This is a genomic window from Microbacterium sp. EF45047 (assembly GCF_028472845.1).
Lineage (GTDB): Bacteria > Actinomycetota > Actinomycetes > Actinomycetales > Microbacteriaceae > Microbacterium > Microbacterium neungamense.
Genome location: NZ_CP069429.1, coordinates 2,483,242 through 2,539,408 on the forward strand (window position 1 = coordinate 2,483,242; position 56,167 = coordinate 2,539,408).

Below are 56,167 nucleotides of genomic sequence, written 5' to 3' on the forward strand. Positions count from 1 at the left end.
AGCAGGGCGAGCATCTTCACGTCGACGAGGGGTCCGACCAGCAGGAACGCGATGATCGCCCCGGCGGAGAAGGTGGAGGCGAACGACAGCGCGAAGAACGCGTCCACGTTGGAGCAGATCGCCACGGTCATCGCGAGGGCGACCATGGCGACGATGGACAGCACCGGGTTCGCCCCGATCGCGAGCAGCACGTCGCGGGGCACCAGCACCTGCACCGCGCCGGCCAGCGCCGAGCCGATCACCAGCGCCGGCATCACGGCGCGCAGCTCGACGAGGAACTGGGTCAGGCTGCGGTGCACCGGGCTGCCGGGCTCATGCGTGACGAGCTCGCAGGTGTCCACGAACCGTGCGGTCAGCATCGCCTGCGGGTCCGGATGCCGGCTGTAGATCCACCCGATGAGGTTGGCGATCGCGTAACCGCCGAGGAGGCGCGCGACCAGGATGCCGCCGTCCCAGCCGAACGCGGCGTGGGTGGTGAGGATCACGATCGGGTTCACGATCGGCGCGGCGATGAGGAAGGTGAGCGCGTCGGACGGACCGAGACCGCGCATCATCAGGCCGCGGGCGAACGGCACGTTGCCGCACTCGCAGACCGGGACGACCATGCCGAGCGCGGACAGCACGGCCCGGCGGCCCCAGGGATTCCAGGGAAGCCAGCGCTGCAGGGCATCCGCCGGCAGCCACACCTGCACCACGATCGACAGCACGACGCCCAGGATCACCCAGGGCAGCGCCTCGATGAGGACGCTGAGCGTGAGCGTGAGCCCGTCCTGCATCCGCGTCGGCAGGCCGGCCGGGAACAGCGCGGGCGCGAACACGTCGATGAGGAGCAGCACGGCCAGGATGCCCAGGCCGATGCCCGCGCCCGCCCAGGGCGAGACGCGCCGCGGCGGCCGGGTCGCCGGGCGAGCCGGAACGGCGGTGTGCGTCACTCGCCCGCCCCGCCGTCGCGCACGCGTGCCGCTGAGCACGAGGCGCACAGGCCGAAGATGTCGACGACGTGCTCGGCGTCGCGGAAGCCGTGCTGCGACGCGGTGCGCTGCGCCCACTGCTCGACGTCCTTCGCCTCGATCTCGACCGTCAGCCCGCAGGAGCGGCAGATCACGTGGTGGTGATGACCCTGCGTGGTGCAGGCGCGGTAGAGCGCCTCGCCCTCCGGGCTCTGCAGCGAGTCGGCGTCGCCGGATGCCGCGAGCCCGGCGAGCGCACGGTAGACCGTGGCCAGCCCGATGCCGGTGTTTGCCTCGCGCAGGGTCGCATGCAGGGCCTGCGCGCTCACGAACCCGCGCGCGTCCGCGAGCGCGTCACGCACTCGTTCGCGCTGCCAGGTGTTCCGCTGAGCCATACAGCCGAGTCTAGGCGGCGCCGCTCCGCCCCGGCTGGGAGCTCCACCCGCCGGAGGCGTCAGGGCGTCGGTTCCAGGACCCCGTCGGGCTCCGCGGCCGCCTCGGATGCCGGGGCATCCGTTTCCTCGGCCGACGGCGCGGCATCATCCGTCCCCGATGCCCCGAGCAGCACACCCTCCGGGCGGATGAGCTCGCGCACCTCGGCCATGAAGCTGGTGAGCTGCTGCTGCTGCCAGCGCAGCTGACGGGTGCGGTCCTCCGCATCGCGCAGCACGCCGGTCGCGTGCGCGGTGACCGTCTCGACGATCTTCTGCGCCTTGACCCGGGCGCGGTCGAGGATCTCGCGCGCCTTCACCTGGGCGTCCGCCTCGATCGCCTGCGCCTGCGAGCGCATCAGCCGCTCGTAGTCCTCCGCCTTCGCGGAGATCCGCTGGGCGTGCTCGAGGGAGGCCTGCACCTGCTCGTTGGCGTCCGCGGTGATCCGCTCGGCGTGCGCGACGGCCTGGTTGTGCAGCACCAGGAACTCCTGCTGCGCGTCGTCCTGCCGGCGGGTCAGCGTCTCCTCGAACTCGAGCACGCGGGCGTTCATCTCGCGCACCTCGCGCTCGGCGGCGGCGCGCAGGTCGGTGGTCTCGCGCGTGACCATCGCGCGCAGCGCGGCGGCGCCCTTCTCGGCCTCGGTGCGGATCGTCGCCGCCTCCTGCTCGGCCTGCGCCACCTTCTCGGCGGCGTGCGCCGCCTCGCGCTCGATGCGCGCCTGATGGGCGGTGTACTCCGTCTCGATCTTCAGGCGCACCTGGTCGGCGTCGTGCTGGGCCTGCGCGGTGATGCGCGCGACGTCCGCATCCAGCTCGGCGCGCTTGGCCTCGGCCTCCTCGCGGGCGGCCTGCAGCAGCCGCTCGGCCTGGGTGGCGGCGTTGTGGATGAGCACGCTGGCCTGTTCTTCTGCGACGCGCAGCACGGCCTCGAACTGGGCCCGGCTCTGCGGCTCGTCACCGCTCGCGCCACGCGTGCCCTCGGCCAGTTCGGATGCCAGGGTGCTCACCTGCTGCGCGGCATCCTCGGCCTGCGCCCTCGCCGCAGCGAGCTCCTCCTCGAGCCGGGCGACGCGCTCCTCGCTGTCGGCCCGGAGCGTCTGCAACTCGGTCTCGGACTCGGCGCGCACCCGGTCCAGCTCGGCGCGGTGCCGCTCCTCCACGGATGCCAGATCGGCGGTCACCCGGCGCAGCTGGTCGCGGAGCGTGGCGATCGCGGCATCCACCTCCGCCTTGTCGTACCCGCGGAACGCCTGCGTGAACGAGGAGTGCTCCTTGGGCGCCGTCGTCAGCAGCTGATCGAAGAAGTCGCCGTTCTGGGCGTCATCGGACTCGTGCGTCTCGCTCACCTGTCGTGCCTTTCTGAAGTCGCCTGCCCCCCGGCATCCATGATGTCACCTCGCGTCAGCCGCGACGGACGCGTTGGCGTCCCCGCTGCACCAGCCAGCATCCGCCGTAGATGAGGAAGGAGATCGTGGTGATGTAGGGGCTCACCGGCAGGGTGCCCGCAAGCGCCAGCAGGATGCCGCCGACGGCGGAGACGAACCCGAACAGCGCGGCCAGCAGCGGCACCGCGACCGGGCCGGCACTCACGCGCATCGCGGCGGCCGCCGGAGTGACCAGCAGCGCCATCACGAGCAGCGCGCCGATGATGTGCACGCTGACCGCGACGATCAGGCCGAGGATCACCATGAACGCCAGGCTGACCACGCGGGTCGGCACGCCGCGGGCGGCCGCGGACTCCGGATCCAGCGAGTCGAAGCGGAGCGGATGCCACATCAGCAGCAGCCCGGCCAGCACGGCCACGCTGATGCCGATCAGCCAGCCGAGGTCGGGGCTGGACACCGACACGATCTGGCCGGTGAGCAGGCCGAAGCGGTTCGCACTGCGCCCCTCGTACAGCGACAGGAACAGGATGCCCAGACCCAGACCGAACGGCATCAAAACCCCGACGACCGAGTTGCGGTCGCGGGCCTTGGCGCCGAGCACGCCGATGAGGATCGCGGCGACGAGCGCGCCGCCGAGGGAGCCGGCCACGACGCTGCCGCCGAACAGCAGGGCTGCCGCGGCGCCCGCGAAGGACAGCTCGCTGACCCCGTGCACCGCGAAGGCCAGGTCGCGCTGCATGACGAACACGCCGACCAGGCCGCCGACCACGCCGAGGACGGCACCGGCGATGAGCGAGTTCGCCAGGAGCGCCAGGAGCGCGCCGTAGTCCTGGAAGGAGAACACGTCGCTCCAGTCCACGAGCGGGGTCACGCCTCGGCCCCCTCGTGCTCGTGGTGGGTGTCGGCGTCGGGGATGCCGACGACGACCAGCCGGCCGCCGGCGCGCAGCACGAACACCGGGGTGCCGTACAGGTCGGTGAGCACGTGGCTCTGCAGCACCTCGTCGGGCGTGCCGAGCACGAACCGGCCGCCGGCGATGTAGAGGATGCGGTCGACGCGGTCGAGGATCGGGTTGATGTCGTGCGTGACGAACAGCACCGCCGCGTCGCGCTCGCGCCGCTGCCGGTCGATGATGCCGGTCACGCCGCGCTGGTTGGCGAGGTCGAGGTTCGACAGCGGCTCGTCGCAGAGCAGCAGCGCCGGGTCGCCGGCGAGGGCCTGGCCGACGCGGAGCCGCTGCTGCTCGCCGCCGGAGAGCAGGCCGACCCGCCGTTCCGCGTAGTGCGCGGCGCCGACGCCCGCCAGCAGGGCGTCCACGCGCGCGCGGTCACCGCGGCGCGGGATCGGCAGCCCGAACCGGGTGCCGTTCACGCCGAGCGCGACCAGGTCGCGGGCGCGCATGGCGGTATCGGCCGGCAGCGGACGCTGCTGCGGGATGTAGCCGATGCGCGGGTTGCCGCGGTGGACCGGGGCGCCGCCGACGCGGATGCTGCCCCCGGAGAGCGGCTGCAGGCCCAGGATGCTGCGCAGCAGCGTGGTCTTCCCGGAGCCGGAGGGACCGAGCACGGCGAGGAACTCGCCCGGATGCACGTCGAGGTCCAGGCCCGACCAGAGCTCGCGGTCGCCGCGGTGGAGGGCCGCGCCACGGATCTCCAGGACGGGACGCCCCGACACGGGCGCCGCGCCGCCGCTCACTGGGAGAGCGCGGCGGCGAGGTCGTCGATCGCGGCGCGCATCCACTCAGCGTACGACTGTTCGGGCTCGAGCAGTTCCGTGAACGCGACGACGGGGATGCCGGCCTTCTCGGCGGCCGCCTCGACCCGCTCGGTCTCGGCGCCACCGGTCTGGGCGTTGGTCAGCACGGCGGCCACCTGCCCGCCCTCGACGACGGCGAGGGCGTCGAGCAGCGTGGCCGGGGCGACGTCGCTGCCCTCCTCGACCGCCTCGTCGAAGCCCTCGGGGGTGGCGTTCTCGAGCCCGGCGGACGCGGCCAGGTAGCCGGCCAGCGGCTCGGTGAGGAACACCGGCGTGCCTTCGTGCTGTCCGTGCAGGGTGTCGAGCTCGGCCTCGAGGTCCTCCAGCTCGGCGACGAGCTCCTCCGCGTTGGCGGCGAACTCCTTCTCACCCTCCGGGTCGAGCTCGGTCAGGTCCGCGGCGATCTGCTCCACGACGTGGACCATGGTGTGCACGTCGAACCAGACGTGCTCGTTGAAGCCCTCGATGTGGTCGTGGCCCTCGTGGCCGTGCTCGTCGGCGTGCTCGTCCTCGGCCGGCGCTTCGGTGTCCGCCGGGGCGTCCGTTTCGGCGGCGTCGGTTTCGGCTGGGGCGTCGGCGTGCTCGCCGTCGCTGTGCTCCTCGTGGTCGTGCTCGTCGGTGCCGTGCTCCTCCGCGCCGGGGAAGTCGTGGGAGAACTCGGCCGCGGTGATGACCGGGGCATCCGACCCCTCGCGCAGCTCCTCGAGGAAGCCGTCGTAGCCGCCGCCGTTCTCGATGAGGAGGTCCGCGCCCTGCACGGTGAGGCGGTCGCGGGCGGTCGGCTCGTAGGAGTGCGGATCCTTCGTCGCCGAGGCGATCAGCGAGGTGACCTCGACCCGGTCGCCGCCGATCTGTGCGACGAGGTCGCCGTACACGTTGGTGGAGGCGACGACCTGGACGGCATCGCCGCCGGCCGCCCCGTTCGCCGACGTGGAGCACCCCGTGAGCGCGAGAGCGGCGACGGATGCGGCGGCGAGGGTGACGGCAGACTTCTTCATACCGCCCAGCCTACCTGCTAATGAGAACCATTATCATACCGGCCGCCCGCCCTTCCCACCGCCCTCCCACCGCCCCGCTCCCCCGGGCGTCTGTTTGTGCCGTTCTGCTGCTTCAGCGGCCCGCCACACCCCTCCCCGATGCGGAAAGCTCCCGGCGATCACGGGGCCGCTCCCCGCCAGAAGGAAAACGCATCGCACTGCCCACCGGGGGATGCGGGAAGCTCCCCGCGACCGCAAAGACCCCGCGACCGCGCAGACGCGCGCGGCGAGCCGCCCCGCCGCGATGCTCCTATGGATGTCAAGTGGTGAGGGCGGTGTAGATCTCGCGGGCGATGAGGCGTTTGAGGCAGCGGATGATGTCCTTCTTCGAGAGGCCCTCGGTGGTGCGTCGGGCGGCGTAAGCGCGGGTTCTGGGATCCCAGCGGAGCCGGCAGAGCACGATGCGGTAGAGCGCGGCGTTCGCGTGGCGGTCGCCGCCGCGGTTGAGGCGGTGTCGGTGGGTTTTGCCTGATGAGGCGGGGATGGGCGCGACGCCGCAGAGCATCGCGAATGCGGCTTCGGAACGGAGCCGGCCGGGGTTCTCGCCAGCGGTGACGAGCAGTTGCCCGGCGACATCGGCGCCGACCCCGTTGAGGGCGAGCAGCCGCGGGTTGATGTCCGCGACGAGAGGGTCGATGAGTGCGTCGAGTTCGGCGATCTCGGCGGTCAGCGACTGGTGGCGGCGTGCGAGAGCGCGCAGCGCGATCTTCGATGCCTGCTCGGGTTCGTCGGCGCGTGTGGTGTCGGGACGTGCAGCGGCACATACCTCGATCAGCTCCCGGTCTGACAGCCCCCGCAACCGTTCGCGGAGCGCGTCGGGTGCGGTGACGATGATCGCCTTCATCCGGCGTTGACAGTCGGCGCGCTGGGTCACGGCGCTGCGCCTGGCGATCCGCAGATTGCGGAGCGCTTCCACCTTCCCTGCTCGGTCCTTCGGGATCCCCGATCGTGTGCCTGCCAACGCTGCCCGGGCGGCAGCTTCCGCGTCCAGCGGGTCGGACTTACCGGCAAAGCGCCGCGACTTCCGGTCCGGTCGGTCCACTTCCCGCAGCTCGACACCCGCAGCGCGCAGGTGACGGGCAAGACCGGCACCGTATGCGCCGGTGCCCTCGATCCCCGCGATCACGAGCACACCGAACGCACACGCCCAACTCAGCAACGCGGCATAACCGGAACGATTCGCGGGGAACTGCGCGCTCCCGAGCAGCCGGCCGGTGGTGTCGATGACCGCCGCGGTGTGGGAATCGCCATGCGTGTCGATACCCGCCACGATCATGACCTGGTCCTGCTGCTCTTCTCGTGCGATGGTGGTCATCGCCGTCCCTTCCTCTCAACTCTCCGATCGGACGGCACGCACCATCCGAGAGCGAGCGGACAAGACAGTGATGGGTGCCTGCTGGCACAGGCTCCTATGAGGTCACAACCCTCGCACGGTGAGTGCATGGCAGCCCCGCAGCGATCGAACGACAGATCGCGTTCAAGACCCGTAGTCAGTCAGTCGCTGAGTCAGGACAACCGCTGCGGGGCTCCCACCACCATCATCACTGTCAGTCGACGAGCAGCGCGGGTTCCTCGAGCACGGCGGCGACGTCGGCGATGAAGCGGCTCATGCCGTCTCCGTCGATCACACGGTGGTCGAAGGACCCGGCGACCGTGGTCACCCAGCGCGGACGCACCTCCCCGTCGACGACCCACGGGCGCTGGCTGATGGTGCCCATCGCCACGATGCCGGCCTCGCCCGGGTTGATGATCGGCGTCCCGGCATCCATCCCGAACACGCCGATGTTCGTGATCGTGATCGTGCCGCCCTGCTGATCCGCCGGCGTGGTCTTGCCCTCGCGGGCGGTGAGCGTCAGGCGGTTCAGGGCGCGGGCGAGATCGCGCATGCCGAGGTTCTGCGCGTCCTTGATGTTCGGCACGATGAGGCCGCGCGGGGTGGCGGCCGCGATGCCGAGGTTCACGTAGTGGCGCACGGCGATCTCGGCGCCGTCCTCGGTCTCGATCCACGCGGCGTTCACCATCGGCGTGCGACGGACGGCCCAGATCACGGCGCGGGCCATGATCAGCAGCGGCGAGACCTTGATGTCGGCGAAGTCGGGCGAGGCCTTGAGGCGCTTCACGAGCTCCATCGTGCGGGTGGCGTCGACCTCCTTCCACACGGTCACGTGCGGGGCGGTGTAGGCGCTCTGCACCATCGCGTTCGCGCTGGCCTTGCGCACGCCCTTCACCGGGATGGCCTCGGTGCGGGACGGGTCGGAGCCGGGCTGGATGCCGCGCGCGACGCCCACCGGCTTCGCCTGCGGCGCGGGGACGGTCTCCTCGCGCACGTCGCCCCAGTCCGGGGTTTCGATGTTGCGGAACACGCTCGCCTGAGAGGCGTGCTTGACGACGTCCTCGCGGGTCACCTCGCCGTCGGCTCCGGTCGGGGTGACGGATGCCAGGTCCACGCCGAGGTCGCGGGCGAGCTTGCGGATCGGGGGCTTCGCGATCACCCCGACCGAGGAGCGCACCGGCCGCTCGGCGGGGCGCTTGCGTCGGGAGGTGACGTCGCCGCCGGTGCCGTAGCCGACGAGGACCGAGCCGCTGCCGGCGTCCTTCGCCGCGGGCGCCGCGGGCGCTTCGGATGCGGCGGCGCGCGGCGCCTCCGCGGCATCCGCCGTCACGATGGTGATGATCGGCGCGCCGACCTCGACGGTGGTGCCCTCGCTGACGAGGAGCTCCCCGACCGTGCCGGCGTGCGGCGAGGGCAGCTCGACCAGGGACTTCGCGGTCTCGATCTCGCAGATGACGTCGTTGATCGCGACGGTGTCGCCCGGGGAGACCTTCCAGGAGACGATCTCGGCCTCGGTGAGACCTTCGCCGACGTCGGGGAGGGTGAACGTCTGGGTGCTCATATGAGGAATCCTTCGTGAAGATGGCGTTTCGTCTCGTCGCTGCGCTCCTCGCTCAACGACCGGAAAGGGACTCAGTAGGCGAGGGAGCGATCCACGGCCTCGAGGATGCGGTCGGCATCAGGGAGGTACGAGCCCTCGAGCTTGGCGGGCGGGAACGGCGTGTCGAATCCGGAGACGCGCAGCACCGGCGCCTCGAGGACGTAGAACGCGCGCTCCATGACGGTGGCCGCGATCTCGCTGCCCAGGCTGGTGAATCCGGGGGCCTCCTGCGCGTACACCATCCGCCCCGTGGATCGCACCGAGTCGAGGATGGGCCCGTAGTCCACGGGCGACAGCGAGCGCAGATCGACCACCTCGCAGCTGACGCCCTCGCCCTCGGCGATCGCGGCGGCCTGCAGCAGGGTGGTGACCATCGCGCCGTGGCCGACGAGGGTGACGTCGGTGCCGCGGCGGACGATGCGGGAGGCGTGCAGCGGCACGGCCGGCGCGGCGAGGTCGACCTCGCCCTTGGGCCAGTACCGGCTCTTCGGCTCCATGAAGACGACCGGGTCGTTCGACGCGATGGCCTCCTGGATCATCCAGTACGCGTCGTTCGGCGTGGACGGCGACACCACCCGCAGCCCCGGGGTGTGCGTGAAGTACGCCTCCGGGCTCTCCTGGTGGTGCTCGACGGCGCCGATGTGACCGCCGTACGGGATCCGGATCACGATCGGCATCGACAGCGCGCCCTCGTGACGGTAGGTCAGCTTGGCCAGCTGCGACGTGATCTGATCGAACGCCGGGAACACGAACCCGTCGAACTGGATCTCGCACACCGGGCGGAACCCGGCCATCGCGAGCCCGATCGCGGTGCCCACGATGCCGGACTCCGCGAGCGGCGTGTCCAGCACGCGGCGTTCGCCGAAGTCGCGCTGCAGGTGTTCGGTGACGCGGAACACGCCGCCGAGCTTGCCGATGTCCTCGCCCATCAGCAGCACGCGCGGGTCGTCCTCGAGGGCTTTGCGCAGCCCTGCGTTGAGTGCCTTGGAGAAGGGCATGGTCTCGAGGGTCACTCCGCGCCTCCTTCGAACGAGGCCTCGTACTTCTCGAACCAGGCGCGCTGCTCCTCGACGAGCGGATGCGGTTCGCTGTAGATGTTCTGGAACACCATCTCCCGCGGCGGACCGGGAAGGGCGACGGTGCGGGCGCGGAGGTCCTCCGCGGCCTCGGCGGCCTCGGCTTCCGCGTCGGCGAAGACGGATGCCGCGGCGCCGCGCGCCTCGAGGAAGGCCCGCATCCGCGCGATCGGGTCGCGCTCGGCCCAGAACTGCTCCTCCTCGGCGCGGCGGTACTTGGTCGGGTCGTCGCTCGTGGTGTGCGCGCCCATCCGGTAGGTGACCGCCTCGATCGCCCGCGGTCCGCTGCCGGCGCGCGCCTCGTCGAGCAGGGCGCGGGAGACGGCGTAGCTGGCGAGCACGTCGTTGCCGTCGACGCGGACGCTCGGGATGCCGTAGCCGGCGCTGCGCTGCACGAGCGGCACCTTCGACTGCGTCTCCACCGGGACGGAGATCGCCCAGTGGTTGTTCTGCAGGAAGAACAGCACGGGGGCGTCGTAGCTCGCCGCGAACACCATCGCCTCGTGCACGTCGCCCTGGCTGGACGCGCCGTCCCCGTAGTAGACCACCACGGCCGCGTCGCGCTCGGGGTCGCCGGTGCCGCAGCGCCCGTCGAAGGCGAGGCCCATCGCGAAGCCCGCCGCGTGCAGGGTCTGCGAGCCGAGCACGAGGGTGTAGATGCGGGTGTTGCCGTTCTTCGGGTCGAGCGGGTTCCAGCCGCCGTGCGACACCCCGCGCATCAGCTTGATGATGTCGACCGGGTCGACGCCACGGATGCGGGTGACCGCGTGCTCCCGGTAGGACGGGAAGATCGTGTCCTGCCGGCGGGCGGCGTGTGCGGAGCCGACCTGGGCGGCCTCCTGCCCGCGGCTCGGTGGCCACAGCGCGAGCTGCCCCTGCCGCTGCAGGTTGGTCGCCTGGGTGTCGATCGCGCGGATCGCGACCATGTCGCGATAGAACCGCTCGAGCTCGGCATCCGTCAGCGCGTCGATCAGCGGCTGGTACTGCTCGGCTTCCGCGGATCGGACGAGGCTGCCGTCCGCCTCCAGCACGCGCACGAGGGGGGTGTCGAGGGAGCTCACGCCTCTACGCTACCCCGCGGCACCGGCTCAACGCTGGAGAGTCCGCACAACGGATTCCGCGACCTGTAGGACCTTGCCCACGGATTCATGCTCGCCGACGGATATGCGGATGCCGTCGCCGGAGAACGGGCGCACGATCAGGTCGGCGGCGTCGAACGCGGCCGCGACGTGGTCGGTGTCGGCGCCGGTCGGCAGCCACACGAAGTTGCCCTGCGCGTCCGGGACGTCCCAGCCCTGCGCGCGAAGGCCGTCCCGCAGCACGGTGCGCCGGGCGACGATCTCGGCGATGCGCTCGCCCAGCTCGTCCTCGGCGTCGAGGCTCGCGATCGCGGCGCGCTCGGCGGCGCTGGTCACCGACAGCGGGATGCCGGTGGTGCGGGCGGCGTCCAGGACGCGCGGATGCCCGATCGCGTAGCCGATCCGGAGTCCGGCGAGCCCGTAGGCCTTGGAGAAGGTGCGCAGCACCACGACGTTCGGATGCTTCTCGAACAGGCGCTCACGGAGGCCGTCGACCGCCTCGGGGTCGGTGACGAACTCGGCATATGCCTCATCGAGAATGATCAGGCAGTCGGCGGGGACGCGGTCGACGAAGGACGCGAACTCGGCGCTGGTGACGATCGGGCCGGTCGGGTTGTTCGGGGTGCAGACGATGACGGCGCGGGTGCGGTTGGTGACGGCATCCGCCATCGCGTCGAGGTCGTGGCGAGCGCCCGTGGTGAGCGGGACCTGCACCCCGGTGGCGCCGGCGACCAGCGGCAGGCTCGGATATGCCTCGAAGGAGCGCCACGCGTAGACGACCTCGTCGCCGACGCTCGCCGTGCCGAGGACGAGCTGGTGCAGGATCGAGACCGAACCGGCGGCGACGTGCACGGCATCCGTGTCGACGCCGTACTTCTCACCCAGGCGGGCGCGCAGCGCGGCGGCCGACGCGTCGGGGTAGCGGTTCACCGGAGTGGTGTGCGCGAGCGCCTCCTGGACGGACGGCAGCGGGTCGAACGGGTTCTCGTTGCTGGAGAGCTTGAAGGCGTTCGGCCCGGCCTGGCGACCCTGACGGTACGGCGGCAGGGCGGCGATCTCCGGGCGGATGCGGGGCAGGATCGGCTCGGTCACGAGGGAGAGTCTACGACCGCCGTGGCGGGCCCGCCGGTCCGCGCGGCCCCACCGCTCCGGTGAAGATGGGCACGCACTGCGACATCGGGCGGCGCTCGTGCCAGACTGAGGGGACCATGCGATTCGTCATCCGTGTCGTCGTGAACGCCTTCGCCCTGTGGGTGGTGTCCCTGATCCCCGCCCTGCAGGTGGTGATCACGCCCTTCCCGCCCGGCGAGGACCTGCAGCTCGTGCTCACGCTGCTGGCCGTCGGCGCGATCTTCGCGCTCGTGAACACCGTGGTCGGCACGGTGATCCGGATCGTCGCGTTCCCGCTCTACATCCTCACGTTCGGCCTGATCGCGCTGCTCGTGAACGGCATCCTGCTCTGGCTGACCGCGTGGATCACCTCCGGGTTCGGCTGGGGGCTGACGCTCGGCAACTTCTGGTGGGCCGTGGTCGCGGCGCTGCTGATCGCGATCATCAACGCCGTGTTCGGCTTCCTACTGCGGCCGCAGAAGCGCTCGCGCGACTGACCGCAACCACGCCCCGCCCGTCGACCACGCCCCCCGCCCGTCGACCGCGCCCCGCCCTTCGACCGCGGCCCGCCCGTCAGCCGGCCGGCCGGGTCGCGACGTAGTCGAAGGCGCGCACGTCCACGGCCCCGGCGAGTTCGCTCCACAGGGTCACCTCCTCCACGCGGGGATCGCGGGAGGCGTCGACCATCCCCGCCGTCTCGATGTAGGCCTCCAGGTCGTGCGCCGCGAACGGCGCGTCGTTCCCGAACATGCCGTCGCCCGCCTCCCGCCAGGCGGTGAACCCGTCCGCGCCCGGGGACCCGGGTGATCCGCCACCGGCGAGCGCCGCGATCGGGTCGTCGCTGTGCCGCAGCTGCACCAGGGTCTGACCGTCCTGCAGCGACGGCTCCACCGGGCTGCCGGCGAGCACGGTGGTGCCGACGTCGAGCGACCCGTCCATCGCGAGGTAGGAGGCGATCATGGCGCCCTGCGAGTAGCCCACGAGGTCGACGCGGCTGTCCGGGCCGGCGCCGGCCTCCCGCAGCGCCTCCTGCACGGCGTGGTACGCGGCGGACTTCTCCTGCCGCATGTACGCGTCCCAGTTGGACCCCATGTCCCACGGCTGCTGCGTGACCAGCGGCAGGGCCGTGCGGGTGCCGTCGATGTAGGCGACGAAACGGCGCGCGCCGTCCCGCATCGTGTACTCCTCGACGCGCACCTGCGCGCCCCTCCGCGGGATGCGCTGCAGCGACTCCGCGATGTTCCGCGGCGGCGGCACCTGGAACCAGGTGGCGACGCGCTCCACCCGCACCGGGGGCGCGGTTCCGTCCAGGCGGGCGCCGTACGGGAGCACTCCGAGCCCGCGCACCGCGGCGATTCCGCCGCCGGCGAGCGCCAGGCCGCCGATCGGCCCGGGGCCGCTCCACGGCATCGACCCGGGGACCAGCAGCCGGTCCAGATGCTGGTGCTCCAGGCCCTGGAAGCGCCGCTCCTCCCACCCGGCGACCAGCTGCGCGGCCATCGACCCAATCCGCGGATCGGCGGAGGTCAGCCGGTCGATCCGGTCCTGCAGGGCGAGGGCGGCGCGCGGGTCGTTCACCTCCAGTGCGCGCTGCCGCGCCTGCAGCTCCACGACCTCGAAGACGTCGGCCATCAGGAGCGTGCCGGCGGCATCCTCCGCGCACTCGTCGGCGAGGCGCGCGATCCGGCCGGCGCCCGCCGCCAGATCGCCCTCGCAGGTGCGCAGGGCGGCGATGCCGCCGGCGATCCCGCACGCGCGGCGGATCGCGCTCTCGGCATCCGTCAGCATCCGCGCCACCCCGTGCAGACGCCGGCCGACGTCGCGGAGCGCCTCGGTGTCGACCGCGATCGCTCCGCCCGAGACGATGTCGAGGCCGTCCGTCACGGGCCCACCGCCGCTCCGAGCGACCACTGCATCCCGCGTACGGTGCCGGCCGCATCCGCAGCATCCTCGCCGGCGGCGACGAGACGCTCGTGCAGGGCGGCGACCCCGCGGGACTGCCAGGTCGTCTCCGCGGCGAGCCGGCTCAGCTCGGCGCGTGCGTTCTCCAGCGCCTCGAGGGCGTCGTCCAGGGCACGCTGGGCGGCCAGCGCCGCCCAGAACTCGGCGGGAGCGATGCCGTGCGCGGGGGCGATGTCGTACATGCCCCCATGGTGCGTCCACCGCCACGGCGCCGAAGCCCGGAAACACGGCCGCTGTGCACAACATCCCTCACCGCCGCGGGTGTGGACAGCGAGCGGGCGACCGGCAGAATGGGAGGCGTGACGTCGCCAGCGCCCTTCCGCGTCATCTTCGTCTGCACGGGGAACATCTGCCGCTCCCCCATGGCGGAGGTCGTGCTGCGCGCGCTCGCGGAGTCGCAGGGACTCGGCTCCCGCATCGAAGCGCGCAGCGCCGGAACCGGCGACTGGCACCTCGGCGAGCGCGCCGACGAGCGCACCCTCGAGGCGCTCGGCCGCCGCGGCTACGACGGGTCCGCACATCGGGCGAAGCAGTTCACCGCGGCATCCTTCGCCGAGAACGACCTCGTGATCGCGCTCGACCGCACGCACGAGCGCATCCTCCGCACCTGGGCGCGGTCCGAGGACGACGAGGCGAAGATCGCGCTGCTGCGCTCCTTCGACCCGCACGCCTCGAGCATGGACGTGCCGGATCCGTACTACGCCGGGCCCGCGATGTTCGATTCCGTGCTCGGTATGATTGAGCTCGCGACCCGCGGGCTGTTCCGCCAGCTCGAACCGGCTGTGCGGGTGCCCCACCCGACGTCCCGCGCGATGCGGGGCCCCGAGCCGGAGGACCTCTCCTGACTTCCCAGCCTTCCCTCCCGCCCCAGCCGCTCAGCCCGCTCGACGGCCGCTACCGCGCCGCCGTCACCGGGCTCGCCGACTTCCTCTCCGAGGCGGGCCTGAACCGCGCCCGGGTGGAGGTCGAGGTGGAGTGGCTGATCGCCCTCACCGACCGGTCGCTGTTCGGCACGTCACCGCTGGCGGATGCCGACAAGGAGCGCCTGCGCGCCCTGTACCGCGAGTTCGGGCAGGCCGAGATCGACTGGCTCGCCGAGAAGGAGGCCGTCACCCGTCACGACGTGAAGGCGGTCGAGTACCTGGTGCGAGACCGGCTGTCGGCCCTCGGCCTGGACGCCATCGCCGAGCTCACGCACTTCGCCTGCACCAGCGAGGACATCAACTCCGCCTCCTACGCGCTCACCGTGAAGCGCGCGGTCGAGGGCGTGTGGCTGCCGGCGCTGGACGCCGTCGTCGCGAAGCTGCGCGAGCTTGCCGTCGAGCACGCGGATGCCCCGATGCTCTCCCGCACGCACGGTCAGCCGGCCACGCCGTCGACGATGGGCAAGGAGCTGGCGGTGTTCGCCTGGCGCCTGGAGCGGGTGCGCGGGCAGATCGCGGCATCCGAGTATCTGGCCAAGTTCTCCGGCGCCACCGGCACCTGGTCGGCTCACCTCGCCGCCGAGCCTGACGTCGACTGGCCGCGGCTGGCGCGCGAGTTCATCGAGGGCCTGGGCATCGACTTCAACGGCCTCACCACGCAGATCGAGTCGCACGACTGGCAGGTGGAGCTGTACGACCGGGTGCGCCACGCCGGCGGGATCCTGCACAACCTCGCGACCGACGTGTGGACCTACATCTCCCTCGGCTACTTCGCACAGATCCCCGTCGCGGGCGCGACCGGGTCGTCGACGATGCCGCACAAGATCAACCCGATCCGGTTCGAGAACGCCGAGGCGAACCTCGAGCTGGCAGGCAGCCTGCTCGGCTCGCTGTCGCAGACGCTGGTCACCTCGCGCCTGCAGCGCGACCTCACCGACTCCACCACGCAGCGCAACATCGGCGTCGCGTTCGGGCACTCGCTGCTCGCACTGGACAACCTGCGCCGCGGTCTGAACGAGATCTCGCTGTCGCGGGACGTGCTGCTCGCCGACCTCGACGCGAACTGGGAGGTGCTCGCGGAGGCCATCCAGACCGTGATCCGGGCCGAGGTCGTCGCCGGGCGCTCGACCATCACCGACCCCTACGCGCTGCTGAAGGAGCTCACCCGCGGTCACCGGGTCGGGGCCGAGGAGCTCGCGGAGTTCGTGCAGGGCCTGGACATCGGGGACGCCGCGAAGCAGCGGCTGCTGGCGCTGACCCCGGCGACGTACGTGGGGCTCGCGGAGCAGCTCGCGCGCTGAGTCGGGGACTGCGGGCCGGGCGACGCTGGCGCCCGCCGGTGTCGCAGAAGATGCGGGTGCGGATGCCGGGGACCCGCAGTTTCTGAGACGCGGGCCGCGGTTCCGGCGGAACGGGCGAACGCGTTCAGGCCGGTGACCACCCCGCGCTCCCCCCAGCCGACCGACGACTGGGCCGCGATGAGCGTGGGCGCGGCGCTCCAGCCCAGGCCGAAGCCGAGCACGAACGCCACGATCGCCACCACGACCGGGTTCGGCCACGGCGAGGCCGGAGAGCAGCGGCGCGATGCCGATCGACCCCTCCAGATACGCCGGGGCGAAACTGGTGACCCCGATCATCAGCGCACCGACCCCGAGGGACACCAGCGTGGTGGTGAGGATCAGCCGCCGCCCGGCCAGGCGCAGGTCGATGATCGGCTCGGCGGCGCGCCGCTCCACGACGACGAAGCCCGCCAGCGCCAGAATCCCGACGCCGAAGCACACCGCGCTGGGAACCGACAGCCACGCCCACGCGTTGCCGCCCTCGAGCAGCCCGAGGATCACGCTCGTGAGCCCGACCGCGAGCAGCACGGCGCCGGCGTAGTCGATGCGGTGCCGCTGCGAGTGCTTCGCCTCGTGGTAGCGGCGCACCAGCATCCATCCCGCGACCGCGCACAGCGGGACGTTCACGAAGAAGATCCAGCGCCAGGCATCCAGCTGCGAGAACACACCGCCGAGAGCCGGCCCGACGACCGACGACACCGCCCACACGCTCGCGATGTACCCCTGCACCTTGGCGCGCTCGGCGACCGTGTAGATGTCGCCGACGATGGTCATCGACATCGGGGCGACCGCACCGGCGCCCAGACCCTGCACGATCCGGAACACGATGAGCGCGGTCATGCTCCACGCGAAGCCGCACAGCACGGAGCCGGCGAGGAAGAGGACGATGCCGAGCAGGATGATCGGCTTGCGTCCGATGACGTCCGCGAAGCGCGAGTAGATCGGCACGCTGACCGCCTGCGCGAGCAGGTAGACGGAGAACAGCCACGGGAACTCCTGATAGCTGCCCAGGTCGCGGACGATGCTCGGCACGGCGGTGGCGAGGATCGTCGCGTCGATCGCGATCAGGCCGGTCGCGAGCATCAGCGCTCCCAGCACCGGCCCGCGCTCGGAGCGCAGGCCGACGTCGGCGCGATCGACGGAGATGGTCACCTCAGGGACAAGCCGGATGCCGCGGCGGGTATTCCGCCGGATCAGGACCGGTCGCGGCGGCCAGCGGGCATTCCGCCGGATCAGGACCGGTCGCGGTCGGCGGGCATTCCGCCGGATCAGGACCGGTCGCGACGGTCGGCGGATCCGGGGCCGTCGCCGTCCGCGGGGCCGGGGTTCCCGTCGGTGCTGTCCGTGGCGCGGTCGGCGCGGCGGTCGGTGGCGCGGTCGGTGGCGCGGCCGGCGCGGCCGGCGGCATCCCTGTCATCCGCGTCGCCGGCCTCGGCACCTGCGCCTGCGTCACCCGCGTCGTCCGCGTCGGTCGCGTCGTAGAGCACGGGCCGGTCGACGCGCTTGGTGACATCGGCCGGGTCGATCGCGAGCAGCAGCATCGCGAGCAGCAGCAGCGTGATGATGAACGCGGCCCCGCCGACCACGAGGCCGAGGCCGAGCGGGGTGAGGCCCTCGTACGTGCCGCGGGCGATGGCCAGGTTCACCCGCGCGGTGAACGCTCCGGTCGAGACGAGGGTCACGACGGTCGCGAAGATTCCGCAGCCCAGGGCGATGCCGACGAGGTGCAGCGGGCGGAGGATCTCGCGGCGGGACGGCTTGTGGTCGGTCATGCGGGTCCTCCACTCTGGGCCTCGCTCGCACGAGGGCCGGCTGCGGCATCCGTCCTCTCCACGGCCCCGCGCGGGGTGAGCCCGGCGATGCCGAGGAACACCGCGACGATCGCCGCGTATCCGCCGAAGAGGCCGACGCCCAGGATGATGCCGGTGAGCGTGAAGGTGCCGGCGCCGTCGACGGTGTACGGCTGCGCGAAGCCGGCGGGCACCAGGAGCAGCGCGGCGGCGAGCAGGATGCCGAGGGCGCCGGTGATCATCGCGTCGCGGGCGCCCTCGCTGCCGCGGTGGCGGATGCCGGCGAGGAGTTCGACGAGTCCGGTGAGCAGGGCCCAGGCGATCACGAGCACGAAGAACAGCGTCTCGGAGCGCCAGGACGGGATGCTGCCGGCCATGCCGACGATGATCGAGATCACGGCGATGGCCACGGCGGGCCAGCGGCGGCCGGCGGGATACGCGCTCCAGGCGGCGAGCGCGAGCACGAAGGCGGTCACGATCGCGAAGCCGCCGAAGACGGACAGGCCGACCGCCGCCGAGTGGTCGGGCGAGAACGTGATCATCAGCGCAGCCACGGCCGCGAGCGCGGCACGGCTGAGCTGCACGTGGCGCGCCGTGAACGGGCGGGAAGGGGCGGGCATGACGAGTCCTCGATCGGTGACCCCTCCAGTCTACGGACCCGGGGCGGGGGTCCGGGCCCGGGCGCGGTTCGGGCGCAGGCTTTCGGCGCTGAGCCCGTCCCGGCGGCGCGGTCCTTCGGGCGCTGAGCCCACCTGGTCGATCAGGCCGTACTCGGCGGCGGCGGCGGCCGTGAACACCCGATCGCGGTCGGTGTCGGCGCGCAGGGCCGCGACGGTCTGGCCGGTGTGCTGTGCGAGCACCTGCTCGATCTCCGAGCGCACCCGCACCACCTCGTCGGCGGCGAGGATCAGGTCGGGAATCGCCCCGCGGGTCTGCGCCGCCGGCTGGTGCAGCACGATCCGGGCGTGCGGCAGCGCCGATCGCATCCCGGGGGCACCCGCGGCGACGAGCAGCGCGCCGACGCCGATCGCCTGACCCACGCAGGTCGTCGTCACCCGGGGACGGATGTGCTGCATGGTGTCGTAGATCGCCAGCGCCGCGCTGGGGTCGCCGCCGGCGCAGTTGATGGAGAACTGCACGTCGCTGTCCGGGCTGTCGGCATCCAGGTGCAGCAGCTGCGCGATGATGGCGTTGGCGACGCCGGCATCCACCTCGGTGCCGAGGTACACGATCCGCTCCGACAGCAGATGCGAGTAGACGTCCATGATGCGGTCGCCGCGCGGATGCTGCGCGATCACGTTCGGGATGGTGTAGCTGCTCATCGTCCGCTCTCCTCCTGCTCGGGGCCGCCTTCGGCGCCCAGTCCGATCCGCGACCGACGCCGCGGGAACACCTCCGACACGGATCCCACGATCCCGTCGATGAAGCCGTAGTCCAGGGCCTCGGCGGCCGTGTACCAGTGGTCGTGCAGGGAGTCCTCGAAGACGCGTTCGCGCGGCTGGCCGGTGTCCTCGGCGATCAGCCCGATCACGGTGTCGCGCATGTGCCGCAGGTCGTCGGCCTGCACCTCGATCTCCACGGCGGATCCGCCGATCCCCGCCGAAGCCTGGTGCAGCAGGATGCGCGCGTGCTCGAGCGCGCGGCGTTTGCCCTTGGTGCCCGCCGAGAGCAGGAACTGCCCGGCGCTGCACGCCATGCCGAGCGCGACGGTGGCGACGTCGTTCGGCACGGTGCGCATGATGTCGCGGATGGCGAGCATCGCCGGGACGGAGCCGCCGGGCGAATGGATCCACAGCGCGATGTCGGTCACAGGATCCTCGGCGGCGAGGCTGAGCAGCTGCGTCATCAGCAGCGTGCCGTTGTCGTCGTCGAGCGGGCCGTCGAGGACGAGGACGCGCTCGTGGAACAGTGCGCGCCGCGCCTCCGGCCCGAAGCGGGGAACGGTGGTGTCGTCGGTCATGACGTCAGCCTGCGCCCTGATGCGGATGCCCCGCACCGGAATCCGCCCCAGGCGGATCCGCCCACGGCAGAGCGCCCGCCGCCCGGGCGGGGGACGAGGGGGCGAGGGGGGCGAGGGGGACGGGGCAGAATCGGAGGATGCCCTCTCGTCTGCGCTGGATGCGGCTGCGCCCGCAGGAGCTCGCCCTCATCGCGATCACCGCGGTGTGGGGGTGCACGTTCCTGCTGGTCCACTGGGCGATGGAGCACTCCGGACCATGGTTCTTCGTCGGCATCCGCTTCCTCCTGGCCGGCCTGATCAGCATGCTCATCTTTCGGGGCGCGCTGCGCGGCATCCGCTGGCGCGACATCGGCGCGGGCGCCGCGATCGGCCTGATGATCCACCTCGGCTACGGCCTGCAGACCTACGGGCTGCAGTCCATCGAGAGCAGCACGTCCGCGTTCCTCACCGCGCTCTACGTGCCGATGGTGCCGTTCGCGCAGTGGGCCGTGTTCCGCCGCCGACCGCCCGCCCTCGCCTTCCTCGGCGCCGGTCTCGCGTTCGCGGGGCTGGTGCTCATCGCGGGGCCGGATGCCCTGCGGCTGTCGCTCGGCACCGGCGAGATCGCCACGATCATCAGCACGCTGCCCATCGTCGCGGAGATCATCCTGATCAGCCTGTTCGCGAACCGCGTCGACCTGGGCCGGATCACCATCGTGCAGCTGCTCACCGCCGGTGTGCTGGGGCTGGCGACGATGCCGCTGGTCAGCGAGGCGCCACCGGCGTTCTCCTGGGTGTGGCTCGGCGCCGCCGTCGGCCTGGGCGCGGCGAGCTGCCTCATCCAGCTGACCATGAACTGGGCGCAGAAGTCGGTGTCGGCGACCCGGGCCACGATCATCTACGCCGGCGAGCCGGTGTGGGCGGCCGTCGTCGGCCGGATCGCCGGGGAGCGGCTGCCGCTGACGGCGCTGCTCGGCGGCGGACTGGTCGTGCTCGGGATCCTCGCCAGCGAGCTGCGAATCGTGCGCCGACGCCGCACGGAGGGACCGCCGCACGAAGCGACCGTGCGCCGGCGCGGCACGGAGCGACCTTCGCGCGCCGACGTGGAGTAGCGTGCCCCGCCGTGTCCGCGTCCCCGCCGTTGGTGTCCCGGCGGGGTGCGGGCGTGATCACCACACCCCGCCGGGAGGCTGAGGACCCGACAGCGTCATACGGGGCATCAGCCGTTCGGGTAGTCGAATGGTACGGGTTGCCGCACGGTACCCGTCAACACCCATTTTCGGCGGCTGAGCAGGAGATCGCCTGCGGCCACCGGCGCTCCTCGGCAGGGCGCTCTCAGGCCGCGGCGGAGCGGCGGACCGAGAGCCCGCGCGCCACAGCTCCCAGCACGAGCGCCGCGGCGAGCGCGGCGAGCGAGACCAGCACCGGCGTCCACAGGCTGGCGAACGTGGCCGCCACGCTGAGCATGGCGGCGACGATCCAGACGCCGACCGCCCCTCCGCACAGTCCCGCCCAGCCGCGAGCGAGCGCGGTGGCCGCGACGAGTGCGCAGGCCACCGCGATCACTGCTCCGGCCACCCCGATCGGAACGAACAGCTCGATGAGCGCGTTCGCAACCGTCAATGACGTCATGGCACGACCCCCCGTGTCATCGGGCGCACCCCCCGCGCGCCTCTGTGATCAAGAGTAGGTGAGGCCTCCGACGCCGGGCATCCGTCTCAAGGATGATGTTCGGCCGTTGCGTCTACGACGAACGGATGCCGCGCGCAGGAAGCACGGATGCCACGCATCCGCCGCCGCGTCGACGACGAGCGGATGCTAGCGGCGCCGCCGCGACGCCGGCCGGCGCAGCCGCGACAGCCGCGGGGGAACGATCGGCACCGGCGCGGTGAGCACGGCATCCACCACCATCGACCCGTCGGTCGGGCCGATCACCGGGATCGGCGTCGTCTCCGTGACGAAGTCCGGGGTCACCGGCATCCGTGCCAGGTCGCGATGCGCTTTGAGATACGCCGGGACCAGCACGAACAGCGCACTGAACCAGGCGAGCGGGTTCGACCGGATGCTCGAGCTCGCCGCCGTCATGCCGTCGGTGCGGGGACGGGTGACCTCCGACCTGCGTCTCGAGGGATTCCCGCGGGAGCGGGTGCTCGCCGGCGCCTTCCGGATGCTGGACTCCGCGCTGCTGCGGGTCGGCTCGGAGCAGTACGCGCGCACGCACGGCAGCATCGGGCTGGTGACGCTCCGCGGCGAGCACGCGGCGGTGCGCGGCGGCACCGTGGTCGAGCTGCGCTTCCCCGCCAAGAGCGGGCAGCCGTGGGAGTCGGACGTGGAGGATCCCGACCTCGCGGCGCTCGTGGCCGGGCTGAAGCGCCGCGGCCCGGACGCGACGCTGCTGGCCTGGCAGGACGACGCGGGCTGGCATCCGCTGCACGCCGCCGACATCAACGACGACGTCCGCGCGCGCACCGGCGGGGAGTTCACCGCGAAGGACTTCCGCACGCTGCACGGCACGGTCACCGCGGCACGCGCCCTGGCCGAGACCGGCCCGCGCACCACGGCGACCGCGCGGCGCCGCGCCGTCATCGACGCGGTGAAGACGACGGCCGCCGTGCTCGGCAACACGCCGGCGGTCGCGCGTGCGAGCTACATCGACCCGCGGGTGTTCGACCTGTACGAGGAGGGCGTCACGATCGATCCGCGGCGGCGCGCGGAAGGGCTGTCGACACCGGCGATCCGGTGGCTCTACTGTCGCAGGTATGGACAGCACGGTGGCGTGCCTGGCGGCCTGGATGCCCCGGCAGCGCTGGTACTCGGCGAAGGGTCGCGACCCGGAGCTGCGGCTCGTCGCCGCGTGGGATCTGCCGGACCCGTTCGCCGGTCACGGCGGCGAGCGCGCCGTCGTCACCACGCTCCTCGTCGCCGACACCGGCGCACACCCCGTCGTGCTGTATCAGGTGCCGGTGGTCGCGCGTCCGGCATCCGCCGTCGACCCCGCCGCAGACCACGTCATCGGCAGCCCCGAACCGGGCACCGTGCTGCTGGACGGCCCGTTCGACCCGTCGTACACCGAGGCGCTGCGCCGGCTGGTGACCCGCGGCGGCGAGGCCGCCGGTGAGCGGGCTCGGGCGCGCGGCATCCCCGCGGCGCAGATCCCGGATGCGGAGTACGCGGCCGGCGTGCTCGGCGGCGAGCAGTCGAACACCTCGATCATCTACCGCGACGGCGACGACACCGCGCCGATCATCTGCAAGGTGTTCCGGCAGCTGCATCCGGGCGTCAACCCCGACATCGAGCTGCAGACCGCCCTCGCCGCCTCCGGCTCCGCGCACGTGCCCGGAGCCGTGGGATCCGTGGCCGGCACCTGGCCAGACCCGGAGACCGGCGCGCCCGTCGAGGGTTCGCTCGCGTTCGCGCAGGAGTTCCTGCCCGGGGTCGAGGACGCGCGCCGGGTGGCCCTCCGCGCGGCCGCCGCGGGTGAGGATTTCAGCGCGCGCGCCCGCGACCTCGGCGTCGCGACCGCCGAGGTGCATGTGTCGCTGGCCGGTCTGTTCGGGTCGGCACCGCCGTCGGCGGACGAGCGTGCCGGGGTCGTCGCCGGCTGGCATCGGCGCCTGTCCATCGCCGCCGCCGAGGTCCCCGTGCTCGCGGGCGTCCAGGATGCGATCGCGGCGGTGTACGCGCGGGCGCTGGATGCCGCCTGGCCGGACCTGCAGCGTGTGCACGGCGACTACCACCTCGGGCAGGTGATCCTCACGCCCGGGCGCGGATGGGTGATCCTCGACTTCGAGGGCGAGCCGATGCGGCCGATGCCGGAGCGGATGCTGCCCGACCTCGCCATCCGCGACGTCGCCGGCGCCCTGCGCTCCTTCGACTACGTGGCCGGGTCGCTCGAGCGGGAGCGGCCCGACGTCCGGCAGGCATCCGTGCGGGCATGGGCGGATGCCGCGCGCGCGGCCTTCCTCGACGGGTACGCGGGAGCATCCGGCGCCGACCTCGCCGCGCAGCGGCCGCTGCTCGACGCGCTCGAACTCGACAAGGCCGTCTACGAGGCGATCTACGAGTCGCGCAACCGGCCGGACTGGATCGGCATCCCGCTGCAGGCGATCCGGCGCCTGGTGTGATCTCAGCGTCCCGGCGGGCCGTCCAGCACCGTCGGGATGTACTCGAGCAGCTGGATGCGCTGGTCGAAGGTGCGCGCCTCGACCAGCTCGAGTCTAGGCCGCGGGCGCGGCATCCGTCACCCCCTTCTGCGGCGGTCGTGGCCGGACGATGTCGGGGGCATCCGGCACGATGGGTCCCATGGCGGACGGGTACGACCCTCACTTCCTCGCGACCGAGCTGCCGCTGCCCCGCCCGGCACAGCCGGTGCGGGGCCTCCCGTACCCGAGGTTCACCGTGCTCCTCGATCCGGAGCGGCGGATGGCGGCGGTGACCGGGGTGAACATCGACGGCGCCCTGCTGCAGGACCTGGCGCGCACGGGTGAGTGGCATCGGGATCCGCGGGTCGCTCCCGACGAGCAGACCGGACCCGAGATGTACGCGCGCAACGACCTCGACCGCGGCCACCTCGTGCGCCGGCGCGACCCCGGCTGGGGCGACGTCGACGAGGCGCGTCGCGCCATGGACGCGACGTTCGCGTACCCGAACGCGGCACCGCAGGCGGCCGGGTTCAACCAGTCCAAGGAGCTGTGGCTGGGCCTGGAGGATCACGTGCTCGGGTACGCCGACGCGACGGATCAGCGGCTGTCGGTGTTCACCGCGCCGGTCCTCGGCGGCGGCGACCCGCCCTATCGCGGCATCCGGATCCCGTTGCGGTTCTGGAAGCTCGCCGCGTGGCGCGGACCGACGGGCCTGGCCGCGGCCGGTTTCGTCCTCGACCAGTCCGAGCTGATCGACACGCGCGACGGTCTGCTCGCGGTGCATGCGCTGGGGGCGTTCCGCACGTTCCAGGTGCCGATCGCCGAGATCGCGGAGCTCACCGGGGTCGACCTCGGGCCGCTGCCGGATGCGGACGTGCTCGCCGCGCGCACGGCGCGGCCCGGGGAATGGCGGATGCTGAGGACGCCGGCCGACATCGTGCTCTGACGGGCTGCTCGTCCGGCGTCTCGGCATCATCCGTGCGGCGGGCGACCCCACCGCATGCGCGTGATCACGACGCCGAGCAGGCACAGGGCGCCGCCGAGGAACATCACCGGGGTCGGCACTTCGCCCAGAATCAGCCACGACATCAGGATCGCGAGGGCCGGCACCACGTACGTCGTGGCGGAGGTCTGCCCGGCGGTGCTGCGCTGCAGCACGTACGCCCAGGTGGTGAACGCGATCGCCGTGGGGAAGATGCCGAGGTAGATCACCCACAGCGTCGCATCCAGCGGGGCGGCGTGCAGGTCGCCGATGAGGCGCGCGGTCCAGGGCAGCAGCGCGACCGTGCCGGCGACGGCGCCCAGCCAGGTGAGGGTCGTCGAGTCCACGCCCGAGGTGAGCAGCCGCTTCTGCAGCAGCGTGCATCCGGCGTACATGACCGCGGCGAGCAGGGCCAGCAGCAGGCCGGTGATGTCGAGGCCGGCGCTCGTCGACGAGCTCATCCCGATCAGGACGACGCCGAGGAAGGCGATCGGCGCGCCGATCACCAGCGGCTTGGGGAAGCCCTCACCGAGGAACAGCCCGCTGAAGACCACAACCATGAGCGGGGCGAGGTTCACGACCATCGCCGCAGTGCCGGCGTCGAGCGTGCGTTCGGCGCTGTTCAGCGCGAGGTTGTAGACGCAGAACCAGGCGACGCCCCACACGATCACGAGAGGCCAGTGGCGTCGTTCGGGCAGGCGGATGCCGTGGCGCACCGCGATCACCCCGAGAGCCAGCGTGCCGACTGCCATGCGCAGCAGGGCGAGGGCGCCCGGGTCGAAGTGCGGGCCGGCGCCGCGGATGCCGATGAACGCCGACGCCCACAGCACCACGGTCACCGCCGCGGCGGTCAGCGTCAGCGGCGCGTTCGCGCGCGGGGTGCCCGGCGCAGGCAGGTTCGGTGCGGGCGCGCCCGGTGCCGGCGCGGTCGTGCGGGCCCGGTCGGTGCGGGCGCGGTCGTGCGGGCCCGGTCGGTGCGGGCCCGGTCGGCAGTCCCGGGGATCGGTGAGCAGGGGCATCCGCCATATCCCGATCCTCGCTCCAGGCACCGACATCGGTCGATCGGCCGGAGCGTCATCCAGCGTCGTTTTTCCGCCACAAGGTGGCGGCGCGGCCGCGACCCCGACGAGACGTCAGCTGAAGTCGCCGCCCGGGGCCATGTCGGCGAACCGGGAGTAGTGGCCCTGGAAGGCGACGGTGATCGTCGCGGTCGGCCCGTTACGGTGCTTGGCGACGATGAGGTCGGCCTCGCCAGGACGGACGTCCTTGTCGTACACCGAGTCGCGGTGCAGCAGGATCACCATGTCGGCGTCCTGCTCGATCGATCCGGACTCGCGCAGGTCGCTGATCACGGGCTTCTTGTCCTGCCGCTGCTCGGGGCCACGGTTCAGCTGCGACAGTGCGATCACCGGCACCTGCAGCTCCTTGGCGAGCAGCTTGAGGGCACGGGAGAACTCGGAGACCTCCTGCTGACGCGACTCGACGCGCTTGCCGCTCGTCATCAGCTGCAGGTAGTCGATGATGACCATCTTCAGCCCGGCCCGCTGCTTGAGCCGGCGGCACTTCGCGCGGATCTCGACGAGCGTCATGTTCGGGCTGTCGTCGATGTACAGGGGCGCGTCGTTGATCCGGCCGCGGGTGGCCGCGACGGTGGTCCAGTCGCGGGGGTCGAGGGTTCCCTTACGCATGTTCTGCAGCGGGATGGCGCCCTCGGCGCTGAGCAGACGCATCGCGATCTCGCTCTTGCCCATCTCGAGGGAGAAGAAGATCGACGGCTGGTTGTGGCCGATGGATGCCGCGCGCGCGAAGTCCAGCGCGAGCGTCGACTTGCCCATCGCGGGGCGGGCGGCGACGACGATCATCTGTCCCGGGTGCAGACCGTTTGTCAGCTCGTCGAGCTCGCGGAAGCCGGTCGGCACGCCGGTCATGGTGCCGTCGCGACCGCTCGCGGCCTCGATCTCCTCCACTGCGGCGTCCACCGCGACGGTGAGCGGGACGTAGTCCTCCGCCTCCTGGGTGCCGGTGACCGAATAGATCTCCGCCTGCGCGCTGTTGACGATGTCGGTCGCGTCGCCCTGACCGTCGTAGCCGAGCTGCACGATGCGCGTTCCGGCATCCACCAGGCGGCGCAGGATCGCCCGCTCGGCGACGATGCCGGCGTAGTAGCCCGCGTTCGCCGCGGTGGGGACGATCGACGTCAGGGTGTGCAGGTAATCGGCACCGCCTGCCCTGCCGAGCTCGCCGGTCTTGATGAGCTCGTCGGTGACGGCCACGACGTCGGTGGGCTCGCCGTGCGAGTACAGCGAGAGGATGGCCTCGAAGATCAGCTCGTGCTTGGGGATGTAGAAGTCGGCGCCCTTGAGGGTCTCGATCACGTCGGCGACGGCGTCCTTGGAGAGAAGCATGCCGCCCAGCGCGCTCTGCTCCGCGAGAAGGTCGTGCGGGGGCGTGCGCTCCGGCGTGCGGGTGCCACCCAGACGTTCTTCCGAGATGTCGGCGATCGACACAGCACTCCCTCCCAATACGGATGCCTTCGCAGAGCCCCCGTGCTCTGCGCGTGGTCCGGGCGGAGATCCCGTCCCTGGCACACAGGGAACCACGAGCTCCCGACATCCGGTCCCGACCACGCTAGGAGCGGCCTTTTCCCCGTGCAACAGGGGCTGTGGATAACTCTGTGGAAGACGTGCGGAGAACCTCGGAGTGTCTGTGCAGAACGACTGTGGACAACTCGGTGGACAGCTCAGATTTTGATGAACTTTTATGGCTGTGACCAGCCGTATTTCTGATCCTCAAGCTGTGGACGGATTTCCGCTTAAAGCTCTGATTGAAGGTTGGCCGCCGCGTTGTCGCATGTGTACAACTACGGGGAAAAGTCAACTCCGCGCACACCGGGCGCGTCTGCGCCGGGCATGGCTGTGGTGCGGGCCCTTCGTGCCCGCACCACAGCTGGTTCGACCCGAGGTCAGGCGCTGCGACGCACCCGAACCAGCATCATCAGCCCTGCGACCAGGAGCAGCACTGCGGCTCCGAGCGGCGTGGCCTCCCCGCCCGTCGCGGCGAGGGTCGACGACCCGGCACGGGACGTCGCGAACGGCCGCACGGAGCGGTGAACAGTGCGCGCGCTGGTGTTCAGACCCGCGGGCGAACCGACGCGGGCACCGGGGGCGCCGCCGGTTCCCGGGGTACCCGGCGCGCCAGGCGTGCCAGGGGTACCCGGCGTGCCCGGAGTACCGGGCGTATCCGGAGCACCGGGAGTTCCCGGCGTACCCGGCGTGCCAGGGGTACCCGGCGTGCCAGGGGTACCCGGGGTGCCGGGCGTGCCAGGGGTGCCGGGCGTGCCAGGCGTGCCCGGGGTACCCGGGTACCCGGAACGTTCCGGAGAAGGCCGGTGATGGGGCCGACAGCCGCGAGGGCCACGCCGGAACAGCGTGAGCTCACGCTCGAGGCTGCCGCGCTTCCACAGGCCTTCGATGATCGTGCCGAGAAGTGCGGCCAGTTCCGCGGCCTCCTGGAGCTCTTCGGACGTGAACGGGGCGGCATCCGCGACGCGGCCCAGATTGAGGGTCCCGATGACCTCACCCGACACGATGACCGGCGCGTACACCAGGCCCCTCATGTGATGCAGCGAGAACACCTCGCGGTAGAGAACGGACTCCTCCCACTCCTCCGTGGACATCATCGCGATGTTGTAGGCCAGGTCCCGGGTGTCGATGGCACGGCTCAGCACGGGATCCTCATCACGCGCAAGAAGGTCGTAGCGAGCGAGGAAGAACCTGCTGACGCCGTGCGCGGATGTCAGCTGCGGACGGTGGGTGACGGGGTCGAGGAGGTCGAATCTGACGACGACCTCATCGAAGACCTTGTCGATGCCCGCGTACAGCCGGCGGGTCAGATCCTCCACGGATTCGGCGCACGAGAGATCAGCAGCGAACCGCAGCCTTCCGGGTGAGACTGTGCGCATACGCCCGTTATACGTGGCCGGGCGAACGAGGGTCAAGGCGACCGGCGAACCCGGAGACACGGAGAGCCCCCGTCGCGGGGACGGGGGCTCTCGCCGTTGGTGCGTGCGTCGCGAGTTACTTCGCGGCGACCACCTGGAGGGTGATCACGGCGGTGACATCCTCGTGCAGGCGGATGGTCGCCTCGTGCTCGCCGGTGGACTTGATCGGCGCGGTGATGTGCACCTTGCGCTTGTCGATCGAGCCCAGCTCGGCGGCGGCCACCGCGTCGGCCACGTCGGCCGGCTTGACCGAGCCGAACAGGCGGCCCTCGGCGCCGGCCTTGACGGCCAGGCGCACCTTGGTGCCCTCGAGCTTGTCCTTCAGGGCCTTGGCCTCGTCGAGGTCGTGGATCGCGCGAGCCTGACGAGCGGAACGGATCTGCTCGACCTGCTTCTCGCCGCCACGGGTCCAGGCGACCGCGTAGCCCTGCGGGATGAGGTAGTTGCGGGCGTACCCGTTCTTGACCTCGATGACGTCGCCGGCGCTACCGAGCCCGGCGACCTCGTTCGTGAGAATCAGCTTTGCCATGTCGGTGCTCCTTAGCGGCCAGCGCCGGCGTAAGGCAGGAGCGCCATCTCGCGCGCGTTCTTGATCGCCTTGGCGATCAGGCGCTGCTCCTGCACCGAGACACCGGTGATACGACGGGCGCGGATCTTGCCGCGCTCCGAGATGAACTTGCGAAGCGTGGCGACGTCCTTGTAGTCAATGACGCCCACGCGGATCGACTTCGCGGGGGCGGCGTTCTTCGCGCCCTTCCGCGGCTTGCGGCGGTCGCCGCTCGACTTTCCAGCCATGAGATTTCCTTACAGAAGATGAAGAGTTCCGGACGGATGAGCGTTTCGTCTCGGGCCTGCGGCCCTCGCTCAACGACCGGGATGGATCAAAACGGCGTGTCGTCGCCGAAGCTGCCCGGAGTGCTCCAGGCGTCGGCGCTCGTCGACCCGGGGGTCGACCACGGCTCGTCCGAGACCTGCTGCTGCGGACGGGACTGCCCGCCGCCGCCGGATGCGGCCCGCGTGACCTGTGCCGTCGCGTAGCGCAGCGACGGACCGATCTCGTCAACCTCCAGCTCGATCGCGGTGCGGTTGTTGCCGTCGCGGTCCTGGTAGGAGCGCTGACGCAGACGGCCCTGCGCGATGACGCGCATGCCCTTCGTCAGCGACCCGGCCACGTGCTCGGCGAACTCACGCCACACCGACGCGCGGAGGAACAGCGCTTCGCCGTCCTTCCACTCGTTGGCCTGGCGGTCGAACGTCCGCGGGGTCGAGGCGATGGTGAAGTTGGCCACCGGCAGGCCGTTCTGCGTGTAGCGCAGCTCGGGGTCGGCGGTGAGGTTCCCCACCACGGTGATGACGGTTTCGCCGGCCATGAGCCTTAGGCCTTCGCGACCTTGGGCTTGCGGGCGGCCTTGGCCTCGGCGCGCTTGGCCTCAGCGGCGACCATGGCCTGCGCCTCCTCGGCGCGGAGGACCTTGGTGCGGAACACGAGCTCGCTCAGCTTCAGCTGGCGGTCGAGCTCCTGCGTGGCCTCGCTCGTCGCGGTGAAGTTGACGACGGCGTAGATGCCCTCGTTCTTCTTGTTGATCTCGTAGGCGAAACGGCGCTTGCCCCAGATGTCGACCTTGTCGATCGAGCCACCATCGTTCGTGATGACCTTCAGGAACTTGTCGAGGTTGGGGGCAACCTGGCGCTCGTCCAGCTCGGGGGTCAGAATGACCATGAGCTCGTACTGGTGCGTCACTTACCCACCTCCTTCGGACTAGAACGGCTCCCAGGACTTTCCCGGAAGCAGGAGGGTGTTGTGCACGTCGTCCGCATCCGACGGATGCCGGAAGGCAGACAACCACAGAAGTCTACCCGATGGCGAGGGATGCGGCGGTCCGGCGGCGCACCGGCTCGGCGAGCGGAGTGGGTGCCAGGGTGAGGTCGCTGCCGGCATCCTGCCAGGACCCGGCATCCGTCCCGCCCCGCCGGCGGCGCACAGCGACCAGCGCCGAGACCAGCGGCGCGCCGACCGCGCCCGCGAGCGCCCCGGACAGGGTGCGGTCCTCCTCGCCGAGCACGAGCCGGCGGTGCCATGCGGCGTGCAGCGCACCGCCGCGCGGACGCGGCACGACGCGCGACGGAAGCTCGCCGCGCCGGCGCTGCGCCACGAGCCCGCGCACCTGGGCCCACCACTGCGAGTCGCGCGGATCATGGAAGTAGTTCTGGGCCGCCCACCCCGGATCCGGATGCCGGAAGCGTCGGGCCACCACGTCCTCCGCACCGCCCAGCAGCCCGCTGCCCCGGAAGACGTGGTTCAGGAGCGCTTTGCTCACGCCGAACTCGTCGACCGCGATGACCGGGACCCCGTGGGCGATCGCCTCCACGGCGGCGGTCGAGCTCACGGTGACCAGCCCCTCCGCCGTGGCGAGCGCCTCGGACATCGGCTGGTACGAGAGCACGAGGTTGTCGGGCGCGCCCTGCAGCAGTTCGGGGTACGCGTCGCGCTCGTGATGGGTCTCCGCCTCGCCTGGGCGCGACCTCAGCTTGACCACCACCCGCTTCGACGGCTCCGCGACGGCCGCGAGCCGGAGGATCTCGGCCATGCGCAGCCGCTCCCCCCGGGTGGCCGGGACCAGGGCCTGCGCGGCGAAGACGAGGTCGGTGCCTGGCGTGTGCAGCAGATCGGCCTCGGTGCCGCGGACGCGCTGGCCTGCGGCATCCGTCCGCCGCGCGAACGGCAGCGTGGCGAGCGCGATCGGGACGTCGACGCCGATGCGCCGTCCGAGCTGCGTGAACGCGGCCACCTCGCGCCAGGAGTGCACGACGAGCAGATCGCTGTGCCGGCGGTAGTCCAGCGCGCCGCGCTGGGCGGGAATGGACATGCCGGGCAGCCCGCTCACCACGACCGGGCGCGCCGGAAGGCGGTCGATCTCGCGCCCGAGAAGCCGTACGAACGGCCCGCGTCCGGCGAGCACGACGACGTCCGGGCGGTCGGCGCCCAGCCACGAGGCCACGCGTCCGAAGTCGATGCGGGTGACGGATGCGGGATCCCCCGCGAACCGGGTGCCGGCGAGCGCAGCCTGCTCCTGCGCCTCGCTCACCGTGAGCGGCGTGCGCACGAGGAGCAGGTGCCTGCTGATGTCGGGGACACGGTCGATGAGGTGCGCCGACCACTTCACGAAGGAGTCGGCGTCGGCGATCGCCACCACGCGCAGGCGGCGCTCACGGCTGCCGCGGAACGTCATGCGACGACGCGCCTCAGCTTCGCCATCGGTGCCAGCTCGCCGGGGTAGACCCGTTTCACGCCGTCACCCAGAGCCTCTTCAATGACGCGGATGTCGCGCACCAGGCGCTCGAAGCCGCCGGGCTCCAGGGAGGCGGCGTGGTCGGAGCCCCACATCGCACGATCGAGGGTGATGTGCCGTTCCACGGCGACGGCGCCGAGCGCGACGGCGGCGAGCGAGATCTGCAGGCCGCGCTCGTGACCGGAGTAGCCGACGGGGACGCCGGGATAGCGGTCGCGGAGCGTGGCGATCATCTTCAGGTTCGCCTCGCCCGCCTCCATCGGATACGTCGAGGTGGCGTGCATGAGGATGGTGCGGTCGGTTCCGAGCGTGTCCAGGGCGCGGTCGATCTGGTCGATGGTCGACATGCCGGTGGAGAGGATGACCGGCTTGCCGGTGTCGCGCAGGGCGCGCAGCAGCTCGGCGTCGGTGAGGCTGGCGGATGCCACCTTGTGCGCGACGACGTTGAGGTCCTCGAGGAACTCGACGCTGGGCACGTCCCAGGGCGAGGCGAACCAGTGCAGGCCCGCCATCGTGGCGTGGTCGCCGATCTCGATGTACTGGTCGCGGTCGAACTCGACCCGGCGGCGGTAGTCGAGGTAGCTCATGGTGCCCCAGGGCGTCTCGCGCGGCACGTCGCGCATGTGCTCGGGGGTGGCGATCTCGGGCGTCCGCTTCTGGAACTTCACCGCGTCCGCGCCCGCGGCGCGGGCGACGTCGATGAGCTTCTTGGCGATCTCGACGTCGCCATTGTGGTTCAGGCCGATCTCGGCGATGACGTAGGTGGGGCGACCCCCGCCGATCACCCGGCTTCCGATGCTGACGGTCATGACAGCCCTCCGTTCGCTGTGTCCCACCGGTCTACGCACCGGAGGTGAACCCCCGGGGTCGGGTCGGTGACCGCCGGGCGACCAGTCCGTTCGAATCGCCTGAACTGCTGTGAATCGGCCGGTTTCGGGACCGATCGCGCGATTCGAAAGTCAGGGGGCGGGGGTGGCGGCGGCGAGCAGGATCCGCTCGATCACCTCGCGGACGGCGCCCTCGCCGCCGCGGCGGGTGAGGACGACGCGGGCGGCGTCCTTCACGGCGGGGTGCGCGTTCGCGACGGCGACCGGCCAGCCGGCGAGGGCGAGGGCGGGGAGGTCGTTGACGTCGTTGCCGACGTAGGCGATGTCCGCGAGCGGGATGCCCTGCTCGTCCGCCCAGGCGGCGAGGGCGGCCGCCTTGTCGTCGACGCCGTGCCGCACGGGCACCCGCAGCTTGTCCGCGCGGCGGGCGACCACGGGGTTCTGCTCGGTGGACAGGATCAGCATCGGGATGCCGGCGCGGCGCAGCCGGGACACTCCCAAGCCGTCCTCGCGGCTGACGCGCACCGACTCGCGCCCCTCGCTGTCGACGGTGGCGGTGTCGTCGGTGTGCACGCCGTCGAAGTCGGTGACGAGGGCCGTCGCAGGGATCGGCGCGGGGACGGATGCCCCGCCAGACGCCGCCGATGCCGCCGATGCCGGGGCGTCCAGGGTTCCCGCGAGCGCCTCGGCGAGCGCGAGCTGATGCTCGTCGTCGATCTCGATCGCGGTGCGTTCGGGCACCTCCGCGATGCCGACGCGGCCGAAGAAGCGGTGCCGGGCGCGGCGGAAGCCCTCCGCGGAGAAGACGTAGAACGCTCCCGTCTCCAGGTAGTGCGGCTCCCGATCCTGCCGCCGCGGCCGGTGCGCGGCGTCGTGATTGATCGCCACGGCCTCGGCCCCGGCATCCCTTCGCCACAGGAATCCGTACGTCGCATGCGCGGAGAAGACGCTGTCGAAGCGGTCGTCGCGCACGTCGCCGATCGCCCGGGCGAGGGCGTCCGCGGGGATGAACGGGGACGTCGCCTGCAGGAAGACGACCGTGCCGACGCGGGTGCCGCTCGCCTCGAGCTCGTCCAGCGCGTGCAGCAGGGCGCTCTCGGACGAGGCCGTGTCGCCGGCGAGCGCGGCAGGGCGGTCGATCACGCGGGCGCCGGCCGCCGCGGCGACGCCGGCGATCCCCGGGTCGTCGGTGCTGACGGCGACGAGGTCCACGCCGGCGGCCGCGGCGGCGCGGACGGCGCGCTCGACGAGAGGCGTCCCTCCCACGCGGCGCAGGTTCTTCCCGGGCACGCCCTGGGAGCCGCCGCGCGCCGGGATGATCGCGACGGTGAGCCCGGCCGGCGCGGCCGGTCCCGCGGACACGGCGTCGGACGTCGTCCCGGGGGTCATCGTCCGGTCGCCGCCTTCCACACGCGGCGCGCGCGCCGGCGTGCTCCGGCCGCGGTCAGCCGCAGCTCCTCCAGCCGCCCGATGCCCCCGCGCGGTGCGAGCGCGCGCTGCAGCACGGTCGGCGCCGGTGCCCCCGGCAGGCCGAGCCGGCGCAGGCGCTCGGGCGGGACGTACCGCTCCCGTTCCGCGGCCGGCAGGGCGGCGAGGAACGCCTCCGCGCCCGGACGCAGGTGCGCGCAGATCTCCGGCTGCATGGCGTAGCCGACGGCGTCGACCAGCCGCTGCAGCCGTCCCGGCTCGTCGCCGCCGGTCCCGTCGCCGCCGGTCCCGTCGCCGACGGGCCGGGTGAGCGCGTCGACGATCACCGCGGGGATGCGGTTGCTGTTCTCGAACGGGCTGAGGCGGCGGAGCACGGCATCCGTGCCCACCGCGTGGATCCGGATGCCGGAGAGTGCGCGCAGGGTCGGCAGAGCGGTGGAGAAGCACGCGGCGACGTCCGTGACGCCCAGGCGCAGAGCGGCGTGCTCGGCCGGCTGGTCGCCGTCGTGGACCGCGAAGGCCATCCCGCGGTGCGCGGCGCTCGCGGCCAGCGCGTCGGCGAGTGCGGGAGGGGCGGACGGATGCGGTTTGAAGACGACCCGCTCGACTCCGGCATCCGCGAGCCGCTCGACCATCGCGACCTGCAGGGCGGTCTCCTCTGCCGCGCCGACGAGCCCGAGGGCGCCGAGGTACTGGCCGATCACCAGGCCGGTGCGGCGGTCGTCGCCGGCGAGCGCATCCAGCGCGGCATCCGGCACCGCCTCGCCCGCCTCGTGCAGCACCCGGCCGAACGCCTCCGGCGGCACCGGCACGCGTGCGGCACCGGCCTCGGCGAACACGAGCGGCTCGACGCCCGGAACCACGTCCGGGTAGACGACCCGGGCGACCCGTTCGGTCACCTGCCGAGGCATCCGGTTCCGCGTCGGCGAGTACGTCATCAGGCCGTCGCCGATCACGCCGAGCCGAGCCCGCGAGAACATCGTCATCAGCGTGCGCGCCGGGGCGACCTGCGGGGACTGCGCGAACAGCTCGATCTCGGCGTCGCCGAGGTCGAAGGCCCGGGAGAACAGCCGCTCCAGCAGCGGCAGGTCCTGCGGATCGGGCGTCCATGCGGTGGGGTGGCGCGGATCGACCAGCGGATTCAGCGGCTGGATCGCGTCGAAGCGGGCGCGCAGTGTCGCGTACCGCGGGGCCGTCGCGATGTCGAGGGCGGTCTCCGGCACGGCGGCCGTGTTCATCGGCACGAGGATGCGGCGCGAGGAGGCGCCGAGCAGCCCGGCGTCGATGGCGGCGGCGGCGGTCATCAGGCCGTAGGGGCTGTGCAGCGCGAAGAGCTGGATCATGCCGGCACCGCCTGACGAAGCACCCCGGCGAGCACCCGCCGGCGCGGGCCGTCCAGGCGGGCGAGCGCGGCGTGCGTCTCGGTGCGCGGCAGCCGCGCGAGCAGGCCGCGGATGCCGGTGCGCATCTCGCGCCGCACGGCCGGATGCATCCGCCGGGCGCGCACGAGGTGGTGCGCGCTCAGGGCGAGTGCCGAGAACACGGCCTTCGGCCGGAAGCGGCCGGCCTCGGGATGTGCGTCGACGAGGTCGAGCACCTCGCCCATGGCGCGGGTGAAGTGCAGCTGGCGACGATCGAGGGTGCGGGAGAGCGAGTCGCTGAGCCCGCGGCGGTACAGCAGGTGGGGCGCGTCGACGACCGCGAACGAGTCGGCGTGCAGGTGCAGCCGCCAGATCCAGGGGCGGTCCTCCGCGGTGAACAGCCCGTCGCGGAAGCCGGCCAGGCCGCGATCGAGCACCCTCCGGTGCAGCATGCCGGCCCACGCGTAGGGGTAGTCGACCATGCTCTTGTCGTCGACCGGGAGCACGGCCGTGCGCGGGTCGGCGACCACGCCGCGGGCGGTGAAGGGCGCGCGCACGAGCCTGCGCTCCGTCCGCTTCACGGTGACGTGATCCGTGCGCACGAAGTCGCAGCCGAGGTCTCGCAGCGCCGCGGCGAGCACCGGCAGGCGGGCGGGCTGCATCCAGTCATCGCCGTCGAGGAAACAGAACGCCTCCCCCTCGACGTGCGCGAGTCCCTGGTTGCGCGCGGTCGCCAGGCCGCGCGGATGCGGGTTGCGGATCACCTCGGCGTGATCGAAGCGCGCCGCGTACTGCCGCATGAGCGCGCCGGTGGCATCCGTGGACCCGTCGTCGATCGCGACCAGCTTCAGCGCCGACGGGTCGTCGAACTGGCGGGTGAGCGTCTCCAGCGCCGTGCCGATGTAGGCTCCGGCGTCCTTCGCGGGGACGATGACGGTGACGAGCGGCGCGGGCACCGGGTCATCGTGCCGAGGCCGTGTGACGCGAGCGCGACGCCGAGGTGAACGGGGAGTGACGGGCGGGGCGCGCGGGTACCGTTGTGCCCATGCATCCGCAGCCGCCCGCCGTCCCCTTCGACGCCCGTCCGCTGACCGAACCGGTCGATCCGCGGGCGGTCGCCGAGTTCGCGCGGGAGATGAGGCGGCGCACCCCGCCGTCCACCGCGGGGGTGGTGTTCACCGTCATCGCCGCGGTGTTCGTGGTCGCGGTCGCCCTGCCGGTCGTCGGCGCCATGACCGTGGTGCTCGCCACCGTCCTCAGCCACGGCGGCGACCTCTCCGCGCTCGCCGTGGTGCCGATCCTGCTCCTCGCACTGACGATCGTCGGGGGCGCCGTGTTCGGGGTCCTCTCCTGGCGCCGACGGCGGGAGCAGCGCTACCGGATCGCCCGGTTCGCCGCCGCGAACAACATGGTCTACGAGGACCGGATCGCCGATCCGCAGCTGCCGGGCATGATCTTCCAGCACGGCTCGGGACGGATGTCGACCTCGCTGGTCCGCGGGTTCCACCCGCGCTTCGTGGAGTTCGGGAACTACCAGTACACGGTGAAGCACGGCAAGAGCTCGACCACGTACCACTGGGGCTATGTGGCGGTGAGGCTCGACGTGCCGCTGCCGAACATCGTCCTCGACGCGGTCGGCAACAACACCCTCGGCTCCAACCTGCCGGCCTCCTTCTCCAAGGATCAGCGTCTCTCGCTCGAGGGCGACTTCGACCGGTACTTCACGCTGTACTGCCCGCGCGGCTACGAGCAGGACGCCCTCTACCTGTTCACGCCCGACATCATGGCGCGCTTCATCGACCACGCCGCCGAGCTCGACGTCGAGATCGTGGACGACTGGATGTTCCTCTACATGCGCCGCCCGGTGTCCACCACCGACCCGGCGACCTGGGCGTGGCTGTTCGGGATCGTCGGGGCGCTGATGACCAAGTTCGATCAATGGGCGCGGTGGCGGGACGAGCGTCTGCGTGCGGCCCAGGCATCCGCCCCTCCCGCGTCGACGGATGCCGGGCCGCAGCCGCCCCTGCCGTTCGCACCGCCCGCCGGCATGATCACGCCGCCCCCTCCCGGGGTCGCGCCGGAAGGGCGGCGGCTGAAGAAGAGCACCTCGTGGATCACGATCCTGGTGTTCATCCTCATGATCGTCGGCTGGGTGTGGATGCAGTTCGACCACTGACTCCGGTTCCGTGATGGAGCCCGGTTCGGTCGCGGAGCCCGAAGTGCTCCAGCTCGGCCTCGTCGAGCATCCGGGAGCGGATGAGGAACCGCTTGCCGGTCGGGCCCTCGACGCTGAACCCGGCACCGCGCCCCTCGACGACGTCGATGGTGAGGTGCGTGTACTTCCAGTACTCGAACTGCGCCTCCGACATGTAGACCTCGATCGGGTCGATCCCCTCGATCTCGAGACGGCCGAGCAGCACGTCGCTCGGCCCGACGAGGAACATCCCGACCGGGTAGCACATCGGGGACGACCCGTCGCAGCATCCACCGGACTGGTGGAACATGAGCGGCCCGTGCTGCGCGGTCAGGTCGCGGATGAGGGATGCCGCGGCATCCGTCACGTCGACCCGCTGATAGGCGCCGATGCTGACCATGTTGACGACCCTTCGCCGTTCGGTCGTTGAGCGAGGAGCGAAGCGACGAGACGAAACGCCTCCGTCCGGGTGCGTTTCGTCTCGCTTCGCTCGCTCAACGCAGGGGTGGATGCGGATCAGAAGAAGCCCATCGGACCTTCGGCGTACGACACCAGCAGGTTCTTCGTCTGCTGGTAGTGCTCGAGCATCATCCGGTGGTTCTCGCGGCCCACACCCGACTGCTTGTACCCGCCGAACGCGGCGTGCGCGGGGTACTGGTGGTAGGTGTTCGTCCAGACGCGGCCGGCCTGGATGGCCCGTCCGGCGCGGTAGGCGGTGTCGCCGTTGCGGCTCCACACTCCGGCGCCGAGCCCGTACAGCGTGTCGTTGGCGATCGAGATGGCCTCGTCGAAGGTGCTGAAGCTCGTCACCGACAGCACCGGGCCGAAGATCTCCTCCTGGAAGATGCGCATGTCGTTCGTGCCCTCGAACACCGTCGGGGTCACGTAGTAGCCCTCACTGAGGTCGCCGCCGAGGTCGGCGCGCTCCCCGCCCGCGAGCAGCTTCGCGCCGCCTTCCTTGCCGATGGCGATGTACGACAGGATCTTCTCCAGCTGATCGTTGGACGCCTGCGCCCCGATCATGGTCTCCGGGTCGAGCGGGTTGCCCTGCTTGATGCGCGAGACGCGCTCGAGCCCGTCGGAGAGGAACGAGTCGTAGATCGACCGCTGGATGAGCGCGCGCGACGGGCACGTGCACACCTCACCCTGGTTCAGCGCGAACAGGGTGAAGCCCTCGAGAGCCTTGTCGTAGAACGGATCGGCGGTGGAGGCGGCGACGTCCTCGAAGAAGACGTTCGGGCTCTTGCCGCCGAGCTCCAGGGTGACCGGGATGATGTTCTGCGACGCGTACTGCATGATCAGTCGGCCGGTCGTGGTCTCGCCGGTGAACGCGATCTTGCGGATGCGCTTGTGCTGCGCCAGCGGTGCCCCCGCCTCGATCCCGAACCCGTTCACGATGTTCACCACACCCGCGGGGAGCAGGTCGCCGATGATGTCGAACAGGAACATGATGGATGCCGGCGTCTGCTCGGCCGGCTTGATGACCACGCAGTTGCCCGCGGCGAGCGCCGGGGCCAGCTTCCACGTCGCCATCAGGATCGGGAAGTTCCACGGGATGATCTGCCCGACGACGCCGAGCGGCTCGTGGAAGTGGTACGCCACCGTGTTCTCGTCGAGCTGGCTGATCCCGCCCTCCTGGGCGCGGAGAACGCCGGCGAAGTAGCGGAAGTGGTCGACGGCGAGCGGGATGTCGGCGGCGAGCGTCTCGCGCACCGGCTTGCCGTTCTCCCACGTCTCGGCGACCGCGATCCGCTCCAGGTTCTCCTCGATGCGGTCGGCGATGCGGTTCAGGATGACGGCCCGCTCCGCGGGGCTGGTCCTCCCCCACGTCTCGAACGCCTTCCAGGCGACATCGACGGCGCGGTCGATGTCCTCGGCGGTGCCGCGGGCGACCTCGCAGAACGGCTTGCCGTTGACCGGGCTGATGTTCTCGAAGTACTGGCCCTTCACCGGCTCGACGAACTCGCCGCCGATGTAATGGCCGTAGCGCGGACGGTACTGGGCGATCGACCCGGGCTGCCCGGGGGCGGCGTACGCGGTCGACACACTCTCTTCGACGATGGTCATGGCGTCTCCTTCGACTGTCATTCGACTGCCCGCGGCATCCGCGCCGCAGGTTCCGTGTGGGTCGACGATAGGCCGCGCGACGTTGCGGCCCGGTGCGCAACGTTGCATCCGGTTGCGGGCGCTGGGCCCTTCCCGCGATTCGAACGGGTCAGCCGCCGAGGCGCTGGATGCGGCTGACCAGCCCGGCGCGCTTCGGCGAGCGCGCGGGCAGCATCTCCAGGCACAGCCGCAGCACCTCGAGGTCCTCGGCGCCCTCCGGGATGTCGGCGTAGGCGAGCAGCACGTCCACGCTCGCCTCGGTCAGCATCGTCTCGCGCAGGGTGGCCTGCACCGTCTGCCGGAACTCCTCCACGCCGGGCGCGACCGAGTCGGGCAGCACCGGGCCCGGGTACGCCGACAGCGCCACCCGGTGGGCACCGCGGTCGAGCAGGGACAGCACGTTCTGGGCATCCGTCTCCAGCGGCATCGCGAGCCGGTAGGGGCGCGACTGCGGCACCAGCTGCGGAGACAGCCGCTCGAGCACCTTCCGCAGCCGGACCATCTCTGGCCGCAGCGTGTCCGGCGACGCGTCCTCGCCGTAGACCAGCTCGCTCAGCCGCTCCGCCGACACGCCCTGGCGATGCACGGCGAGCATGAGCAGGATCTCGGCGTGCCGGGCGCTGAGCTCGATCACCGTCTCGGCGTCGGATGCCGCGACCTCGAGGCGTGCGCGGTCGCGCCCGAGCACCTGGAGCATCGCACGTTCCGGCTCCTGGTGGCGGCGCCCGCCGGCGCGGGGGGCGGTCGTTCCGGGCGCCTCGGCGCGGGCGCGGAGCCGGGCGACGAGGAGTTCGGCCTCGACCGCGCGGACGGTGGCGTCCACCAGCATCCGCGCCTGCGGCGTGACCGCCTCGCTGCCGCCGGTGACGTCGATGACGCCGAGGATGCGCCGGGTCTCCGGGTCGAACACCGGTGCCGCGGTGCAGGACCACGGCTGCACGAGCCGGTTGTAGTGCTCGGCCTGGTGGATCTGCACCGACTCGCCGAGCGCGATCGCGGTGCCGGGCGCGGCGGTGCCCACCGACGCCTCCGACCAGTTCGCCCCCTCGACGAAGCCCATGTCGCCGGAGAGCACCCGCTGCCGCAGATCGCCCTCCACCCACAGCAGCCGGCCGGCGTGGTCGCCGACCGCGACGATGACGCCGGAGTCCTCGGCGGAGCCGGGCAGCAGCAGGTTTCGGATGAGGTCCATGGCGCCGGCCAGCGGATGCCCGCGGCGGTACTCCTCGAGCGCCTCGCGGGTGAAGTCGAGCGGCGGCAGGCCCTCGGCGCCGACGCGACTGCGCCACGCCCGCTCCCAGGAGGCGCGGACGAGCGGACGCACCTGCTGCAGGCGGCTGTCCTCGAAGTTGCCCGCGACCAGCTCCTCGTGCGCGCGCTCGATCAGCAGGCGCGACGCCTCGGGCGAGATGTCGCGGGACGAGGACCACGGGGATGCCACGGCTGCTCCCATCGGCGCTGACGGCGGTGTGCCCAGTCTAAGTCGCCGCCACAGGCCGCGGACCCTCCGGCGCCCGCCGCTCGAAGCGGGCGGCCGGCCAAGGGCTGAAAGCCTCGGTCAGCCGCGGGCGGCCCACCACTCCCGGAGCCGCTGCTCGGCGGCGTCCGGGCCGATGACGCCCTCGTCGAGCCGCAGATCGAGCAGGAAGCGGTACGCCTCGCCGACCTCGCGCCCCGGCGGGATGCCGAGGATCTCCTGGATCCGGTTGCCGTCGAGTTCGGGGCGGATGCTGTCCAGCTCCTCCTGCTCGCGCAGCTCGACGATCCGGCGCTCGATGTCGTCGTAGGCCGCAGCGAGCCGGGCGGCTTTGCGGCGGTTGCGGGTGGTGACGTCAGCGCGGACCAGGATGTGCAGCCGCTCGAGCAGATCCCCGGCGTCGCGCACGTACCGGCGCACGGCGCTGTCGGTCCAGGCGCCCTCCGCGTAGCCGAAGAAGCGCAGGTGCAGTTCGATGAGCTTCGCCACGGCATCCGTCGTCTCGCCGTCGAACCGCAGCGCCTGCATCCGCTTGCGGGCCATCCGGCCGCCGACGACGTCGTGATGGTGGAAGGTGACGCCGCCGCCGGGCTCGAGCTTGCGGGTGCGCGGCTTGCCGATGTCGTGCAGCAGCGCGGCCAAGCGCAGCGGCACGTCGGGGGCCGCGCCCGGGTTGCGCCGGTGCTCGAGCTCGATCGCCTGGCGCACCACGGTGAGCGAGTGCTCGTAGACGTCCTTGTGGTGGTGATGCTCGTCGACCTCGAGACGCAGGGCGCTGACCTCCGGGAGGAACTCCTCGATCAGCCCGGTCTCGACCAGCACGCGGATGCCGCGGACCGGGTCGTCCGTCTGCATCAGCCGCACGAGCTCGCCCTGGATCCGCTCCGGACTGACAATGCTCAGCGTCCCGCGCAGCTTCTCGATCGCGCGCTCGGTGGCCTCCTCGACGCCGAAGCCGAGCTGGGCGCTGAAGCGCGCCGCGCGCAGCATCCGCAGCGGGTCGTCGCCGAAGCTGACCTCGGGATCGATCGGGGTGCGCAGGGTGCCGGCGAGGAGGTCCTCGACGCCGCCGGCCGGGTCGACCAGCTTGATGTCGGGAACCCGGAGGGCCATCGCGTTCACGGTGAAGTCGCGACGGAGCAGGTCGCCCTCGATGCTGTCGCCGAACTCGACGACCGGCTTGCGGGTGACGCCGTCGTAGCTGTCGGCGCGGTAGGTGGTGATCTCGACCTGCTCGCCCTGGACCCGCGCGCCGATCGTGCCGAACGCCCGCCCGATGTCCCACTGCGCGGTGGAGATCGGGGTGACGATCCGCAGGATGTCGTCGGGACGGGCATCCGTGGTGAAGTCGAGGTCGTGCGTCACCCGGCCGAGCAGGGCGTCGCGCACCGGACCGCCGACGATCGCCAGCTCGAAGCCGGCATCCGCGAACGCCCGCGAGAGGGTGGCGACGACCGGGTTCTCGGCGAGCGCGCCGAGACGGGCGAGGCCGTCGGCCATGTTGAGCATGGGTTCCAGGGTACCGGGGTGCGGAAGCGGGACCCGCGCGCGGATGCCGGGAACGGCCCGCCGGGCGCCGAGGCATCGGCAGTCAGCGGAGTGTGAACCAGCCGAGCGCGGCGCCGTAGAACGGCAGCAGCACGAGAAGCGCGACTTCCAGGAGCGCAGCGACCATGATCGTGGTCCAGGCGCCGGTGATCAGCGCGCGGCCGGTGTCCCCTCGCCCGCGCCGCTGCCAGGTGGCGATCAGAGCGAGCACCACGGCCACCGGCGGGACGATGCTCATGACGATGCTGACGGTGGCGAAGATCCGCCACGGTTCGGGCTCCGCCTTCGGTGTGGACTGCGCCAGCCGCTCGGCCCGCGCGCACAGACCCGCCCGCGCGTACGCCAGCACCGGCGGCGAGACCCGCTTCGGGCCCCGGGGCAGGGTGAGAAGTGCCACAGTCACCACTGCGGGGACGGCGATCAGAAGCCCGTACACGACACCGGCGAAGTACCGCGCGAGGTCACTGCCGGTACTTGCCGACATCGACACCGTCGCTCCTTCGAGGACGACAACCACCGCGATCAGTGCAGGGAGCAGGGGCACCGTAACGGCGTCGAGCACCCGTGCCTGCAGCGCCGCGGGGATCACCTGCACAGCGGTCGCCACCGCAAAAGCGGTGACGATGGTTGCGAAGACGGCGAAGACGACCGTCGCCCCGGCGTGGGGCACGAGGGTGTGAGCGATCCACGAGCACAGCGCGATCACGATCGCCCCCGCGAGTCCGCCCTGGACGATCAGAGACACCGTCGGATGCGGGTCGATGCGTCCTGGAATACGCGTGATCGCCGTCCGAATCCGGTCCAGGTCCTTCTCGTTGCGGACGCTCGGAGGCTGAGGCGTTCCGCCTGGGTCTCGGCGAGTGTGGCGGCATCGGCGGCGATGAGCATGGCCAGGGTGGCACCGGCAGGAACGCCGAACAGGCGGACCACGTCGAGAGCCCCCGGGATACTGGCGACGAACGCGTTCGCAAAGGCGGACAGCGCAACGAAGGCCGACGCCAGCGCCACGATCGCGGCGACCCGCCCCCAGAACTGCCGCTGCGCCACAGCGTCCTCGGGTTCGGTGCTCTCGCGATCGCGCGGCATCCGCAGGCGAGTTCGCGCAGAGTCTCAACGGCGAGAGCTTGAACGCCGCGTCGCAGAGCTTGGTCGCGGAGGCGCAGAGGAATCACGCGGCTACGGCATCGGCGATTGAGGGGCTCAAGGCGCAGGCCGCGGCGAACCAGAAGCTCGTCAGCCAGGTCGGCGGCGCGGTGCAGCGGATCGAAAAGCGCACCGAGGAGCGAGTCGTGAAGGCCGTCGAACAGGTCGCCGGGGAGGCGTCTGCCACGATCGCGGCAAACCTCGACGCATCGAACGAGCGCGCCGAGCGGATCATCGCTGCCACGGCGAAGCTGGAGGCCCGTCAGCTCTGGTCGGCCGCCGCCGCGATGTGCCTCGCACTCCTGCCGGTGGTGGTGGTCGTCGCCGGGCTCTGGATGGGCATCGCTGGGCTCATCACCGGCGCTCAGTGGGCGCTGGACGTGGACGGTAGCGTGTGGCTCGGGATCGGGCGCTGGCTCGTGATCGCCGCGGGCCTCGCGGCGGCCGGCTACGGGGTCTTCGCGTCCGTCCGCTGGGTTGCTGGCCTCGTGGAGACCTGGAAGGGTCGCGGGATGCCGACGTGGCCGAACTGGCGACGATGACTGGAGCCACTCGAACTACTGACCCCGGTCAGTAGTCGAACGATTGCCGCAGCAGCCGGTCGAGCGACGTCGGTGCCGCCGCAGTCGCCGGAGGACGATCGCCGCTGTGACGGCCACCCCGACTGCGATCCCGGCACCGATGAGCCAAGGGTTGCCGAGGAAACCTCCGATACCTGCGAGGGCTCCGCCCGCGGCGAGGAGAGGCAGGCCGCAGCAGATCAGCAGCGGAAGCGCGCAGCATGCCAACAGGAGCAAGCCCGTCCCAGCACCGACAAGCACGCCCGCGCGATGCGAGTCGTGGTCCTTATCGCCGCTCATCGTCTGTTCCTCTCCCAGCTGAGCGTTCCCCCCGATTGTCTGCGTGCGCGTTCACGCGCAGCACGACAGGAGCGACGGGTCGGTGGTGAAGGCCTTGGCGGCGATCCGGATGCCCTCGGCCATGGTCAGGTAGGGGGCCCAGGCGTCGGCGACCTCGGCGACCGTCTTGCCGAGCACGTGGACCCCGGCGGCGGCGAGCTCGCCGGCGTCCTTGGCGACGGCGGTGATGCCGAGGATCTTCCCGGTGTCGGCGTCCACGACGATCTTGACGAAGCCGCGGGTGTCGCGGTTGACCAGTGCGCGGGGCACGTGGTGCAGGGGCAGGACGCGGCAGTCGCAGCGGATCCCGGCGGCGACGACGTCCTTCTCGGTCATCCCGACCGCGCCGATCGCCGGGCCGGTGAACGTCACCCTCGGCAGTCGGGCGTAGTCCACGGCCCGGTCGGCGTCGGCGAACGCGTTCTCGGCGACGAGGGTGCCGTGGTGGGCGGCGACGTAGACGAACTCGGGGTGGCCGGTCACGTCGCCCGCGGCCCAGATCCGCGGGTGGGAGGACTGCATCCGGTCGGAGACGACCACCTCGCCGAGGTCCCCGGTCTCGACCCCGACCCTGTCGAGGCCGAGCCCGTCGGTGACCGGTCGTCGTCCGAGGGCGACGAGCACCTGGTCGGCGCGGAACTCCTCCCGCCCGCCGGCGACGTCCGCGGTGACGACGGCCTGCCCGGTCGCGGCGTCGCGGGACACCCGCGTCGGCAGCGCGCGGCGGACCACCCGGATGCCCTCGTCGGCGAACACCTCCTCCAGCGTCCTGGACACCTCCGGCTCCTCCTTCGACGCGAGCCGGGACCGGACCAGCACGGTGACCTGGGAGCCGAGCCGGGCGAACAGCTGCGCCTGCTCCAGAGCGACGTAGCCGCCGCCGAGCACGAGCAGGGACTCAGGGAGTTCGGTCAGCTCCATCGCCGTGGTCGAGGTCAGGTACCCGGTCTCGTCCAGGCCGTCGATCGGCGGGGCCCACGGCCGAGAGCCGGTCGCGACCAGGTAGTGCCCGGCCTCGATCGTCTCGGTGCTGCCGTCGTCCCCGGCGACCTGGAGGACCGGTGCGTCGGGGGTGCCGGCGAACGCGGCGTCGCCGCGGCGGACGGCCCAACCGTAGGAGTCGGCGACGTCGGCGTACTTCTCGCCCCGCAGCGACTCGACCAGCGCCTGCTTCCCGGCGATCAGGGCGGGCATGTCCACTGGCCCCGCCGTCGTCGCGATCCCCGGGAACCGGTCGGCGGCGTCGGCCGTGGAGTGCCGTGCGTCGGCCGCGGCGATCAGGGCCTTCGACGGCACGCAGCCGGTGTTCACGCAGGTGCCACCGAGCGTCCCGCGCTCGATCATCACCACCGACTTGCCGAGCGTGGTCGCGCGGATCGCGGCGGCGAACGCACCACCGCCCGATCCGATGATGGCGAGGTCGTACTTCGTGGGCATCGCAGCTCCTGTCAACACTTGGTCTTCCGGTCTGTCTCAGCCATACTGGACCTTCCAGTGCAGGGGAAGGTCAAGAGGACTTCTGCCGAAAGAAGAGGGGGCCTGCGATGCGCATCGGGGAACTCGCCGAGCGGGCGGGAACGACGGCGAAGACGCTGCGGTTCTACGAGGAGCAGGGCCTGCTGCCGCCGGCCGAGCGCACGCCGTCCGGATACCGCGACTACGCGCCCGAGACGGCCGCCCGGATCGACTTCGTCCACCGCGGCCAGGCCGCGGGCCTCACCCTCGCCCAGATCCGCCAGATCCTCGACATCCGCGACGACGGCGCTGCTCCCTGCGAGCACGTGCGCGACCTCCTCGACGCACGCCTCGCCGAGATCGAGCAGCAGATCGCCCAGCTCGCCGCGCTGCGCGACACCATCACCGAGCTCAGACGCGACGCCGCGCAGCCCGACCCCGACTCGTGCAGCGCGGACCAGGTCTGCCGGTACCTGTAAACGGCAGAGCCGGTCGCACCAACGCCACAACCCCGACATGCGCTACCGCATGTCGATCACCCCGGTGCCCACCTCGATCCGCGAGGTGCGGGCGGCCATCGCGGCCAGCAGCGGCATCGGCGATGCCGCCTGGCGCGCCCAGTGATGCACCCGCACGTAGGCGCCGTTCACGCCGATCTCGTCGGCGCCCTCCGCGATCTCGATGGTCTGGCGCAGCATGTCGCCGGCGGTGCGCGTGACCGAACCCGGCACGTCGGCGTAGTGCCCGAAGGAGAGGAATCCGAAAGCTCTCATGATCTATGCGAACGCATACAGCACGCCAGGCATTCCGCTCAGGATGCCGGGACGAGGATCCCGTCGAGCATGAGGGTGCGGATGCGGGGCTCGAGATCCGCCCACAGTTCGGGCAGCGGCACGTCGAACAGCTCCGCGAGCGCCGCGGCGATCTGCGACACGGTGAGCTCGCCGTCGCACGCTCCGACGAAGGCGGCCAGCGCGGGGTCCACCGGCACCGTGCGCGCGAAGCCGCCGCCCTGGCGCAGCTCGATGACGCTCGGGTCGTCCTCCCCCGGCAGGTGGTGGCGGGCCTCGGTCACGTCCGCCGCGACGTGCAGCACGGACGGGATGCCCGAGGCGAGGAGGTCGTGAGCGGCGAGGCCGTCGCGAAGCGCCCGTCCGACGCCCGACACCGGCTGGGCGACGTGCTCGAAGCGCCGCAACGGCGCGGCATCCGTCGCGGTGGGGCGGCGAAGGAGGATGTAGCCGAAGCCGACCGCGGTGACGCCGCGCTCGGCGAAGTCGTCCAGCCAGGCGGTGAGCAGGGTGACGAAACCCGGGTCGCGCGGCAGCATGCCGCCGTCGCGGATCCAGAGCTCGGCGTACGCCAGCGGCGACAGCTCCTCGCGCTCGACCACCCAGGCGTCCAGATCGTCGGCGACCCAGGTCGCGACGCGGTTCAGCCCGGACGCGGCGCCCGCCGAAGCGTCGATCGTCCTCGAAGCCCCCTCCGCACGCGACTCCCAGTTGCCGAGCAGCTGCGCGATGCCGCCGGGAGCCAGGTGCGCGGGCACCTCGCGGACGAACCGCTCGACGAGGGCGTCCCCGACGAGCCCGCCGTCGCGGTACTCGTAGTTCGGCACGCCGGATGCCCGCGGCGTGATCACGAACGGCGGATTCGACACGACGAGGTCGAACGCCTCCCCGGCCACCGGCTCGAACATGCTGCCGTGCCGGAACTCGATGTTCCGCACCCCGTTCAGCTGCGCGTTGAACGCGGCGTATGCGAGAGCGCGCTCGGAGACGTCGGTCGCCACCACCGTGCCGGCACGCCGGGAGACGAGGAGGGCCTGGATGCCGCATCCGGTGCCGAGATCGAGGGCGCGATCCACTGTGATCGGCACGAGGATCTCGGCGAGCGTGCGCGAGGCGCCGCCGACGCCGAGGACGTGGTCCGCCGGCAGCGCACGCCCCAGCGCGACCTCGTCGAGATCGCTCGCGACCCACCATTCGCCCACGCCGTCGGCGTCCACGAAAGACTGCGGCCGGATCACCGCCAGTGGCACCACCTTCGCGCCGTCGATGCGCGCCAGACCCAGGGCGGTGAGCCCGTCGACGCCCAGCCGCTGCAGGGCGCGCTCCACCGCGGCGAGCGGTTGCGGCATGCCGAGCACGAACAGCCGACCCAGGGTCGGCAGCGGATCGTCGCGCAGCGCCAGCGCCCGCAGGATCGGCTCGCGCAGTCCGCGGGCGAGCGCGTCGTCGGCCTCCGCGCCCCACAGTCGGCGAAGCGGATCGGAGCGGAAGTCGCACGCGTCGAGATCGGCGGCGAGCGCGAGGGCGAGCCGTTCGTCGGGGCGGGGCTGAGCACGGTCCGGCACGGCCGTCACTCTACGCGCCTTCAGGGTTTCGAGGGGCGTGCCGCCTAGAATCGGGACCGTCGACACTCACCTCCCCGGGGTGTTCGAGGAAGATCCTATGACCGCGACCATCCCCCGATCCGGCCTGCGCACGCGCGCGCAGCGGCTGCTGAGCCGCCTCGCGGCGGTGCTCGTCGTCGGCGGGATCGTGTTCGGCGGCACCCCGGCGGTCGCCGCGACCGAGGAGGACGAGACCGCGGATGCTGCGACGGCGCAGATGCACCTGAACGCCGGCACCACGGTCACCGCCGGAGCGCCGATGCTCGCCACGGTCACGCTCGAGACGCCGGCCGGCACGACGCTCAGCGCGGGCAGCATCCGGCTCGAGATCTCCCGCACCCCGCTCGCCGATGGCGCCGCCCTCGACGCCTGGCTCGACGAAGGGTCGACGGATGCCCGGCTCGACGCCGTCGCCGACCAGCCGACCGCCGCGGTGGAGGAGGGGTCGACCTCGTCCTCGAGCATCGTGGTGTCGACGGCCGACCTCGGCCTCAGCGCACCCGGCGTGTACCCGGTGCGCGCGACGCTCACCGGGTCGACGGCCGACGGCGAGGGCGATCCCATGCCCGCGGAGCTGACCGCCACCACGGTCGTCACCGTGCCCCCGGCCGCCGCGCCCGCCGTCGCGGTGATGGTGCCGATCACGGCCACGCCCGAGGACGGCTCGCTGCTCACCGCGGACGAGCTCGCCGAGCTCACCGAGCCGGAGGGCGCGCTGACCCAGCAGCTGGACGCGGTGAGCGGCACGAGCGCCGTCATCGCGGTGGACCCGGCGATCGCGGCATCCGTCCGTCGGCTCGGCACGCGCGCACCGGCGTCGGCCGTCGACTGGCTGGCCCGTCTGGAGGCCCTGCCGAACGAGACGTTCACGCTGCTCTTCGCCGATGCGGATGCCACGGTGCAGGCGCAGACCGGCCGGCCCGCGCTCCTCGAGCCCGGCGACCTCACGGCGCTGCTCGACCCCGCCGACTTCGCCTCCGCATCGCCGACCCCGACGCCGTCGCCCTCCGCGACGCCGGGGACGGATGCCGACGACCCGGCGCTACCGGACGCCGCCGAGCTCACCGCCATCCGCGGCGCGGACCCCGGCATCCTGTGGCCCACGGCCGACGTGACCGACGGCGATCTGGCCGCCTTCGGCGCGTACCTCGGCGACCAGGTCGCCACGGTGCTGCCGTCCACGTCCGTGGACGGGTATGCGGGCGGGCACGCCGCGGTGGGCGCGCGCGAGCTGCTGGTGACGGATGCCCGGGCCTCGGCCCGGCTCTCCGCCGCGGTGGAGGAGACGGAGGATGCCGTGCGCGACCGCGATCTGGCCGCCGCCGCCGGGCATCTTTTCTTCGCCTCCGGTTCCGGGGCACCGGTGCTGGTCGGCCTCGACCGCTCCGAGACCCGCACCGCGGAGGCGCTGCGCGCCGCGCTCACCAGCATCGCCACCCCCGGTGCCGGCCTGGCCGCGGTCCGCTCCGCCGCGCCGGCCGCGGTCAAGCTCACGGGTGAGCCGGATGCCGAGCGGAAGGCCGCCCTGACCGCACTGCTCGAGGACGAGCAGAAGCTGGTCCCGTTCTCCTCCGTGCTCGAGGAGCCGGAGCTGATGCTGGTGCCGGAGCGCATCCGGATCCTGCGTCTCACCGGCGTGGGCCCGACCGACGAGGAGCTCGCCGTCGCGCTGCAGACGCACCGCGAGTCCACCCGTGCGACGCTGGGCGCGGTGAGCATTCAGAAGCCGTCCGCGATCCAGCTGTTCACCGCGGCGGCGCCGCTGCCGGTGTGGGTGCGCAACGACCTGCCCTGGCCGGTGCGGGTGACGCTCACCACGCAGCCCAGCGACCCGCGGCTGAAGGTGCAGCGCACCACCGAGGTGAAGGCCCTCGCCGCCAGCAACACGCGGGTGACCGTGCCGGTGGAGGCCCGGGTCGCCAGCGGAGAGCTGCGGGTGGAGTTCCGCCTGCACAGCCCGACCGGGGTGCCGATCGACGTGCCGCAGTCCGCGCGGGTGACGCTGCGGGCCGACTGGGAGGGCATCGGCCTGGTCGTCCTCGGCGGCATCATCGTGGTGCTGCTCGGCCTGGGCGTGCTCCGCACCGTGCTGCGCAAGCGCCGGGAGGCGCGGCAGGCGGAGGAACCGGCACCCGGGAACCCGCCGGGAACCTGACGTCACCCGCCCGGTCGCGGGAATGCCCCGCCGTTACCATGGGTTGAAGCAGGCGATGCGGGGAGCGCCCCGTGACAAGGAGAGCACATGCGTCAGGTCATCATCATCGGCTCCGGCCCCGCGGGATTCACGGCGGCCATCTACGCCGCACGCGCGAACCTGAAGCCGCTGCTCATCGCCAGCTCGGTCGAGGTCGGCGGTGAGCTGATGAACACCACCGAGGTGGAGAACTTCCCCGGCTTCCCGGAGGGCATCCAGGGCCCGGAGCTGATGGCCAAGATGCAGGAGCAGGCCGAGAGGTTCGGCACCGAGGTCGTCTACGACGACGTCACCGAGCTCGAGGTCGCCGGCCCGGTGAAGAAGGTCACGCTCGGCAGCGGCACCGTGCACGAAGCCCGCACCCTCATCTACGCGACCGGCTCGGCCTACCGCAAGCTCGGCGTGGAGGGCGAGGAGCGGCTGTCCGGCTACGGCGTGTCGTGGTGCGCGACCTGCGACGGCTTCTTCTTCCGTGAGAAGACGATCGCTGTCGTCGGCGGCGGCGACTCCGCGATGGAGGAGGCGACCTTCCTCACCCGCTTCGCCTCGAAGGTGTACGTCATCCACCGCAAGGACACCCTGCGCGCCTCGAAGATCATGCAGGAGCGCGCCTTCGCGAACGAGAAGATCGAGTTCATCTGGAACACGGAGGTGCAGGAGGTCCTCGGCGACACCGCGGTGACCGGCGTGCGGCTGCGCTCCACGGTCGACGGATCGCTGCGCGAACTGCCGCTGGACGGCCTGTTCGTCGCGATCGGCAACGACCCGCGCACGCATCTCGTGCACGACAAGCTCGAGCTGACGCCCGAGGGCACGATCCGGGTGGACGGCCGCTCCTCGCGCACGTCCGTGCCGGGTGTGTTCGCCGCCGGCGACGTCATCGACCCCACCTACCGCCAGGCCGTCACGGCCGCCGGCTCAGGCACGGTCGCCGCCTTGGACGCCGAGCACTTCCTCGCCGACCTGGAGGACTCATCCGTCGAGGTCCCGGCCGCCGAGGCCGCGGAGATCATCACCGCCTGACCCGCGGGGAACACATCCCGCCCGACGGCTGTTGTAGCAGGCGTCAACCGATACCGAGCAAGGAGATTCCATGACCGCCAAGGCAACGAGCCAGGCCACCTGGGAGCAGGACGTGCTCCAGGCCGAGGGACCCGTGCTGGTCGACTTCTGGGCGGCGTGGTGCGGACCGTGCCGCATGGTCGCGCCGGTGCTGGACGAGATCCAGGCCGAGAACCCCGACAAGATCACCATCCTCAAGCTCAACGTGGACGAGAACCCCGAGCTGGCGATGAAGTACCAGATCACCTCGATCCCCGCCATGAAGGTGTTCCAGGGCGGCGAGGTCAAGACGACGATCATCGGCGCCAAGCCGAAGTTCGCCCTCGAGCAGGACCTCGCGGACTTCCTCCGCTGACCCGGCCTTTCCGGTCGTTGAGCGAACCCGCCGCGGGCGGGTGAGACGAAACGCCCTTCCGAAGCCCGTCGCCCCTCCCGGCGGCGGGCTTCGTCGCGTCGGGATGCCGTCAGCCCAGCATCCGCCAGACCGTGGGGGTCAGCTCCGGGTACTCCAGGGCGATGCGGCGCAGGATGCCGTCGTTCCAGCCGCGATCGCGCACGTTCCCGCCCCGGGCCGCGACGACGTCCGCGCGCAGCAGCAGCACGACGAGCTCGTCGACCGAGGGGATCTCGGACATGAAGTCCCACGGGTCCTGCCCGTGCCGCAGCCGCTCGTGCACCAGCACGGCGCGCTCGTCGCCGGCCTCGGCGCGGAGCACCTCCAGGCTGGCGCGGCGGGGGAACGGGGTCACCGTTCCAGCCTAAGCGCGACCGCGGACACGAGGGCCGCGGAGGCAGGGGCGATCACCGACGCTCGGCCACCGGCACGGCGGCGACGGATGCCCGCTCGATGAACCGCGTCTCCAGCGTGTGCAGACCGCCGGGTGCCGCCTCGCCGTCGATCGCCGCGAACAGCACTTCGGCCGCGCGGGTCCCGAGCGCCAGCATCGGCTGCTCGATCATCGTCAGCGGCGGCTCCATCACGGCCGCCCAGGAGCTGTCGTCGAACCCGATCAGCGAGACGTCCGCGGCCACCCGCAGCCCCGCCTCGCGCAGCGCGCGCAGCGAGCCGGTCATCGCGTCGGTCTCCGTGCAGAACAGCGCCGTCGGCGGGTCGGGCAGCGCCAGCATCCGCGCCACCTCGTCGCGGGCGTGCTCCTCGGTCTTGGCGCCGACCATGACGAGATCGGCGTCGTACAGGATGCCGGCGTCGTCCAGCGCGTCCAGGTACCCCTGCAGACGCTCGCCGTCCGTCCACAGGTTGCGCGCCGCAAGCTCGACCATCTCGCGACGGCGGCGCGGCCGCTCGTCGACCGGCGGTCCCCAGACGAACCCGATGCGGCGGTGCCCGGCGTCGATCAGCCGCTCGACCGCGCTCCGCGCCGCGGCGCGGTTGTCGATCACGACGGCGTCGACGTCCAGCCCGGGCACGGCGCGGTCGACGAGCACCACGGGGATCCCGTGCCCACGGGCCTGCTCGAGGTGGTCGGCGGATGCCGCGTCGAGAGCGGTCGACGCCACGATGATCCCGTCCACGCGCTTGTCGATGAGCACGTTCGTCGCCGCGACCTCCTCCGCCAGCTCCTCGTAGGTGCTGATCACCAGCGTGTCGAAGCCGCGCGCCCGCGCGGCGTCAGAGATGCCCCGCACCACGCCGCCGAAGAACGGGTTGGCGATGTCGGCGACGATGACGCCGATGGTGTGGCTGACCCCGGTCGACATGCTCCGCGCGAGCGCGTTGGCCCGGTAGCCGATCCGCTCGGCCGCCGCCAGTACGCGCTCCCTGACCTCCGGGCTGACGTAGCCGTATCCGCCGAGGGTGCGTGCCGCCGTGGAGCGGCCGACGCCGGCCTCGGCGGCGACCTCGGAGATGGTGGGCGGAGCGGAGCGCTCGGATGTCATCGCTCTCGCCCCCTTCCCCGTGCTCACCACATGTTAGCCGTGACGGGTTCACCGCTCGGCCGGCCGCGCTCGAACGCCCCCTCGACGAAGCACTGGTCGTGCGCGGCATCCGCCCCGGCGTGCAGCGCCGCCTGCAGCGCCTCGCCGGACGGGATGCGGTCGCGCCGCCACCCGGCACCGTGCAGGGACACCAGGAACCCGGCGAGGAAGGCATCCCCGCATCCCATCGTGTCCACGATTCCGGCGCCGTCCGGGATGAGCCGCGCCGGGGCGGTGCGGCGGATCCGCCCGTCCGTGACGAGCGCGCCGTCCGTGCCGCGCGTGCCCAGTGCCAGCCCGGCGCCGCGCGCGATCGCCTCGTCGAGGAGCGCGAAGGCGGCGTCCTCGTCCATGCCCGCGCAGGAGAGCAGCACGAGATCCGCGTGCGGGGCGATCCGGTCCAGGTACGCCGGCTCGCGGAACTCGGCCTCGCTGGAGAGGTCGTAGCTCACCAGGACGTCGTGACGGCGCAGCCGGGGAAGCTGCGTCTCGGTGCGCGAGTACACGCTGGAGTGCACCAGGTCGAAGCCGGCCGCGTACTCCTCACGGCCGTCGTCGAGATCGATGGGCTGGCGGACGGTCACGCCGCCGCCGTTCCAGCCGAGGAAGACGCGCTCCCCGTCGACGACCCGCAGGGAGGAGACCCCCGACTCCCCCCTGCGGACCACACTGCGCGGCGTGGGCACTCCGGCGTCCTCGATCGACGAGCGCAGGAACCTCCCGCGCTCGTCGTCTCCGAACACCCCGAGGTACTCGGCCTCCGCGCCCAGGCGGTGCGCGTACACGGCGACGTTGACGGCGTTCCCTCCGGGGTACTCGACCGCGCGATCCAGGAAGCGGTCGACGATGTTGTCGCCGAATCCGAGCACTCGCATGTCCGTCCTCCCGCGCTCAGTAGGCCATCACGCGGTAGTAGCGGCGCAGGTCGAGCGAGTGGTCGCGCACGCGCTCGAGGTGCTTGCTCACCCGGCCCATCACGGTGTCCAGCACGATCGGGGCGATCAGCGCACGGTTCTCCGCGCTGAAGCCCTCCAGCGCGTAGTCGCGGGTGTCGAATACCGTCACATCGTTGGAGATCCGCTTCGCGAACGCCTCGGCGCGATCGGTGAGCGGACGGGTGCGGTCCTCGCCCTGGAACACGATCACGGCGGTGTCCTCCTCGAGCAGCTCGAGCGAGCCGTGGAAGAACTCGGCGCTGTGTACGCGGGTGGTGCGCAGCCACTGCATCTCCTCGAGGATGCACATCGAGTACAGGTACGTGAAGGCCCAGATCGGGCCGCCGCCGGTGAGGAAGTAGTAGTCGGTGTCGCGGTGCGCCTCGGCGAACGCCTCGGCGACCGGCTCGGCCTGCTTGGCCACCTCGACGAGCACGTCGGGCAGGTTCACCAGCTCGTCGGCCAGCGAGGCGTAGCCGTCGAACTCGCCGCGGCGCTCCAGCAGCCGGCCCACGAGGAGCAGCAGCTGCATGTCGAACGGCCAGGTCTTCGGCTCGGAGACCAGCGCGTGGTCGACGCCCAGGGCGATCGGCGACTCCGGGTAGCCGGTGAAGGCGATGGTGGTGGCGCCGGCCTCGCGGACGTACTCGATGGCGCGCACGACGTCCTCGGTGGTGCCGCTCACGGAGGTGAACACGGCGGCGGTGCGCTCACCGAGCAGGGCGTCCCCGGCGAGCACGAGCTCGGCGGCGATCGCGGCGCGGATGGGCATGGTGGAGCGCTCACGGGCGAGCAGCTCGTACGGCCACATCTGGGCGTACGTGCCGCCGGCGCCGACGAGCAGGACGTTGTCGATCCCCTTGGCGAGCAGGTCGTCGACGAGCTGCTCGATCTGGGGGCGGAGGGCGACGGCGCTGGCCGTCTGGGTGCGGAATGCGGTCTCGTCGAAGCCGAGCATCATTGATCCTTTCGCGAGGGCGGGGCCCATCGTATGTGGTACCGGTACCAGGTCGGGATCATGCTGACACACCGCAGTGGATTCGTCAACGAACGCTCGAATTCTTGCGGTTCTCTGGCC

General features: G+C 71.9%; 53 protein-coding genes and 5 pseudogenes (1 of these 58 cut by a window edge). 13 read left to right on the top strand and 45 right to left on the bottom strand.

Annotated features, from left to right (window positions below):
• From JRG78_RS12180 to JRG78_RS12230, 11 genes are all read right to left on the bottom strand, one after another.
• A protein-coding gene (locus JRG78_RS12180; protein ID WP_259606912.1) for a permease crosses the window boundary here: on the bottom strand, positions 1-932 show its 5' portion. The gene continues 97 nt to the left of window position 1, outside the view; the window shows 932 of its 1,029 coding nt (coding positions 1-932); it begins with the start codon at positions 930-932; its stop codon lies beyond the left edge, outside the window.
• Positions 929-1,345, bottom strand: a complete 417-nt coding sequence (locus JRG78_RS12185; protein WP_259606913.1) for a Fur family transcriptional regulator — start codon at positions 1,343-1,345, stop codon at positions 929-931. Before JRG78_RS12185 ends, JRG78_RS12180 begins: the two co-directional genes overlap by 4 nt.
• 59 nt (positions 1,346-1,404) lie before the next feature.
• Positions 1,405-2,730 (bottom strand): DivIVA domain-containing protein, encoded by a 1,326-nt coding sequence (locus tag JRG78_RS12190; RefSeq protein ID WP_259606914.1) that lies wholly within the window; start codon positions 2,728-2,730, stop codon positions 1,405-1,407.
• A 55-nt stretch (positions 2,731-2,785) separates the two neighbouring features.
• On the bottom strand, positions 2,786-3,640 hold the full coding sequence (locus JRG78_RS12195; RefSeq protein WP_259606915.1) for a metal ABC transporter permease: 855 nt from the start codon (positions 3,638-3,640) through the stop codon (positions 2,786-2,788).
• Positions 3,637-4,443, bottom strand: coding sequence for a metal ABC transporter ATP-binding protein (locus tag JRG78_RS12200; protein WP_259606916.1), 807 nt, complete (start codon positions 4,441-4,443; stop codon positions 3,637-3,639). The genes JRG78_RS12195 and JRG78_RS12200 overlap by 4 nt, the downstream gene beginning before the upstream one ends.
• Positions 4,444-4,460: 17 nt before the next feature.
• Entirely contained in the window at positions 4,461-5,522 is a 1,062-nt protein-coding gene (locus JRG78_RS12205) for a metal ABC transporter solute-binding protein, Zn/Mn family (protein WP_259606917.1), read from the bottom strand.
• Between the two features lie 298 nt (positions 5,523-5,820).
• Positions 5,821-6,876 carry an IS110 family transposase gene (locus tag JRG78_RS12210; protein WP_432806392.1) on the bottom strand — a complete coding sequence of 352 codons (1,056 nt, stop codon included), beginning with the start codon at positions 6,874-6,876 and terminating at the stop codon, positions 5,821-5,823.
• Between the two features lie 232 nt (positions 6,877-7,108).
• Positions 7,109-8,455, bottom strand: a complete 1,347-nt coding sequence (locus JRG78_RS12215; protein ID WP_259606918.1) for a dihydrolipoamide acetyltransferase family protein — start codon at positions 8,453-8,455, stop codon at positions 7,109-7,111.
• A 71-nt stretch (positions 8,456-8,526) separates the two neighbouring features.
• A complete protein-coding gene (locus JRG78_RS12220) occupies positions 8,527-9,492 on the bottom strand; it encodes an alpha-ketoacid dehydrogenase subunit beta (RefSeq protein WP_259608213.1) in 966 nt (321 codons plus the stop codon).
• Between the two features lie 11 nt (positions 9,493-9,503).
• A complete protein-coding gene (locus tag JRG78_RS12225) occupies positions 9,504-10,631 on the bottom strand; it encodes a thiamine pyrophosphate-dependent enzyme (protein ID WP_259606919.1) in 1,128 nt (375 codons plus the stop codon).
• Between the two features lie 27 nt (positions 10,632-10,658).
• Complete coding sequence (locus tag JRG78_RS12230) at positions 10,659-11,741, bottom strand: histidinol-phosphate transaminase (protein ID WP_259606920.1); 1,083 nt, start codon at positions 11,739-11,741, stop codon at positions 10,659-10,661.
• 116 nt (positions 11,742-11,857) lie between these two features.
• On the opposite strand from JRG78_RS12230, the gene JRG78_RS12235 reads away from it, so the two are divergent.
• Complete coding sequence (locus JRG78_RS12235; protein ID WP_259606921.1) at positions 11,858-12,256, top strand: phage holin family protein; 399 nt, start codon at positions 11,858-11,860, stop codon at positions 12,254-12,256.
• 76 nt (positions 12,257-12,332) lie between these two features.
• Here JRG78_RS12235 and JRG78_RS12240 read toward each other — a convergent pair whose 3' ends face one another.
• Positions 12,333-13,643: a hypothetical protein gene (locus JRG78_RS12240; RefSeq protein WP_259606922.1), complete on the bottom strand. Its 1,311-nt coding sequence runs from the start codon at positions 13,641-13,643 to the stop codon at positions 12,333-12,335.
• Complete coding sequence (locus JRG78_RS12245; RefSeq protein WP_259606923.1) at positions 13,640-13,903, bottom strand: hypothetical protein; 264 nt, start codon at positions 13,901-13,903, stop codon at positions 13,640-13,642. The genes JRG78_RS12240 and JRG78_RS12245 overlap by 4 nt, the downstream gene beginning before the upstream one ends.
• 108 nt (positions 13,904-14,011) lie before the next feature.
• Between JRG78_RS12245 and JRG78_RS12250 the strand changes: the two genes are divergently transcribed.
• Entirely contained in the window at positions 14,012-14,566 is a 555-nt protein-coding gene (locus tag JRG78_RS12250; protein WP_432806417.1) for a low molecular weight protein-tyrosine-phosphatase, read from the top strand.
• Entirely contained in the window at positions 14,563-15,945 is a 1,383-nt protein-coding gene (gene purB / locus JRG78_RS12255) for an adenylosuccinate lyase (RefSeq protein ID WP_259608214.1), read from the top strand. The genes JRG78_RS12250 and purB overlap by 4 nt, the downstream gene beginning before the upstream one ends.
• Before the next feature lie 83 nt (positions 15,946-16,028).
• On the opposite strand, the pseudogene JRG78_RS12260 reads toward purB, so the two are convergent.
• From JRG78_RS12260 to JRG78_RS12280, 5 genes and pseudogenes are all read right to left on the bottom strand, one after another.
• A pseudogene (locus JRG78_RS12260) lies at positions 16,029-17,067 on the bottom strand (MFS transporter); the annotation flags it as partial.
• Positions 17,068-17,252: 185 nt separating this feature from the next.
• The gene (locus JRG78_RS12265) at positions 17,253-17,756 is read right to left on the bottom strand and encodes an amino acid transporter (RefSeq protein ID WP_259606925.1); all 504 of its coding nucleotides are present in this window, start codon (positions 17,754-17,756) and stop codon (positions 17,253-17,255) included.
• Positions 17,753-18,394 carry an acyl-CoA synthetase gene (locus JRG78_RS12270; protein ID WP_259606926.1) on the bottom strand — a complete coding sequence of 214 codons (642 nt, stop codon included), beginning with the start codon at positions 18,392-18,394 and terminating at the stop codon, positions 17,753-17,755. The genes JRG78_RS12265 and JRG78_RS12270 overlap by 4 nt, the downstream gene beginning before the upstream one ends.
• Before the next feature lie 30 nt (positions 18,395-18,424).
• The gene (locus tag JRG78_RS12275; protein ID WP_259606927.1) at positions 18,425-19,096 is read right to left on the bottom strand and encodes a ClpP family protease; all 672 of its coding nucleotides are present in this window, start codon (positions 19,094-19,096) and stop codon (positions 18,425-18,427) included.
• Positions 19,093-19,734: a ClpP family protease gene (locus tag JRG78_RS12280; RefSeq protein ID WP_259606928.1), complete on the bottom strand. Its 642-nt coding sequence runs from the start codon at positions 19,732-19,734 to the stop codon at positions 19,093-19,095. The genes JRG78_RS12275 and JRG78_RS12280 overlap by 4 nt, the downstream gene beginning before the upstream one ends.
• A gap of 137 nt (positions 19,735-19,871) precedes the next feature.
• Between JRG78_RS12280 and JRG78_RS12285 the strand changes: the two genes are divergently transcribed.
• Complete coding sequence (locus JRG78_RS12285) at positions 19,872-20,825, top strand: DMT family transporter (RefSeq protein ID WP_259606929.1); 954 nt, start codon at positions 19,872-19,874, stop codon at positions 20,823-20,825.
• A gap of 223 nt (positions 20,826-21,048) precedes the next feature.
• Here the strand turns inward: JRG78_RS12285 and JRG78_RS12290 are convergent, their stop codons facing one another.
• Entirely contained in the window at positions 21,049-21,345 is a 297-nt protein-coding gene (locus tag JRG78_RS12290; RefSeq protein WP_259606930.1) for a hypothetical protein, read from the bottom strand.
• Positions 21,346-21,531: 186 nt separating this feature from the next.
• Entirely contained in the window at positions 21,532-21,798 is a 267-nt protein-coding gene (locus JRG78_RS12785; protein ID WP_432806418.1) for a hypothetical protein, read from the bottom strand.
• On the opposite strand from JRG78_RS12785, the pseudogene JRG78_RS12790 reads away from it, so the two are divergent.
• Positions 21,797-22,294, top strand: a pseudogene (locus JRG78_RS12790) (DNA topoisomerase IB); the annotation flags it as partial. The gene JRG78_RS12785 and the pseudogene JRG78_RS12790 overlap by 2 nt on opposite strands.
• Positions 22,295-22,472: 178 nt before the next feature.
• On the top strand, positions 22,473-23,837 hold the full coding sequence (locus tag JRG78_RS12300) for a maltokinase N-terminal cap-like domain-containing protein (RefSeq protein WP_259606932.1): 1,365 nt from the start codon (positions 22,473-22,475) through the stop codon (positions 23,835-23,837).
• 2 nt (positions 23,838-23,839) lie between these two features.
• Here JRG78_RS12300 and JRG78_RS12305 read toward each other — a convergent pair.
• A pseudogene (locus JRG78_RS12305) lies at positions 23,840-23,941 on the bottom strand (dihydrofolate reductase family protein); the annotation flags it as partial.
• A 74-nt stretch (positions 23,942-24,015) separates the two neighbouring features.
• Here JRG78_RS12305 and JRG78_RS12310 point away from each other — a divergent pair.
• Positions 24,016-24,801, top strand: coding sequence for a DNA/RNA non-specific endonuclease (locus JRG78_RS12310; protein ID WP_259606933.1), 786 nt, complete (start codon positions 24,016-24,018; stop codon positions 24,799-24,801).
• Between the two features lie 26 nt (positions 24,802-24,827).
• Here JRG78_RS12310 and JRG78_RS12315 read toward each other — a convergent pair whose 3' ends face one another.
• The 12 genes from JRG78_RS12315 to JRG78_RS12370 all read right to left on the bottom strand — a co-directional run bounded on the left by JRG78_RS12315 (position 24,828) and on the right by JRG78_RS12370 (position 36,699).
• On the bottom strand, positions 24,828-25,856 hold the full coding sequence (locus JRG78_RS12315) for a DMT family transporter (RefSeq protein WP_272653429.1): 1,029 nt from the start codon (positions 25,854-25,856) through the stop codon (positions 24,828-24,830).
• A gap of 114 nt (positions 25,857-25,970) precedes the next feature.
• A complete protein-coding gene (gene dnaB, locus JRG78_RS12320; RefSeq protein ID WP_272653430.1) occupies positions 25,971-27,344 on the bottom strand; it encodes a replicative DNA helicase in 1,374 nt (457 codons plus the stop codon).
• Between the two features lie 455 nt (positions 27,345-27,799).
• Complete coding sequence (locus JRG78_RS12325; RefSeq protein ID WP_272653431.1) at positions 27,800-28,834, bottom strand: GAF domain-containing protein; 1,035 nt, start codon at positions 28,832-28,834, stop codon at positions 27,800-27,802.
• A 79-nt stretch (positions 28,835-28,913) separates the two neighbouring features.
• Complete coding sequence (gene rplI, locus JRG78_RS12330; RefSeq protein WP_259606937.1) at positions 28,914-29,366, bottom strand: 50S ribosomal protein L9; 453 nt, start codon at positions 29,364-29,366, stop codon at positions 28,914-28,916.
• A gap of 11 nt (positions 29,367-29,377) precedes the next feature.
• Entirely contained in the window at positions 29,378-29,632 is a 255-nt protein-coding gene (gene rpsR, locus JRG78_RS12335; RefSeq protein WP_040168021.1) for a 30S ribosomal protein S18, read from the bottom strand.
• An 86-nt stretch (positions 29,633-29,718) separates the two neighbouring features.
• Positions 29,719-30,207, bottom strand: coding sequence for a single-stranded DNA-binding protein (locus JRG78_RS12340; RefSeq protein ID WP_259606938.1), 489 nt, complete (start codon positions 30,205-30,207; stop codon positions 29,719-29,721).
• Positions 30,208-30,212: 5 nt separating this feature from the next.
• A complete protein-coding gene (gene rpsF, locus JRG78_RS12345) occupies positions 30,213-30,578 on the bottom strand; it encodes a 30S ribosomal protein S6 (protein WP_259606939.1) in 366 nt (121 codons plus the stop codon).
• Positions 30,579-30,690: 112 nt separating this feature from the next.
• On the bottom strand, positions 30,691-32,067 hold the full coding sequence (locus JRG78_RS12350; RefSeq protein ID WP_259606940.1) for a DUF6716 putative glycosyltransferase: 1,377 nt from the start codon (positions 32,065-32,067) through the stop codon (positions 30,691-30,693).
• Positions 32,064-32,936, bottom strand: a complete 873-nt coding sequence (locus tag JRG78_RS12355; protein WP_259606941.1) for an N-acetylneuraminate synthase family protein — start codon at positions 32,934-32,936, stop codon at positions 32,064-32,066. Before JRG78_RS12355 ends, JRG78_RS12350 begins: the two co-directional genes overlap by 4 nt.
• A gap of 150 nt (positions 32,937-33,086) precedes the next feature.
• On the bottom strand, positions 33,087-34,343 hold the full coding sequence (locus JRG78_RS12360) for an acylneuraminate cytidylyltransferase (RefSeq protein WP_272653432.1): 1,257 nt from the start codon (positions 34,341-34,343) through the stop codon (positions 33,087-33,089).
• Positions 34,340-35,725: a polysialyltransferase family glycosyltransferase gene (locus tag JRG78_RS12365; protein ID WP_272653433.1), complete on the bottom strand. Its 1,386-nt coding sequence runs from the start codon at positions 35,723-35,725 to the stop codon at positions 34,340-34,342. The genes JRG78_RS12360 and JRG78_RS12365 overlap by 4 nt, the downstream gene beginning before the upstream one ends.
• Complete coding sequence (locus tag JRG78_RS12370; RefSeq protein WP_272653434.1) at positions 35,722-36,699, bottom strand: glycosyltransferase family 2 protein; 978 nt, start codon at positions 36,697-36,699, stop codon at positions 35,722-35,724. Before JRG78_RS12370 ends, JRG78_RS12365 begins: the two co-directional genes overlap by 4 nt.
• 89 nt (positions 36,700-36,788) lie before the next feature.
• Here JRG78_RS12370 and JRG78_RS12375 point away from each other — a divergent pair, with 89 nt between their 5' ends.
• Positions 36,789-37,919, top strand: a complete 1,131-nt coding sequence (locus JRG78_RS12375; protein WP_272653435.1) for a hypothetical protein — start codon at positions 36,789-36,791, stop codon at positions 37,917-37,919.
• Here JRG78_RS12375 and JRG78_RS12380 read toward each other — a convergent pair.
• From JRG78_RS12380 to JRG78_RS12400, 5 genes are all read right to left on the bottom strand, one after another.
• Entirely contained in the window at positions 37,879-38,337 is a 459-nt protein-coding gene (locus JRG78_RS12380) for a DUF779 domain-containing protein (protein ID WP_272653436.1), read from the bottom strand. The genes JRG78_RS12375 and JRG78_RS12380 overlap by 41 nt on opposite strands.
• A 116-nt stretch (positions 38,338-38,453) precedes the next feature.
• Entirely contained in the window at positions 38,454-40,004 is a 1,551-nt protein-coding gene (gene exaC / locus JRG78_RS12385) for an acetaldehyde dehydrogenase ExaC (protein WP_259606950.1), read from the bottom strand.
• A 148-nt stretch (positions 40,005-40,152) separates the two neighbouring features.
• A complete protein-coding gene (locus tag JRG78_RS12390) occupies positions 40,153-41,484 on the bottom strand; it encodes a GAF domain-containing protein (protein ID WP_272653437.1) in 1,332 nt (443 codons plus the stop codon).
• A gap of 117 nt (positions 41,485-41,601) precedes the next feature.
• Positions 41,602-43,029, bottom strand: coding sequence for a CCA tRNA nucleotidyltransferase (locus JRG78_RS12395; protein ID WP_272653438.1), 1,428 nt, complete (start codon positions 43,027-43,029; stop codon positions 41,602-41,604).
• An 82-nt stretch (positions 43,030-43,111) separates the two neighbouring features.
• Positions 43,112-43,774: a hypothetical protein gene (locus tag JRG78_RS12400; protein WP_272653439.1), complete on the bottom strand. Its 663-nt coding sequence runs from the start codon at positions 43,772-43,774 to the stop codon at positions 43,112-43,114.
• A gap of 253 nt (positions 43,775-44,027) precedes the next feature.
• Between JRG78_RS12400 and JRG78_RS12410 the strand changes: the two are divergent.
• Positions 44,028-44,753: pseudogene (locus tag JRG78_RS12410) on the top strand (hypothetical protein); the annotation flags it as partial.
• A gap of 369 nt (positions 44,754-45,122) precedes the next feature.
• Here the strand turns inward: JRG78_RS12410 and merA are convergent.
• Positions 45,123-46,547 (bottom strand): mercury(II) reductase, encoded by a 1,425-nt coding sequence (gene merA / locus JRG78_RS12415; protein ID WP_272653441.1) that lies wholly within the window; start codon positions 46,545-46,547, stop codon positions 45,123-45,125.
• A 107-nt stretch (positions 46,548-46,654) separates the two neighbouring features.
• On the opposite strand from merA, the gene JRG78_RS12420 reads away from it, so the two are divergent.
• Positions 46,655-47,044 (top strand): heavy metal-responsive transcriptional regulator, encoded by a 390-nt coding sequence (locus tag JRG78_RS12420; protein ID WP_010079214.1) that lies wholly within the window; start codon positions 46,655-46,657, stop codon positions 47,042-47,044.
• Positions 47,045-47,089: 45 nt separating this feature from the next.
• Here the strand turns inward: JRG78_RS12420 and JRG78_RS12425 are convergent.
• Both JRG78_RS12425 and JRG78_RS12430 read right to left on the bottom strand, forming a co-directional pair.
• Positions 47,090-47,338: pseudogene (locus JRG78_RS12425) on the bottom strand (LLM class flavin-dependent oxidoreductase); the annotation flags it as partial.
• Positions 47,339-47,376: 38 nt separating this feature from the next.
• Complete coding sequence (locus tag JRG78_RS12430; protein WP_272653442.1) at positions 47,377-48,930, bottom strand: DUF7059 domain-containing protein; 1,554 nt, start codon at positions 48,928-48,930, stop codon at positions 47,377-47,379.
• A gap of 88 nt (positions 48,931-49,018) precedes the next feature.
• Between JRG78_RS12430 and JRG78_RS12435 the strand changes: the two genes are divergently transcribed.
• The 3 genes from JRG78_RS12435 to trxA all read left to right on the top strand — a co-directional run bounded on the left by JRG78_RS12435 (position 49,019) and on the right by trxA (position 52,571).
• Positions 49,019-51,115, top strand: coding sequence for a DUF6049 family protein (locus tag JRG78_RS12435; protein WP_272653443.1), 2,097 nt, complete (start codon positions 49,019-49,021; stop codon positions 51,113-51,115).
• Between the two features lie 87 nt (positions 51,116-51,202).
• The gene (trxB, locus tag JRG78_RS12440; RefSeq protein WP_272653444.1) at positions 51,203-52,177 is read left to right on the top strand and encodes a thioredoxin-disulfide reductase; all 975 of its coding nucleotides are present in this window, start codon (positions 51,203-51,205) and stop codon (positions 52,175-52,177) included.
• 70 nt (positions 52,178-52,247) lie between these two features.
• The gene (trxA, locus tag JRG78_RS12445; RefSeq protein WP_259606968.1) at positions 52,248-52,571 is read left to right on the top strand and encodes a thioredoxin; all 324 of its coding nucleotides are present in this window, start codon (positions 52,248-52,250) and stop codon (positions 52,569-52,571) included.
• Positions 52,572-52,680: 109 nt separating this feature from the next.
• Here trxA and JRG78_RS12450 read toward each other — a convergent pair whose 3' ends face one another.
• The 4 genes from JRG78_RS12450 to JRG78_RS12465 are packed head-to-tail and all read right to left on the bottom strand — an operon-like array spanning position 52,681 to position 56,050.
• The gene (locus JRG78_RS12450; RefSeq protein ID WP_259606970.1) at positions 52,681-52,965 is read right to left on the bottom strand and encodes a tryptophan synthase subunit alpha; all 285 of its coding nucleotides are present in this window, start codon (positions 52,963-52,965) and stop codon (positions 52,681-52,683) included.
• Between the two features lie 52 nt (positions 52,966-53,017).
• On the bottom strand, positions 53,018-54,115 hold the full coding sequence (locus JRG78_RS12455; protein WP_272653445.1) for a LacI family DNA-binding transcriptional regulator: 1,098 nt from the start codon (positions 54,113-54,115) through the stop codon (positions 53,018-53,020).
• A 23-nt stretch (positions 54,116-54,138) separates the two neighbouring features.
• On the bottom strand, positions 54,139-55,029 hold the full coding sequence (locus tag JRG78_RS12460; protein WP_272653446.1) for a PfkB family carbohydrate kinase: 891 nt from the start codon (positions 55,027-55,029) through the stop codon (positions 54,139-54,141).
• Between the two features lie 16 nt (positions 55,030-55,045).
• On the bottom strand, positions 55,046-56,050 hold the full coding sequence (locus tag JRG78_RS12465; protein ID WP_272653447.1) for an SIS domain-containing protein: 1,005 nt from the start codon (positions 56,048-56,050) through the stop codon (positions 55,046-55,048).
• Positions 56,051-56,167 lie beyond the last annotated feature (117 nt).

Coding starts and splice junctions, on each gene's coding strand:
- JRG78_RS12220 (WP_259608213.1), bottom strand. CDS start 9,492: ATGCCCTTCTCCAAGGCACTCAACGCAGGGCTGCGCAAAGCCCTCGAG.
- JRG78_RS12285 (WP_259606929.1), top strand. CDS start 19,872: ATGCCCTCTCGTCTGCGCTGGATGCGGCTGCGCCCGCAGGAGCTCGCC.
- JRG78_RS12785 (WP_432806418.1), bottom strand. CDS start 21,798: ATGACGGCGGCGAGCTCGAGCATCCGGTCGAACCCGCTCGCCTGGTTC.
- trxB (WP_272653444.1), top strand. CDS start 51,203: ATGCGTCAGGTCATCATCATCGGCTCCGGCCCCGCGGGATTCACGGCG.
- JRG78_RS12355 (WP_259606941.1), bottom strand. CDS start 32,936: ATGACCGTCAGCATCGGAAGCCGGGTGATCGGCGGGGGTCGCCCCACC.
- JRG78_RS12310 (WP_259606933.1), top strand. CDS start 24,016: ATGGCGGACGGGTACGACCCTCACTTCCTCGCGACCGAGCTGCCGCTG.
- merA (WP_272653441.1), bottom strand. CDS start 46,547: ATGCCCACGAAGTACGACCTCGCCATCATCGGATCGGGCGGTGGTGCG.
- JRG78_RS12455 (WP_272653445.1), bottom strand. CDS start 54,115: ATGACATCCGAGCGCTCCGCTCCGCCCACCATCTCCGAGGTCGCCGCC.
- trxA (WP_259606968.1), top strand. CDS start 52,248: ATGACCGCCAAGGCAACGAGCCAGGCCACCTGGGAGCAGGACGTGCTC.
- JRG78_RS12460 (WP_272653446.1), bottom strand. CDS start 55,029: ATGCGAGTGCTCGGATTCGGCGACAACATCGTCGACCGCTTCCTGGAT.
- JRG78_RS12250 (WP_432806417.1), top strand. CDS start 14,012: ATGGGAGGCGTGACGTCGCCAGCGCCCTTCCGCGTCATCTTCGTCTGC.
- JRG78_RS12350 (WP_259606940.1), bottom strand. CDS start 32,067: ATGACGTTCCGCGGCAGCCGTGAGCGCCGCCTGCGCGTGGTGGCGATC.
- JRG78_RS12360 (WP_272653432.1), bottom strand. CDS start 34,343: ATGACCCCCGGGACGACGTCCGACGCCGTGTCCGCGGGACCGGCCGCG.
- JRG78_RS12365 (WP_272653433.1), bottom strand. CDS start 35,725: ATGATCCAGCTCTTCGCGCTGCACAGCCCCTACGGCCTGATGACCGCC.
- JRG78_RS12420 (WP_010079214.1), top strand. CDS start 46,655: ATGCGCATCGGGGAACTCGCCGAGCGGGCGGGAACGACGGCGAAGACG.
- JRG78_RS12395 (WP_272653438.1), bottom strand. CDS start 43,029: ATGCTCAACATGGCCGACGGCCTCGCCCGTCTCGGCGCGCTCGCCGAG.
- exaC (WP_259606950.1), bottom strand. CDS start 40,004: ATGACCATCGTCGAAGAGAGTGTGTCGACCGCGTACGCCGCCCCCGGG.
- JRG78_RS12300 (WP_259606932.1), top strand. CDS start 22,473: ATGGACAGCACGGTGGCGTGCCTGGCGGCCTGGATGCCCCGGCAGCGC.
- JRG78_RS12280 (WP_259606928.1), bottom strand. CDS start 19,734: ATGACCGACGACACCACCGTTCCCCGCTTCGGGCCGGAGGCGCGGCGC.
- JRG78_RS12270 (WP_259606926.1), bottom strand. CDS start 18,394: ATGCCCGCCCCTTCCCGCCCGTTCACGGCGCGCCACGTGCAGCTCAGC.
- rplI (WP_259606937.1), bottom strand. CDS start 29,366: ATGGCAAAGCTGATTCTCACGAACGAGGTCGCCGGGCTCGGTAGCGCC.
- JRG78_RS12245 (WP_259606923.1), bottom strand. CDS start 13,903: ATGTACGACATCGCCCCCGCGCACGGCATCGCTCCCGCCGAGTTCTGG.
- JRG78_RS12315 (WP_272653429.1), bottom strand. CDS start 25,856: ATGCCCCTGCTCACCGATCCCCGGGACTGCCGACCGGGCCCGCACCGA.
- JRG78_RS12205 (WP_259606917.1), bottom strand. CDS start 5,522: ATGAAGAAGTCTGCCGTCACCCTCGCCGCCGCATCCGTCGCCGCTCTC.
- JRG78_RS12375 (WP_272653435.1), top strand. CDS start 36,789: ATGCATCCGCAGCCGCCCGCCGTCCCCTTCGACGCCCGTCCGCTGACC.
- JRG78_RS12210 (WP_432806392.1), bottom strand. CDS start 6,876: ATGACCACCATCGCACGAGAAGAGCAGCAGGACCAGGTCATGATCGTG.
- JRG78_RS12380 (WP_272653436.1), bottom strand. CDS start 38,337: ATGGTCAGCATCGGCGCCTATCAGCGGGTCGACGTGACGGATGCCGCG.
- JRG78_RS12235 (WP_259606921.1), top strand. CDS start 11,858: ATGCGATTCGTCATCCGTGTCGTCGTGAACGCCTTCGCCCTGTGGGTG.
- JRG78_RS12435 (WP_272653443.1), top strand. CDS start 49,019: ATGACCGCGACCATCCCCCGATCCGGCCTGCGCACGCGCGCGCAGCGG.
- JRG78_RS12340 (WP_259606938.1), bottom strand. CDS start 30,207: ATGGCCGGCGAAACCGTCATCACCGTGGTGGGGAACCTCACCGCCGAC.
- JRG78_RS12290 (WP_259606930.1), bottom strand. CDS start 21,345: ATGACGTCATTGACGGTTGCGAACGCGCTCATCGAGCTGTTCGTTCCG.
- JRG78_RS12275 (WP_259606927.1), bottom strand. CDS start 19,096: ATGAGCAGCTACACCATCCCGAACGTGATCGCGCAGCATCCGCGCGGC.
- rpsR (WP_040168021.1), bottom strand. CDS start 29,632: ATGGCTGGAAAGTCGAGCGGCGACCGCCGCAAGCCGCGGAAGGGCGCG.
- JRG78_RS12465 (WP_272653447.1), bottom strand. CDS start 56,050: ATGATGCTCGGCTTCGACGAGACCGCATTCCGCACCCAGACGGCCAGC.
- JRG78_RS12265 (WP_259606925.1), bottom strand. CDS start 17,756: ATGACCGACCACAAGCCGTCCCGCCGCGAGATCCTCCGCCCGCTGCAC.
- JRG78_RS12185 (WP_259606913.1), bottom strand. CDS start 1,345: ATGGCTCAGCGGAACACCTGGCAGCGCGAACGAGTGCGTGACGCGCTC.
- JRG78_RS12215 (WP_259606918.1), bottom strand. CDS start 8,455: ATGAGCACCCAGACGTTCACCCTCCCCGACGTCGGCGAAGGTCTCACC.